At 64.8% G+C, this 56546-nt stretch carries 50 protein-coding genes and 1 tRNA gene (1 of these 51 running past the window's edge); 28 read left to right on the top strand and 23 right to left on the bottom strand.

From position 1 onward, the window contains the following. A protein-coding gene (locus tag V7P99_RS02515) for an efflux RND transporter periplasmic adaptor subunit (RefSeq protein ID WP_333793250.1) crosses the window boundary here: on the top strand, positions 1 to 263 show its final stretch. The gene continues 763 nt to the left of window position 1, outside the view; the window shows 263 of its 1026 coding nt (coding positions 764–1026); the start codon falls outside the window, past its left edge; the stop codon is at positions 261 to 263. Continuing rightward, on the top strand, positions 260 to 3484 hold the full coding sequence (locus V7P99_RS02510) for an efflux RND transporter permease subunit (protein WP_333793249.1): 3225 nt from the start codon (positions 260 to 262) through the stop codon (positions 3482 to 3484). The genes V7P99_RS02515 and V7P99_RS02510 overlap by 4 nt, the downstream gene beginning before the upstream one ends. Here V7P99_RS02510 and V7P99_RS02505 read toward each other — a convergent pair. The 6 genes from V7P99_RS02505 to V7P99_RS02480 form a co-directional block, all read right to left on the bottom strand. Then, complete coding sequence (locus V7P99_RS02505) at positions 3469 to 4479, bottom strand: NAD-dependent epimerase (protein WP_333793248.1); 1011 nt, start codon at positions 4477 to 4479, stop codon at positions 3469 to 3471. The two genes, V7P99_RS02510 and V7P99_RS02505, sit on opposite strands and share 16 nt — an antisense overlap. A gap of 17 nt (positions 4480 to 4496) precedes the next feature. Continuing rightward, positions 4497 to 4691 carry a hypothetical protein gene (locus V7P99_RS02500; protein WP_333793247.1) on the bottom strand — a complete coding sequence of 65 codons (195 nt, stop codon included), beginning with the start codon at positions 4689 to 4691 and terminating at the stop codon, positions 4497 to 4499. 67 nt (positions 4692 to 4758) lie between these two features. After that, complete coding sequence (locus tag V7P99_RS02495) at positions 4759 to 7893, bottom strand: efflux RND transporter permease subunit (protein ID WP_333793246.1); 3135 nt, start codon at positions 7891 to 7893, stop codon at positions 4759 to 4761. 9 nt (positions 7894 to 7902) lie between these two features. Continuing rightward, positions 7903 to 9033: an efflux RND transporter periplasmic adaptor subunit gene (locus V7P99_RS02490; RefSeq protein ID WP_333793245.1), complete on the bottom strand. Its 1131-nt coding sequence runs from the start codon at positions 9031 to 9033 to the stop codon at positions 7903 to 7905. A gap of 351 nt (positions 9034 to 9384) precedes the next feature. Further along, positions 9385 to 10188 (bottom strand): dienelactone hydrolase family protein, encoded by an 804-nt coding sequence (locus V7P99_RS02485; RefSeq protein ID WP_333793364.1) that lies wholly within the window; start codon positions 10186 to 10188, stop codon positions 9385 to 9387. Positions 10189 to 10370: 182 nt separating this feature from the next. Next, the gene (locus V7P99_RS02480) at positions 10371 to 10586 is read right to left on the bottom strand and encodes a hypothetical protein (RefSeq protein ID WP_333793244.1); all 216 of its coding nucleotides are present in this window, start codon (positions 10584 to 10586) and stop codon (positions 10371 to 10373) included. Between the two features lie 294 nt (positions 10587 to 10880). On the opposite strand from V7P99_RS02480, the gene cobT reads away from it, so the two are divergent. From cobT to cbiB, 4 genes are all read left to right on the top strand, one after another. Beyond that, complete coding sequence (gene cobT / locus V7P99_RS02475) at positions 10881 to 11930, top strand: nicotinate-nucleotide--dimethylbenzimidazole phosphoribosyltransferase (RefSeq protein WP_333793363.1); 1050 nt, start codon at positions 10881 to 10883, stop codon at positions 11928 to 11930. Then, positions 11927 to 12526 carry a histidine phosphatase family protein gene (locus V7P99_RS02470; protein WP_333793243.1) on the top strand — a complete coding sequence of 200 codons (600 nt, stop codon included), beginning with the start codon at positions 11927 to 11929 and terminating at the stop codon, positions 12524 to 12526. Before cobT ends, V7P99_RS02470 begins: the two co-directional genes overlap by 4 nt. Next, complete coding sequence (locus tag V7P99_RS02465) at positions 12523 to 13254, top strand: adenosylcobinamide-GDP ribazoletransferase (protein WP_333793242.1); 732 nt, start codon at positions 12523 to 12525, stop codon at positions 13252 to 13254. Before V7P99_RS02470 ends, V7P99_RS02465 begins: the two co-directional genes overlap by 4 nt. Positions 13255 to 13666: 412 nt before the next feature. Continuing rightward, positions 13667 to 14656 carry an adenosylcobinamide-phosphate synthase CbiB gene (gene cbiB / locus V7P99_RS02460; protein ID WP_333793241.1) on the top strand — a complete coding sequence of 330 codons (990 nt, stop codon included), beginning with the start codon at positions 13667 to 13669 and terminating at the stop codon, positions 14654 to 14656. A 6-nt stretch (positions 14657 to 14662) separates the two neighbouring features. On the opposite strand, the gene gdhA is transcribed toward cbiB, so the two are convergent. Beyond that, positions 14663 to 16012 (bottom strand): NADP-specific glutamate dehydrogenase, encoded by a 1350-nt coding sequence (gdhA, locus tag V7P99_RS02455; protein ID WP_333793240.1) that lies wholly within the window; start codon positions 16010 to 16012, stop codon positions 14663 to 14665. Between the two features lie 332 nt (positions 16013 to 16344). Then, positions 16345 to 16872, bottom strand: coding sequence for a bifunctional adenosylcobinamide kinase/adenosylcobinamide-phosphate guanylyltransferase (gene cobU, locus V7P99_RS02450; RefSeq protein ID WP_333793239.1), 528 nt, complete (start codon positions 16870 to 16872; stop codon positions 16345 to 16347). 260 nt (positions 16873 to 17132) lie between these two features. Between cobU and cobA the strand changes: the two genes are divergently transcribed. The 3 genes from cobA (at position 17133) to V7P99_RS02435 (ending at position 18704) form a co-directional block, all read left to right on the top strand. Further along, complete coding sequence (gene cobA, locus V7P99_RS02445) at positions 17133 to 17924, top strand: uroporphyrinogen-III C-methyltransferase (RefSeq protein WP_333793238.1); 792 nt, start codon at positions 17133 to 17135, stop codon at positions 17922 to 17924. A gap of 115 nt (positions 17925 to 18039) precedes the next feature. Then, entirely contained in the window at positions 18040 to 18345 is a 306-nt protein-coding gene (locus V7P99_RS02440; protein WP_333793237.1) for an ETC complex I subunit, read from the top strand. 282 nt (positions 18346 to 18627) lie between these two features. Further along, positions 18628 to 18704: transfer RNA gene (locus tag V7P99_RS02435), tRNA-Arg, on the top strand. Between the two features lie 106 nt (positions 18705 to 18810). Here the strand turns inward: V7P99_RS02435 and V7P99_RS02430 are convergent. Next, positions 18811 to 19014 (bottom strand): hypothetical protein, encoded by a 204-nt coding sequence (locus V7P99_RS02430; protein WP_333793236.1) that lies wholly within the window; start codon positions 19012 to 19014, stop codon positions 18811 to 18813. Between the two features lie 680 nt (positions 19015 to 19694). Beyond that, positions 19695 to 20195: a DUF2231 domain-containing protein gene (locus V7P99_RS02425; protein WP_333793235.1), complete on the bottom strand. Its 501-nt coding sequence runs from the start codon at positions 20193 to 20195 to the stop codon at positions 19695 to 19697. Positions 20196 to 21225: 1030 nt separating this feature from the next. Here V7P99_RS02425 and V7P99_RS02420 point away from each other — a divergent pair. The 3 genes from V7P99_RS02420 to V7P99_RS02410 all read left to right on the top strand — a co-directional run bounded on the left by V7P99_RS02420 (position 21226) and on the right by V7P99_RS02410 (position 23157). Continuing rightward, positions 21226 to 22059, top strand: a complete 834-nt coding sequence (locus V7P99_RS02420) for a hypothetical protein (RefSeq protein ID WP_333793234.1) — start codon at positions 21226 to 21228, stop codon at positions 22057 to 22059. Positions 22060 to 22181: 122 nt separating this feature from the next. Continuing rightward, complete coding sequence (locus tag V7P99_RS02415) at positions 22182 to 22724, top strand: YciE/YciF ferroxidase family protein (RefSeq protein WP_333793233.1); 543 nt, start codon at positions 22182 to 22184, stop codon at positions 22722 to 22724. A 199-nt stretch (positions 22725 to 22923) separates the two neighbouring features. Continuing rightward, entirely contained in the window at positions 22924 to 23157 is a 234-nt protein-coding gene (locus V7P99_RS02410; RefSeq protein WP_333793232.1) for a hypothetical protein, read from the top strand. Positions 23158 to 23162: 5 nt separating this feature from the next. Here the strand turns inward: V7P99_RS02410 and V7P99_RS02405 are convergent, their stop codons facing one another. After that, on the bottom strand, positions 23163 to 23405 hold the full coding sequence (locus V7P99_RS02405) for a hypothetical protein (protein WP_333793231.1): 243 nt from the start codon (positions 23403 to 23405) through the stop codon (positions 23163 to 23165). 286 nt (positions 23406 to 23691) lie between these two features. Next, positions 23692 to 25038 carry an oxygen-independent coproporphyrinogen III oxidase gene (gene hemN / locus V7P99_RS02400; RefSeq protein WP_333793230.1) on the bottom strand — a complete coding sequence of 449 codons (1347 nt, stop codon included), beginning with the start codon at positions 25036 to 25038 and terminating at the stop codon, positions 23692 to 23694. 140 nt (positions 25039 to 25178) lie between these two features. Here hemN and ccoN point away from each other — a divergent pair, with 140 nt between their 5' ends. The 8 genes from ccoN to ccoS are packed head-to-tail and all read left to right on the top strand — an operon-like array spanning position 25179 to position 33090. Then, positions 25179 to 26843 (top strand): cytochrome-c oxidase, cbb3-type subunit I, encoded by a 1665-nt coding sequence (ccoN, locus tag V7P99_RS02395; RefSeq protein ID WP_333793229.1) that lies wholly within the window; start codon positions 25179 to 25181, stop codon positions 26841 to 26843. A gap of 15 nt (positions 26844 to 26858) precedes the next feature. Continuing rightward, entirely contained in the window at positions 26859 to 27593 is a 735-nt protein-coding gene (ccoO, locus tag V7P99_RS02390) for a cytochrome-c oxidase, cbb3-type subunit II (protein ID WP_333793228.1), read from the top strand. A 9-nt stretch (positions 27594 to 27602) separates the two neighbouring features. Then, a complete protein-coding gene (locus tag V7P99_RS02385) occupies positions 27603 to 27785 on the top strand; it encodes a cbb3-type cytochrome c oxidase subunit 3 (protein WP_333793227.1) in 183 nt (60 codons plus the stop codon). Further along, positions 27772 to 28644, top strand: coding sequence for a cytochrome-c oxidase, cbb3-type subunit III (gene ccoP, locus V7P99_RS02380; protein WP_333793226.1), 873 nt, complete (start codon positions 27772 to 27774; stop codon positions 28642 to 28644). The genes V7P99_RS02385 and ccoP overlap by 14 nt, the downstream gene beginning before the upstream one ends. A gap of 45 nt (positions 28645 to 28689) precedes the next feature. Next, positions 28690 to 30192: a cytochrome c oxidase accessory protein CcoG gene (ccoG, locus tag V7P99_RS02375; RefSeq protein ID WP_333793362.1), complete on the top strand. Its 1503-nt coding sequence runs from the start codon at positions 28690 to 28692 to the stop codon at positions 30190 to 30192. Next, positions 30189 to 30710, top strand: a complete 522-nt coding sequence (locus tag V7P99_RS02370) for a FixH family protein (RefSeq protein ID WP_333793225.1) — start codon at positions 30189 to 30191, stop codon at positions 30708 to 30710. The genes ccoG and V7P99_RS02370 overlap by 4 nt, the downstream gene beginning before the upstream one ends. Then, positions 30695 to 32926 (top strand): heavy metal translocating P-type ATPase, encoded by a 2232-nt coding sequence (locus tag V7P99_RS02365; RefSeq protein WP_333793224.1) that lies wholly within the window; start codon positions 30695 to 30697, stop codon positions 32924 to 32926. The genes V7P99_RS02370 and V7P99_RS02365 overlap by 16 nt, the downstream gene beginning before the upstream one ends. Continuing rightward, positions 32923 to 33090, top strand: a complete 168-nt coding sequence (gene ccoS / locus V7P99_RS02360) for a cbb3-type cytochrome oxidase assembly protein CcoS (RefSeq protein WP_333793223.1) — start codon at positions 32923 to 32925, stop codon at positions 33088 to 33090. The genes V7P99_RS02365 and ccoS overlap by 4 nt, the downstream gene beginning before the upstream one ends. Positions 33091 to 33142: 52 nt before the next feature. On the opposite strand, the gene V7P99_RS02355 is transcribed toward ccoS, so the two are convergent. Further along, complete coding sequence (locus V7P99_RS02355; RefSeq protein WP_333793222.1) at positions 33143 to 35821, bottom strand: bifunctional acetate--CoA ligase family protein/GNAT family N-acetyltransferase; 2679 nt, start codon at positions 35819 to 35821, stop codon at positions 33143 to 33145. Positions 35822 to 36080: 259 nt separating this feature from the next. Next, complete coding sequence (locus tag V7P99_RS02350; RefSeq protein ID WP_333793221.1) at positions 36081 to 36857, bottom strand: hypothetical protein; 777 nt, start codon at positions 36855 to 36857, stop codon at positions 36081 to 36083. 201 nt (positions 36858 to 37058) lie between these two features. Between V7P99_RS02350 and V7P99_RS02345 the strand changes: the two genes are divergently transcribed. Then, positions 37059 to 37787: a response regulator gene (locus V7P99_RS02345; protein ID WP_333793220.1), complete on the top strand. Its 729-nt coding sequence runs from the start codon at positions 37059 to 37061 to the stop codon at positions 37785 to 37787. A 126-nt stretch (positions 37788 to 37913) separates the two neighbouring features. Here the strand turns inward: V7P99_RS02345 and V7P99_RS02340 are convergent, their stop codons facing one another. The 4 genes from V7P99_RS02340 to V7P99_RS02325 all read right to left on the bottom strand — a co-directional run bounded on the left by V7P99_RS02340 (position 37914) and on the right by V7P99_RS02325 (position 41303). Next, positions 37914 to 39566, bottom strand: coding sequence for a hybrid sensor histidine kinase/response regulator (locus tag V7P99_RS02340; RefSeq protein WP_333793219.1), 1653 nt, complete (start codon positions 39564 to 39566; stop codon positions 37914 to 37916). 209 nt (positions 39567 to 39775) lie between these two features. Continuing rightward, positions 39776 to 40105, bottom strand: a complete 330-nt coding sequence (locus V7P99_RS02335; protein WP_333793218.1) for a c-type cytochrome — start codon at positions 40103 to 40105, stop codon at positions 39776 to 39778. After that, positions 40102 to 40434, bottom strand: coding sequence for a c-type cytochrome (locus V7P99_RS02330; RefSeq protein ID WP_333793217.1), 333 nt, complete (start codon positions 40432 to 40434; stop codon positions 40102 to 40104). The genes V7P99_RS02335 and V7P99_RS02330 overlap by 4 nt, the downstream gene beginning before the upstream one ends. A 125-nt stretch (positions 40435 to 40559) precedes the next feature. Next, the gene (locus tag V7P99_RS02325) at positions 40560 to 41303 is read right to left on the bottom strand and encodes a sulfite exporter TauE/SafE family protein (RefSeq protein ID WP_333793216.1); all 744 of its coding nucleotides are present in this window, start codon (positions 41301 to 41303) and stop codon (positions 40560 to 40562) included. Positions 41304 to 41628: 325 nt separating this feature from the next. Here V7P99_RS02325 and V7P99_RS02320 point away from each other — a divergent pair, with 325 nt between their 5' ends. Continuing rightward, positions 41629 to 41931 (top strand): hypothetical protein, encoded by a 303-nt coding sequence (locus V7P99_RS02320; RefSeq protein WP_333793215.1) that lies wholly within the window; start codon positions 41629 to 41631, stop codon positions 41929 to 41931. A gap of 17 nt (positions 41932 to 41948) precedes the next feature. Here V7P99_RS02320 and V7P99_RS02315 read toward each other — a convergent pair whose 3' ends face one another. Next, complete coding sequence (locus tag V7P99_RS02315; RefSeq protein ID WP_333793214.1) at positions 41949 to 42497, bottom strand: hypothetical protein; 549 nt, start codon at positions 42495 to 42497, stop codon at positions 41949 to 41951. Between the two features lie 256 nt (positions 42498 to 42753). On the opposite strand from V7P99_RS02315, the gene V7P99_RS02310 reads away from it, so the two are divergent. After that, complete coding sequence (locus V7P99_RS02310; RefSeq protein WP_333793213.1) at positions 42754 to 43413, top strand: helix-turn-helix domain-containing protein; 660 nt, start codon at positions 42754 to 42756, stop codon at positions 43411 to 43413. A 250-nt stretch (positions 43414 to 43663) separates the two neighbouring features. Further along, on the top strand, positions 43664 to 44293 hold the full coding sequence (locus V7P99_RS02305) for a hypothetical protein (protein WP_333793212.1): 630 nt from the start codon (positions 43664 to 43666) through the stop codon (positions 44291 to 44293). Positions 44294 to 44484: 191 nt separating this feature from the next. Here V7P99_RS02305 and V7P99_RS02300 read toward each other — a convergent pair whose 3' ends face one another. The 4 genes from V7P99_RS02300 to V7P99_RS02285 form a co-directional block, all read right to left on the bottom strand. Beyond that, the gene (locus V7P99_RS02300) at positions 44485 to 46377 is read right to left on the bottom strand and encodes a sulfatase-like hydrolase/transferase (protein ID WP_333793211.1); all 1893 of its coding nucleotides are present in this window, start codon (positions 46375 to 46377) and stop codon (positions 44485 to 44487) included. A gap of 82 nt (positions 46378 to 46459) precedes the next feature. Next, entirely contained in the window at positions 46460 to 47404 is a 945-nt protein-coding gene (locus V7P99_RS02295; protein WP_333793210.1) for a cation diffusion facilitator family transporter, read from the bottom strand. Between the two features lie 76 nt (positions 47405 to 47480). Beyond that, the gene (locus tag V7P99_RS02290) at positions 47481 to 49751 is read right to left on the bottom strand and encodes an NADP-dependent malic enzyme (RefSeq protein WP_333793209.1); all 2271 of its coding nucleotides are present in this window, start codon (positions 49749 to 49751) and stop codon (positions 47481 to 47483) included. A 186-nt stretch (positions 49752 to 49937) separates the two neighbouring features. Next, positions 49938 to 51350 (bottom strand): TadE/TadG family type IV pilus assembly protein, encoded by a 1413-nt coding sequence (locus V7P99_RS02285; RefSeq protein WP_333793208.1) that lies wholly within the window; start codon positions 51348 to 51350, stop codon positions 49938 to 49940. A gap of 265 nt (positions 51351 to 51615) precedes the next feature. Between V7P99_RS02285 and V7P99_RS02280 the strand changes: the two genes are divergently transcribed. From V7P99_RS02280 to V7P99_RS02265, 4 genes are all read left to right on the top strand, one after another. Continuing rightward, positions 51616 to 52515 carry a LysR family transcriptional regulator gene (locus V7P99_RS02280; RefSeq protein WP_333793207.1) on the top strand — a complete coding sequence of 300 codons (900 nt, stop codon included), beginning with the start codon at positions 51616 to 51618 and terminating at the stop codon, positions 52513 to 52515. A 125-nt stretch (positions 52516 to 52640) separates the two neighbouring features. After that, positions 52641 to 53114, top strand: a complete 474-nt coding sequence (locus V7P99_RS02275; RefSeq protein WP_333793206.1) for a formate dehydrogenase subunit gamma — start codon at positions 52641 to 52643, stop codon at positions 53112 to 53114. Further along, positions 53111 to 54688: an NADH-ubiquinone oxidoreductase-F iron-sulfur binding region domain-containing protein gene (locus tag V7P99_RS02270; RefSeq protein WP_333793205.1), complete on the top strand. Its 1578-nt coding sequence runs from the start codon at positions 53111 to 53113 to the stop codon at positions 54686 to 54688. Before V7P99_RS02275 ends, V7P99_RS02270 begins: the two co-directional genes overlap by 4 nt. A 4-nt stretch (positions 54689 to 54692) precedes the next feature. After that, the coding region (locus tag V7P99_RS02265) for a molybdopterin-dependent oxidoreductase (protein WP_333793204.1) at positions 54693 to 56546 on the top strand (1854 nt) is incomplete at its 3' end.

The raw sequence follows: 56546 nt of genomic DNA, 5'->3' as shown, positions 1-56546 counted from the left end.
CGGAGGTTCCCGACCTTGGCAGCTACTTCGTCGGCGAGCGTGTGCTCGCGTGGATCTCTGCCGGCAAGCGTTTGGGTTACATCGTGCCGCGATCCTATCTCTCCCGCCGCTTCGGCATCGATTATGTTCGTGTCGCGGGCGAGGGCAGACGGTATGCGGACGTCGTCGTCCAGGCTGGCCGCGAGGTTCAGGGTGCGAACGGGGCGAGCGGCATCGAGATCCTTGCCGGGGTGCTCGACGGCGACAGGCTGGTCCAGCCATGACGCCCGGCAGGCCTCTCGGACTCTCGGGTATCCTGACCCGGGCGTTCATCCAATCTCCGCTGACGCCGCTCATCTTGCTCGCGAGCCTGGCACTCGGGCTGATCGCGCTCTTCGCGTTGCCGCGCGAGGAGGAGCCGCAGATTTCGGTGCCGATGGTGGATATCCTCGTCTCGGCCGACGGGCTCAAGGCGGAAGACGCGGTGAAGCTCGTCACAGAGCCGCTTGAGACCATCGTCAAGGCGATCAACGGCGTCGAGCATGTCTATTCGAGCACCGAGGACGATAGGGTGCTCGTCATGGCGCGCTTCTTCGTTGGCACGTCGCAGGACGAGGCGATCCTGCGCGTGCATGAGAAGGTGCGCGCCAACTATGACCGTATCCCTGTTGGAATTCCCGAGCCGCTGATCGTCGGGCGCGGCATAGACGATGTGGCGATCGTCACTCTGACGCTCGCGGCGAAGCCGGGTGCGCGTGTCGAAGACAACGCGCTCTATCACATGGCTGAGAACCTTCAGGTTGAGCTCGCGAAGCTCGAGGATGTGGGGCTTTCCTACATCGTCGGCGGGCGTCCGGATCAGATCCGCGTCGAGCCCGTGCCCGAGCGGCTCGCGCTCTATGGCGTTACGCTGGCGCAACTCGTCGGAAAGGTGAAGGACGCCAATCGCTCCTTCCTCGCCGGACATGTGCGTGAGCGCGGCGAAAGCCTTGCCGTCGCCGCCGGACAGACGCTGCAGGGCGTTCCCGACATCGGCCTGCTTCTCCTTACAACGCGTGACGGCCGTCCCGTCTACGTGCGGGATGTCGCGAACGTCGTCGTCGGCACCAAGCCGCTCGAACGCCGGGCGTGGCATCTCGCGAAAGCGGAGGATGGACACCTTGATCGTACGCCGGCCGTCACGCTGGCGATCGCGAAGCGTGCGGGTGCCAATGCGGTCGTCATCTCGGAGCGCATCCTCGCGCGCGTGACCGATCTCAAAGGTCACCTCGTGCCGGACGACGTGGAGGTTATCGTCACGCGCAACTATGGCGAGACGGCCAACGAGAAGGCGAACGAGCTGCTCTTCCATCTGGGGCTCGCGACGCTCTCGATCGTGGTTTTGGTCGGGCTTGCGATCGGCTGGCGTGAGGGAGCAGTCGTTCTCGTCGTCATTCCCGTAACGATCCTGCTGACGCTGTTCGCTTCCTGGCTCCTCGGCTACACGATCAACCGGGTGAGCCTGTTCGCGCTCATTTTCTCGATCGGCATTCTCGTCGACGATGCCATTGTCGTCATCGAGAACATCGCACGCCATTGGGGTATGCGGGACGGGCAAAGCCGTATCGCCGCTGCCGTGGAGGCTGTCGCGGAGGTCGGGAATCCGACCATCTTTGCGACCCTTACCGTCGTCGCCGCGCTGCTGCCGATGCTGTTCGTCTCGGGGTTGATGGGACCCTACATGAGCCCCATCCCCGCCAACGCGTCGGCCGCCATGGTGCTATCCTTTTTCGTCGCGGTGATCGTCACGCCCTGGCTGATGATGCGGTTCGGCGGAGCGCAGGCGGGTGCTGCTCATGGTGCTGAAGGCGCGGCTGGCGGCGGATGGCTCGGGCGGAGCTACGTGGCGCTTGCGCGTCCCGTCATCGCGACGCGACGACGGGCGCTAACGTTTTTGATCCTGGTCGGGGCTGCGACGCTCCTCTCGATGGTGCTGTTCGCCACGAAGGCGGTGACGGTCAAGCTGCTCCCCTTCGACGACAAGTCCGAGCTTCAAGTGGTGATCGATCTGCCTCCGGGCGCCAGCCTCGAGGAAACGGATCGCGTGCTCGAAGCCGCCGCGGAGCGGCTCGCCGGACTGGAGGAGTTGAGTTCGATCCAGGCCTATGCCGGCACGGCGGCGCCGTTCAACTTCAACGGCCTCGTGCGCCATTCCTACATGCGCACCAGCGCGCACCAGGGTGATCTGCAGGTCAATCTGGCGCCGAAGGAGGAGCGCCGGCGGACAAGCCACGAGATCGCGCTCCATGCGCGCCAACTGCTCGATCGTCTGCCGGCGCCCGATGGCACCGCGGTCAAGGTTGTCGAGGTTCCGCCGGGTCCGCCAGTCATCGCAACGCTGCTTGCGGAGATCTACGGTGCCGACGGCGAGCAGCGCCGCGCGGTCGCGCGTGAAGTGGCCGATATCTTTCGATCGGTGCCGTTCATCGTCGACGTGGACCTGGGCTTCCGCGAAGGCGCGCCGCGCTTGCGCATTGCCATCGACCAGGACAATCTCGAGTTTCACAAGGTCGAGGAAGGCGACGTCTACAACACGATTGGCGCCTATCTCGGCGGCACCACGGTTGGCTATTCGCACAAGGGTGGCGGTCGCCACCCCGTGGAGATCGCGATCGCGCTGCCCAAGCAAGATCTCGCTATCACAGAAGCGACGCTTTCGACGCCCGTGCCTGCCAACGCGCTCCCCGGAGAGCGCGGCATCGTGGAGCTTGGCGATGTGGTGCGGGTCGAGCGCGAGCAAGCATCGTCCGCGATCTTCCGGCGCAACGGTCGGGCGGCCGAGATGGTGATGGCGGAACTCGCGGGAGCCTACGAGGCACCGATCTACGGCATGCTTGCCGTCCAGGATCTCATCGACCGGAAGGATTGGGGGGCGCTGCCGAAGCCCGAGGTGCGCCTCCACGGCCAACCTGACAACGAGGCCGCGCCGGCTCTCCTGTGGGACGGCGAATGGGAGGTGACCTACGTGACTTTCCGCGATATGGGGGCCGCGTTCGCCGTAGCGCTGCTCGGCATCTACGTGCTGGTGGTGGCGCAGTTCCGCTCGTTCACCTTGCCGCTCGTCATTCTGACGCCCGTCCCCTTGACGCTGATCGGAATCATGATCGGGCACTGGCTGTTCGCCGCGCCATTCTCGGCTCCGTCGATGATCGGGTTCATCGCGCTCGCTGGCATCATCGTGCGCAACTCGATCCTGCTCGTCGATTTCATCAGAGACCGCCGCGCAGGAGGCGCGCCGCTGCGCGATGTGCTGCTCGAAGCGGGCGTCATCCGCTTCCGGCCCATTCTGCTCACCGCGCTGGCAGCCATGATCGGTGCGGCCGTCATTCTCGCCGACCCGATCTTCCAGGGGCTCGCCATCTCACTTCTGTTTGGGCTTGCATCGTCGACCTTGCTGACGGTGCTTGTCATCCCGGCGATCTACATCGTCCTGCGTGACGACGGGATGCGCTACGAGACGGCGTAATAACTCTTGTACCAGTCGACGAAGCGGCGCACGCCGTCCTGGATCGGCGTCTTCGGCTGGAAGCCGATGTCGGCGGTGAGCGCGTCGATGTCTGCTCTCGTGCCCACCACATCACCCGGCTGCAGCGGCAGCATGATCTTCTCGGCGGTGTAGCCCAGAGCCTGTTCGAGGCAGGCGATGAGGTCCATCAGCTCGACGGATTGGTTGTTGCCGATGTTGTACAGCCGGTAGGGCGCGCTGGAGGTGGCGGGATCGGGAGCGTCACCGCTCCAGGCGGGGTTCGGTTCAGCTACACGGTCGAGCGTGCGCAGGACGCCCTCGACGACGTCGTCGATATAGGTGAAGTCGCGCGCGTGGTGGCCGTTGTTGAAGACCTCGATGGGTTCGCCGGCCAGGATCTTGCGCGTGAAGAGAAAGAGCGACATGTCGGGCCGGCCCCAGGGGCCGTACACGGTGAAGAAGCGGAGGCCGGTTACGGGCAGGCCGTAGAGATGCGCATAGGAATGCGCCATCAACTCGCTCGCCTTCTTGCTGGCCGCATAGAGGCTCAGCGGATGATCCACGTTATCGTGCACGCTGAAGGGCATGCGCGTGTTGGCGCCGTAGACGGATGACGAGGACGCATAGACGAGATGCTCGACGCCGTGATAGCGGCAGCCTTCGAGCACGTGCAGAAAGCCCGTGATGTTGGAATCGACGTAGCTGTGCGGATTTTGGATCCCATAGCGGACGCCGGCCTGCGCTGCGAGGTGCACGACGCGCTCCGGCCGCTGGGCGGCGAAGACGTCCTCGATCGCCGCGCGATCCTTGAGATCGCATTTCAGGAACCGGAATCCTGGGTGCGCTTCAAGGCGGGCGAGGCGTGCGCGCTTCAGGTTGACGTCATAGTAGTCGTTGAGGTTGTCGAGCCCGAGGACCTCGTCGCCGCGCCGGAGAAGAGCAAGCGCCGTCTCAGCTCCGATGAAACCGGCGGCGCCTGTGATGAGAATTTTCATGTTCCTGGATGTCCTGTCTAGAGCCGGCGGCCCCAGCTGCGGATCCAGTCTGCGATGCTGTGCCAGAAGGTTGCGACCGCAACGAGAAGCGTTACCAGGATGACGGAGATGACGAGCTGAACGACGCCGAAGTTCGCCGAATCCTCGGCTACGAACCAGCCGGCGATGATGGCCGCCACGAACATGATCGGGCGAACGAGCCAGTTCAGCATAGGCGGCCTCTCCGTCTAGAGTTCGGTCGTCTTCTCTGTAAAACCATCATCAATTTCCCGGAAGCACTTAGGCGCTCGGTTTCGCATCCTCCGTCTTGGTGGCGCCGCCCCGCCCCTCGGTCAGGCGCTGGAACACCACGTAGAGCATCGGGATGATGAAGATGCCGAAGATGGATGCGGCCAGCATGCCCGCCAGCACCGGAACGCCAACCGCGATCATGCTGTCGGCGCCGGGGCCGTTCGCCACCACGAGCGGAAAGAGACCCATGATGAAGGCGAAGCTCGTCATCATCACGGGGCGGAAGCGAAGCTTGGCGCCGTCGATGGCCGACTCAAGCAGCGAGTCGCCCGCCGCTCGGCGCTCAATCGAGAACGCGACGATCAGAATGGCGTTCTTGGCTGCGAGCGCGATCAGCACGACGAGACCGATCTGAGCGTAGAGGGTGAAGCTCATGCCGAGCATCCAGAGCGCAACGAGGGCGCCCAATATGGATACGGCAACCGATAGCAGCACCGGGATCGGCACGATCCAGCTTTCATAGAGCGCAACCAGGAACAGGTAGGCAAAGACCAGCGCCATGCCGAGCACGATGGGAGTCTGGCCGGCGGATTGGATCTGCTCCAGCGCCTGCCCCGTCCATTCATAGGCGTAACCACTCGGCAATGTCTCGGACGACACTTCCTGCATGGCCTCGATGGCCTCGCCGGGCCCACGGCCCGGACCGGGACTGCCGTTGATGGAGATGGCGCGATAGTTGTTGTAGCGGGTGATCGTCCGCGGCCCCACGTCGAGGTGGACGTCGGCGATGCTCGACAGCGGTGTCATCTCGCCGGCGGCGTTCTTGACGTAGATCGCCGAGATGTCGTCGATCGAACTGCGGAATTTCGTCTCCGCCATCATGCGCACCGTCCAGGTGCGTCCGTAAAGGTTGAAGTCGTTGACGTAATAGCCGCCGAGAGTGGCCTGAAGCGCGGCGAACACGTCCGAGAGCGTGATGTTGAGCGTCCGCGTTTTATCGCGGTCGATGTCGAGGCGGATCTGCGGCGTCTCGGCCTCGAAGGTCGAGAATACCGCGGCAAGCTCCGGCCGCTGGTTCGCTGCCACCGAAAGTGCGCGCATGACGGCGGCCATGTCGGAGGGAGGCTGCCCTTGCAGCGCCTCGAGCACGTACTCGAAGCCGCCGACCTGGCCCAGGCCGGAGATTGAGGGCGGATTGAGGGCGATCATGGTGCCGTCGGGAATGGCGGCGAGCGCCATCGAAAGCCGGCGGGCGACCACTGTGGAGTGCATGTTGGCGGTCTTGCGCTCGTCGTAGGGCTTGAGACGCACGAACATGACGCCGCCGTTGGAAGCCGAGCCGCCGCCGAGGAAATCGAGCCCGAGCACCGTCGTCACCGTTTCGACAGCCGGATCCTTGCGGATGACGTCCAACGCCTTTTCAGCGGCGTCGCTGGTGCGGTTGAGGGAAGCGCCCGCCGGCAGATTGAGCACGGCGATGATGAAGCCTTTGTCCTCATCCGGCAGGAAGCCCGAGGGAGTGCGCTCAAAAACGAAGTATGTCGCCCCGCCGATGACCGCAAGCGCGAGAAGGCTCGTCGACGAGATGGCGACGAGGCGGCGGACGATCTTCGCATAGCCTTCAGCTGTTCGGTCGATGGCTTTCGTGATGCGTCCCATGATGCCCGTCGGCTGGCCGGGCGTGAGCATCATGGCACAAAGCGCTGGCGACAGGGTAAGCGCGTTGATCGCCGAGATCACCATGGCGGCGGAGATCGTGATGGCGAACTGGCGGAACAGAACGCCCGACGAGCCGGGCAGGAACGCTACCGGTACGAAGACCGAGAGCAGAACGAGCGTGATCGCGATCACGGGTCCCGCGATCTCGGCCATGGCCTTGTGAGTCGCCTCCGCTGGCGTCAGGTGCGGCTCCTCGTGCATCACCCGTTCGACGTTTTCGACGACGATGATGGCGTCGTCGACTACGATGCCGATGGCAAGCACGAGGGCGAGGAGTGAGATCGTATTGGCCGAATATCCCACGGCATAGAGCACGGCTAGCGCGCCTATGATGGCCACGGGCACGGCGATAAGCGGAATCAGCGTTGGACGTAGCCGGCCGAGAAAAACGAACACGACGAGTGCCACCAGCACGAACGCCTCGATCAGCGTGTCGATCACCTTGTCGATCATCGCGGAGACGAAATCAGCGGTGTTGTAGACGTAGGCGAACTCCACGCCGGGGGGAAAGCGGGTCCGCAGCTCTTCGAGCCGTTTCGATACCTCCGTGGCGACGTTGACGGCGTTCGCGCCCGGGGAAAGATAGACGCCAATCGGGGCCGCGGGCTTGCCTTCGTAGAGAGCCTCGCTGTCGAAGGTCGCCGCCTCGAGTTCGACGCGGCCAACGTCGCGTACGCGCACGAACGAGCCGTCGCCTTGCGCGCGTACGATGATGTCGCCGAACTCCTCCGTGGTGGTGAGGCGGCCCTTCGTGGTCACGGTGAGCTGCAGGCGCTGATCGGCTGAGAGCGGGGCGGCGCCGATGCGTCCGGCCGCTGCCTGCACGTTCTGCGTCTGAATGGCAGCGATCACGTCCTGCGTCGAAAGATCGAAATTGGCGAGCTTCTCCGGGTCGATCCAGATTCGCATCGCATAGTCGCGCGCGCCGAAGATCGATGCGTCGCCGACGCCCGGCACGCGCTTGATCTCGTCGAGGACGTTGAGCGTCACGAAATTCGATAAAAAGAGAGCGTCTTTATCGCCTTCGGGCGAGTAAAACAGGAAGACCTGCAGCAGGTCGGTCGAGACCTTGGCGATGGTGAGGCCGGTGCGGCGCACCTCCTCGGGCAGCTTGGCCGTCGCCAGGTTGGCACGGTTCTGCACGTTGACGGTATCGATATCCGGATCCGTGCCGAGCAGGAACGAGACGGTAAGCGAGTAGGAGCCGTCGTTGGCGGACGTCGACTTCATGTAGCGCATGTCGGTGACGCCGTTGATGGCATTCTCGAGCGGCTGCGCGATGCTCTCTTCGACGGTCTGCGCATCGGCGCCCGGGTACGATGCGCTGACGCGCACAGTCGGAGGGGCGATCTCGGGATACTGGGCAACGGGGATCACGCGCATGGCGATGAGGCCCGCAAGCGTCAGCACGATCGAGATCACCATCGCGAGGCGAGGACGCCGGATGAAAAGGTCGAAGATCATGTTGGCGCCCTAGTTCCCTGCCTGGTCGAGGCCCGGAGTAGCCTGGAATTCACTTGGCTCCACGACAATGCCTGGGCGCACCTTCTGGTGGCCGCTCACGATGGCGCGCTCGCCCTCGGCAAGGCCGGATGTGACGATGATGCGCGGGCCGCGCTGCTCGCCGACCTCGATGCGCCGGATCTCCACCTTGTTCTCGGGCGTGACCAGGAGCACGTAGGGACCCTGCTGGTCGAGAAGGATTGCCGATTGCGAGACCATGAGCTTGTGCTCAGGCTTCTTGGCGACGACGCTGACGCCGACGATCTGCTGATCAATGAGCAGGCGCTCGGTGTTTGGAATCTCGGCGCGCACCGTCACCGTGTCGGTGCCGGAGTTGCTTTCCACCTCCGAGAACTTGATCTTGCCGTCGTGCTCGTAGGTGCTGCCGTCCGGAAGCTTGAGACGGACGACCACGGCGTCAGCGCTGAGCCCCTCGCGCCGCACGGTGAGGAGAACGCGTTGGGGCACGGGAAATGCCACGTACATGGGATCCTGGCGGACGAGCGTTACCAGCGGATTGCTCGAAGGCCCGACGTACTCACCGACGGAATAGGTGGCCCGGCCGGTGCGTCCGTCCATCGGTGCGCGGATCTCCGTATAGCTGAGGTCGAGCTTGGCTTTGGTCAGGGCGGCTTCGCGGTTGCGCACCTCGGCGTTGGCCTGGGAAAGCTTGGCCGACGCGTCGTCGAGGGCGGAAAGCGATGCAGTGCCGCGGTCCGCCAGCTCTTTGGTGCGGGCATACGTTGCCTCAGCAAGGACGAGCGCGGCGCGAGCGCTCTCTAGATTCGCCTCCGCCTGGGCGAGTGCCGCCTCATAAGGCTCCCGCTCGAGCGTGAACAGAACTTGGTCACGCTTCACCTCGCTGCCTTCGTCAAATCCACGGCTGGCGAGGAAGCCATCGACGCGCGCGCGCAGCGTGACCTTGTCGATGGCCTGCACCCGCCCCGTGAACGTGGCCTGATCCGCCACATCATGCTGGCGCACGGTCTCCACGATGACGCTCGGAGCGGGCTGCGGCCCACCGGGCTCCTGTGCTGCCGCAGCCTGCGAGAGGCTGCTGGCGGCGAGCAGTGCCGCGGCAAGGCGTAGGAGAGTTCGCATGGCGAGGTCCAATCGTGAATGCGGGGAGTTGGCGAAGAGCAGCGGCGGACGGGAAGCCCGGCGGCGCGTCAAATACGAACGGAGCAAATCATGCCGCCATCTTTGAGGAAACTATGAATTTACGCAATGGCGTCGCGCCGCAGCCCCGCTGTCCCTCAGTGCGGAGACCGTCTGGGCGTGCGGCTGTCACGCAACACGCGCCCACCGGGAAGCCGGAGTCCCGGGGGAAGGGTGGGACCGCGAGAGACCGCGCGAGATCGCCGCATTCATATAGAGTACTGGCGTTGCGAAGTAAGGGTCCGGTTGGAAAGCCGGCCGGTTAAGCGGACGGGAGAGCTCGGTAAGCGTCTTTCATCCAACGCCGTGCGTGCGGAGCCATTCAAGAAGACGTCGCCAGCCTTCCTTGGCGGGGCCCGGGCGATAGCTTGGCCGATAATCAGCATGAAATGCGTGCGGCGCCCCCTCGAACACGACGATCTCGCAGGTCTTGGCGGCATCCGCGCACGCGGTCCGCATGGCGTCGACCGTATCAATCGGGATGCTCTGATCGTCGGCGCCGTAAAGGCCGAGCACAGGCGCTTTGAGATCGCGTGCGACGTCCAACGGGTGCTTCGGTGTCAGCTCCGATGACGTGCCGGTGAGACGGCCGTACCATGCGATTGCGGCCTTGAGCTTCGGATTGTGGGCTGCGTAAAGCCAGGTGATCCGGCCGCCCCAGCAGAAGCCCGTGATGGCCATCCGCTCCCCATCGCCGCCGGCGTCGGCCGCATAGCCGGCCGCCGCATCGAGGTCGCTCATGACCTGGGCATCTGGAACTTTCGCCACGACGGCGCGAATGTCGTCGATGCTCTTGAGGTTTGCGACATCGCCCTGGCGCACGTACATTTCCGGTGCAACGGCGAGATATCCGGCTTTCGCCAAACGGCGACAGACATCCTTGATGTGCTCGTGCACACCGAAGATTTCCTGCACGACCAGAACGATCGGGAACGGCCCGCCCGCAGCCGGCATGGCGCGGTAGGCGGGAATTGTCCGATCTCCGGCGGAAACCTGCACTTGGCCAGCCGTGAGGCCCTCGGTGTCGGTGGTGATCGTCGTCTCCGCAGCCACCGGCCGGACAGCAAGAGCAAAGCCGGTGGCGAGGGTTGCAACCATAGCCTCGCGTCGCGAGGGCTCGAAGATCGCGGAACGGCTCGGTTTGCCGGTGGCGAGATCAATGGTATCGGCCTGCCGGTCACGGGACTGGGTCATCGTGCGGTCTCCCTGCGGCGATATCCTCAGCAGATGGGACCGGATGAGCGACGTTCAAGCGCAGGATGCGGCACGTGGAGCCCGCGTCAACCTTTGCGAGCGGGCGTCTTCCCGCGGGATTTCGGCTTCTTCCCCTTTTTTCCCGCGGCCTTATCCACGGGGGCTGTTGTCTTGATACCGCTGTTCTCCAAGCGACGGCGGCGGTAAGCCTCGAGCCGCGATTGCTTGAGCAGGATGCTGTCGTGATTCGGGTGGCTGGGATCGAGCTGGGTCAGGACAGGTTCTGACTTGGTTTTTTTCATTCGGAGCCTGTGAAGCCGGAAAGCAAATCGGGAAATTTTCCCTCATTATAGGGAATAAATCCCGGTGCTCCACCCGTGGCCGCCAACGGGCTTGCCAAGCCCTTCCGGGCCGACGTATGGACAAAAATATCTTATGAACCAACTTGTTGAGTTGGATGCTGCCGGTGGAGCGCTCGGCGCGTCCCGTATCTCTCTCCCTTGATCTCGTTCCGGCAGAAAGAGAACCCGTTGTGGTTGCTCGCCGGCTCGCCGCGTGCCATCCAGCGCGGACAGCCGTTGCTACCCGGAGCCCGCATGCCATTCGCCTGGATTGAAACGCCCTGTCCGCAGCCATCGGCCTCTCACGAGGCGATGGCGCGCGCGCGTCAGGCAGTGCTGACTAAGCCGGCCGGGTCCCTGGGTGTGCTTGAGACCTTGGCGATCACGCTGGCTGCGCTGCAGGCGACAGAGCGTCCGAGCGCGAATCGCACGCCCATCATCCTGTTTGCGGGCGACCATGGCGTGACCGCGCAAGGCATCTCGGCCTTTCCGCCCTCGGTCACCGTCGAGATGCTGCGCAACTTCGCTGCCGGGGGGGCCGCGGTCTCCGTGTTGGCACGCGAGCTCGGCGCGCCGCTTACCGTCGTCGATGTGGGGACGTGGGCCCGGGAGGCGGTGCCGGGTGTGGTCGTCGACAAGCCCCGCCATGGCACGCGCGATTTCACCCTCGATGAGGCGATGACGGATGAAGAATGCGCGGCCGCGCTCGCGGCGGGGCGCCGTGCGGTCGAGGCGGCCGGGGCCGCCGATCTCCTCCTGTTCGGCGAAATGGGCATCGGCAACACGACATCGGCTGCGGCCGTCGCCGCCGCGCTGCTCGGGAGGCCGCCCGCCGAGATTGCCGGCGCCGGCACGGGGCTCGACTCGGACGGCATCGCGCACAAGATCAAGGTGATCGAAGCCGGGCTCGCGCGCCATGAAATTGGCAAGGGCGATCCCGCCCGTGTGCTGCGCGCTGTTGGCGGGCTCGAGATCGCCGCGCTTGCCGGAGCGATCCTCGCGGCTGCCCAGGCGGGGCGCCCCGTGCTCGTGGACGGCTTCATCGTCACGGTGGCGGCGCTCGTGGCAACGCGGCTTAATCCGTCCACCGCGCCCTGGCTCCTTTATGCCCACCGCTCGGCCGAGCGCGGCCATGGCGCGGTGCTCGATGCGCTCGGCGCGCGGCCGATTCTTGGACTCGACCTGCGGCTCGGCGAAGGCTCGGGCGCCGCGGTGGCGCTTGCCGTGCTGCGTCTCGCCTGTGCGCTCCACAACGGCATGGCGACGTTCGAAGAGGCGGCCGTCTCGGGCCGCTCCGTGCCGTGACGTCCATCGATTTCGTGCGCCACGGGGAGACCGGCGCGGTGGATGCCCTGCACGGGCGAACCGACCTGCCGCTTTCGGAAGCGGGCAGGGTAGCGGTCCGGCGCATGACTGGCGGGCTGGCGTGGACAGCGATCGTCACCTCGCCGCTGATGCGCGCGCGGGAGACGGCGGCGATCCTTGCCGCTGCGTCGCGGCTATCTCCCGAAGTCGATGACGCATGGCGGGAGATTGACTTCGGCGAATGGGATGGCAAGCCGCGCCGCGATCTCGCGTCCGATCCGCGCCTTGCCGCGTTCTATGCCGATCCCGACGGTCATCCGCCGCCGGGGGGCGAACCGATGGGCGACGTGCGCGCCCGGATCACGGCGGCGCTCCGCCATCTCAGCGCACGGCAGGATGGACGGATCGCGGTTGTGACGCACGGTGGTGCGATCCGCATGGCGCTGTCGATCCTGCTCGCCATTCCCCTGGCGCGGCTGTGGGCGATCCGCATTGCCTTTGCGACACGCATCCGTGTGGAGATGGGCCACGATCCCGAGCACGGCCTCTGGGGCGAGATCGTCGAAATCATCCAGCCGCCGGCGGCGCGACCATGAGAGGCTTCTTTACGGCCCTTGCTTTTCTCACGCGCTTGCCTGTGCCACGCGCACTCCTCGGCGACGCTCAGGATCTCGCCAGCGTTGCGCCGTGGCTTCCCGCGGCCGGCGTGCTGGTCGGCGGGCTTGTCGCGGCGGCCGTGGCGCTGGGTTCGCTCGCCGATCCCTGGATCGGCGCGATTCTCGGCCTGCTTGCCTGGGTGCTCGTCACGGGCGGGCTGCATCTCGACGGCCTCTCCGATGTCGCCGATGGCCTGGGCGCCGCCCACGGCGATAAAGAGCGCTTCGTCGCGGTTGCGCGCGATCCTCACCTCGGGAGCTTCGGCGCCATGGCGATCGGGCTCCAGATCGCAGCCAAGCTGGTGCTGCTTGCGGCGCTGGCGGGAACGGCTACGGGGGGTGCACTGGCCGGCAGTCTTGTGCTCGCGGCGGCATGGGCGCGCTGGGCGGCGCTGGCACTCGGGCGCGCGGTGCCGCCACTGACGGATGGGCTCGCGAGCCGCCTTGCAGCCGGCATTAAAACGCGTACCGTCGCGATCACGGGAACTCTGCTCGGCGCTGTCACACTCTACTTCGCGCCTGTGCTAATCGCGGCGCTGCCGCTCACGGCTCTCGCCGCGCTCTACTGGCGCACGCGTCTGGGCGGCATGACGGGCGATTGTCACGGCGCCACCATCGAAGTCATGGAAACTCTGCTGCTCCTGCTCCTCGCGGTGTCGTTGCCATGACGGTCCCGTTTCGCCACACGGGCCGCTATGCTAGAGCCGTTCCGGTTTAAGTGGAAACGGGAAACGGCTCTAAGTTTTTGTTTCTTCGTGCTTCTTTCCGGAAAATCCGCCAAAAACCGGGATCCACGTCGCCGGAAGACCTGAAGACCTAGAGCGTTTTCCGTTCGCTTGCGCTCACTGTAGATTCTCTAGTTATTTGTCTGAGTGAGCATCTTCACCCATTCAGGCGACACCGCCTGAACGGGATCTGCTCTAGCGAGCGTGTTCATTCGTGCTGGCGCTGCGCGCCGCGTGAGCACGTTCAAGGAATTCGTTCGCGAGCCTGACTTGCCGTCTCGATGCGTGCCGAAAGGCCGGCATCCGCAGTGGCTGGCTCGAGACCGTACGCCGATGGCCTTGCTCTGGGATAAGCATGACGCTTGCGCTGGCCTTTTTCGCTCTTCTCATGGAGGCCGTCGCCGGCTATCCGCAGACGTTCGTGCAACGCATCGGCCATCCGGTCACGTGGATCGGCGCCCTCATCGCACGTGCGGAGACGGTCTGGAACGAGGGGCATTTGTCGTTCGCCAGGGCGCGGCTGCGCGGCATTCTGGCCTTGGCGGTGGTCCTCCTCGTCACGCTGTCGGTGACGTTGCTGATCGACCGGGCGCTGCATCTCGTATTGCCGGCGCTCGGGGTGCTCGCGGTCGAAGCGATCCTCGCGAGCACGCTGCTTGCGGGCCGTAGCCTCGACGAGCACGTGTCGGCCGTAGCAGAGGGGCTGGAGAGCCGCGGCCTCGCCGGGGGACGTGTAGCCGTGGCGCGCATCGTCGGCCGCGATCCCGAGACGCTCGATGAAGCCGGCGTATGTCGCGCCGCCATCGAAAGCCTCGCCGAGAATTTCTCCGATGGCGTCGTCGCGCCGCTCTTCTGGCTGATCTTCGGAGGGCTGCCTGGCTGTGCGATCTACAAGGCGGTCAACACCGCGGACAGCATGATCGGGCACAAGTCGGAGCGTTATCGGGCGTTCGGATGGGCGGCGGCGCGGCTTGACGACCTCGTCAATCTCCCGGCCTCACGCCTTTCCGCGCTCTGGATTGCCGCGGCCGCGCGGCTCATGCCGGAGGCGGATTGGCGGGCGGCGGCCCTCAGCGCCATCACGGACGCCCCGCGCCACCGCTCTCCGAACGCCGGCTGGCCGGAGGCGGCGATGGCCGGCGCGCTCGGCCTCGCGCTCGGTGGGCCGCGTACCTATGAGGGTAAGCGCGTGAACGACGCCTGGATGGGCGCGGGCCGGCGCGCGGCGACCGCCGCCGACATCCATCGTGCGCTGCGCCTTTACCGCATTGCCTACGTGCTGCAAGCGGCGAGCGTGGGTGTGGCGGCCCTGGCGGCCGCCATCGTTTTTCTGGTCTGGTGGTAAGGCCGCTTAAACCACACCGAGAGAGCGCATCGCCTCTGCAACACGGATGAAGCCGGCCACATTCGCGCCGAGCACGTAATTGCCCGGCGAGCCATACGTCTCGGCCATCTCGGCGCAGCGGTCATGGATGCCGTGCATGATGGTGGCAAGGCGCTTCTCCGTGGCCTCGAAGGACCACGAATCGCGCGAAGCGTTCTGCTGCATCTCGAGCGCGCTCGTTGCCACACCGCCGGCGTTGGCCGCCTTGCCAGGCGCGAACAGCACGCCCGCGTCGAGGAAGGCTCGCACCGCTTCCGGCGTGCACGGCATATTTGCGCCTTCGCCGACCGCCATGACGCCGTTCTTTATGAGCGTGCGCGCATCGTGGCCCGTAAGCTCGTTCTGCGTGGCTGAGGGCATGGCGATGTCGGCCGGCACGTCCCAGATCCGGCCGCCGGGAACATAGATGGCGCCAGCGCCGCGCGCTTTCGCATAGTCCGCGATACGCCCGCGCTTCTTTTCCTTGATCTCCTTGAGCAGCGGAAGATCGATCCCGTGGCCCGCCTCTTCGACGACATAGCCGTCCGAATCGGAGCAGGCGATGACGCGTCCGCCGAGCTGATGCACCTTCTCAATGGTGTAAACGGCGACGTTGCCCGAGCCCGAGACGATGACGCGCTTGCCTTCGAATTCCTGGTTGCGGGTCCGCAGCATGCGCTCGACGAAATAGACGGCGCCGTATCCCGTCGCCTCGGTGCGGACGCGCGAGCCGCCCCACATCAGGCCCTTGCCGGTGAGCACGCCGCTCTCGTAGCGGTTGGTCATGCGCTTGTACTGGCCGAACATGAAGCCGACCTCGCGCTGGCCGACGCCGATATCGCCGGCCGGCACGTCGGTGTGCTCGCCGAGGTGGCGGAACAGCTCCGTCATGAACGACTGGCAGAAGCGCATGATCTCGCCTTCGGAGCGCCCTTTCGGATCGAAGTCGGAGCCGCCTTTGCCGCCGCCGATCGGCATGCCGGTGAGCGCGTTCTTGAAGACCTGCTCAAAGCCGAGGAACTTCACCGTTCCGAGCAGCACGGTCGGGTGGAAGCGAAGGCCACCCTTGTATGGTCCGAGCGCGGAGTTGAACTGCACGCGGAAGCCGCGGTTGATCTGGACGTTGCCTTTGTCGTCCACCCACGGCACGCGGAAAATGATTTGCCGCTCAGGCTCGCAGATGCGCTCGATCAGCGCGCCTTCCGCATAGTCAGGGTTCTTGGCGATGACGGCGCCGATGCAATCCAGCACCTCCCTTACCGCCTGGTGAAATTCATCCTCCCCCGGATTGCGGCGCAGCACGTCCGCAAAAATCGGTTCAAGCTTCTCGTCGAGCATTTTAAGCAGTCTTTCCACAGACATGTTGGGAGACCGGCCAGCAGGGGACAGGTGCGTTTGACCCAGCCAGCCGTTGACACGGGCGAGATGGGCCGGACGGCTGGCTCGAGTGTCGGAGAGCCCATGTATACGCACAAAATTGGATATGCGGTAAATTTAGCCGTAGGCGCAATTTGCCGCTCCCGTATTGATGTCACTCCGGATGCTCGGCTTCCAAATCCGGGCTCGACCCCTGGGCACCGAGCGCGTTCCCTGGCCGCATAGGTCTTTGACTTGGCTTTAAATTCCCTTCATCGGCTCGATCATGGCCGAGCCGGGGTGCGACGGCGAACTCAGGCTTTCTTGAGCGTGAGCGGTAGTCCGGCCGCCATGAGCACAACCGTATCCGCCGCGGCGGCGACGGCGGCGTTGAGGCGGCCTTGCGAGTCGCGGAAGGCGCGGGCGAGTGCGTTGTCGGGCACGATCCCGAGGCCGACCTCGTTCGAAACCGCAACGATGGGTCCCGCCGAGGAATGGAGCGCCGCGACGAGCCGCGCGCTCTCCCCCTCAACATCCCGCCCGCTCGCCATGACGTTGCTGAGCCACAGGGTGAGGCAGTCGATCAAGATCGGGCGGGAGGAAACCTCCGGTGCGCGAATGGCCTCGGCAAGCTCGAGCGGCACCTCCTGCGTGACCCATCCCGGCCCGCGGCGGGCGGCGTGGTGCGCGATGCGCTCCGCCATCTCCTCGTCGAGAGCTTCTCCCGTCGCGAGATAGTGCCATGGCGCGGGGAAGGCGGTGACCAGATCCTCAGCAAAGCGGCTCTTGCCCGAGCGTGCGCCGCCGAGGACGAGGGTGAGACGGGGAAGGGTGGTGCTCATGGTCAGAAGGCCGGGCAAGACAGTGGTGGACGCAATAAGAGCGTCGCATCCGGGAGCAAGGGTTCTGTTTGACAGGACTTCCGGGCAAAGGCTATCCCATCTCTGCCTCTCGTGGCACACGCGCACTTTTCCGGCGAAAGGCCGGAGGATGGATGCGCTGCGCCTTTGCCGGCTCCGGCGCCGCCGCTCGAGCCACCTCCCTTAGCATTCCCGTCTTTCGAGCTGAACGCTCGCGAGCCGCTGGTTGAAGCGCATTGCTCATGGATCTGCCGCCAGACATTTTCCCTGCCTTTCCCGAGATGGCTCCCGGTGAAGTCTGGCTGGTGGGTGCGGGCCCCGGCGATCCGCGTCTGCTCACGGTCATGGCGATTCATGCGCTCGGCTCCGCTGATACCATCGTCCACGATGCCCTGGTCGACCGGCGCATCCTGCGCCTTGCACGCGCTGGCGCCGAAATTCATTTTGCCGGCAAGCGCGGCGGCAGGCCCTCGTCGCAGCAGCGCGACATCAATGAGCTGATCATCGCCGAGGCGAAACGAGGACGGCGCGTGCTTCGGCTCAAGGGCGGGGACCCGTTCGTATTTGGACGGGGCGGGGAGGAGGCGCACGCGCTCGTGCGCGAGGGCATTCCTTATCGCGTCGTGCCGGGGCTGACGTCGGGGCTGGCAGCGCCGGCGCTGGCGGGCATTCCGGCGACGACGAGGGAAACCAACCATGCCGTCATTCTCGCTGCCGGCCATCGTGCCGAAGGTGACGATGCCGCCCGGGCCTGGGAAGCGCTCGCCGCCACGGGACAGCCCATCATCCTCTACATGGCGCTGGCTCAGTTGGAGGAGATCGTGGCTGCGTTTCTTCGCGCCGGCATGGCTCCCGATACGCCGGTCGCCATCATCTCGCATGCAACGAGCGAGGGCGAGCGCGTGATCGACACCCGGCTTGCGGATCTCGTGGCCGATGCCAAGGCGAATGAGGTCGAAGCGCCGGCGGTCCTCGTCGTCGGGGCTATCGCTGGCCTGCGTTCCGTCCTCGCGGCGGGCATGGTGCGGCCATGACCTGTTTCCTGCTTCTCTCCCCAGGCGCGGAGAAGGCTTGCGACGCGGGCGTGCTTGTCTGCGCCCGCATAGAAGGGTATGCACGCATCGTCGCCGATCGTGGATGGAGGTCTGTGTGACGGCACGTATCTTCAAGCCGGCCAAGTCTGCCATGCAGTCCGGTATGGCTCGCACCAAAGAATGGGTCCTCGAGTACGAGGGGGCGGTGCCCCGCCAGATCGATCCGCTCATGGGTTGGACGACGTCTTTCGACACGCGCACCCAGGTCCGCCTGGAATTCGCGACGAAGGAGGAGGCGATCGCCTATGCGGAGCGCGAGGGCATCCCCTATCGCCTCGACGAGCCGAAGCCGCGCGAGCTTATCCGCAAGTCCTACGCCGACAACTTCAAGTTTGGCCGCATCGGTGCCTGGACCCATTAGAGCGCATTCGCGCTTAATGTTTCGCGCTTAATGTTTCGCGCTTAGTCGCTGAACGCGCGCCGTCGGGCCTGGCGACTGCATATGCGCACGACTTCGCTAGGTTTTTTTAGCTGCGTGGCTCCGCCTGATTTATAAGCTGCGTGGCTCGGCCACGACAAACCGACCGATGCTGGCAAGATTGCCCGGCTCGAACAGCACCTGGAAGAGCACGGAGGTGTGTGCGCTTGCCTCAAGGCTCGGCCTACCTTATTGAGCGCGAGGCGGCCTTGTGCGTTCGCAGCGGACCCCGTAGCTCAGCCGGATAGAGCAGCCGCCTTCTAAGCGGCAGGTCGCAGGTTCGAATCCTGCCGGGGTCGCCATAGTCCTGAAGAGGTTCGCTGACCGCCATTTTCTACGCGCATGATCGCGCCCATGAATGGCTTGGCTCGCGAGTACGGTGCGCCAGGACCTGTTGACGAGACGCGATCAGCGCTCGAGGCGTTTGCAGGTTTCCCGCCACTCAGCCTTCGTCATATGCGTATCCGACGTCCAAAAGCCCATGCATTCCTGGAAATTCTTTCCGGCAGCGCCGCCACTGCCCCGCGTCACGCGATTGGGCTCATCGCTGATCGAATCGGTCTGGCGACCCGAGCCGAATTCAGCGGGCTGGCCGGACGGATCCACTGGCATTAGAGAATCTCCGCCAGATCCGTCGCTGCGCCCCGACGAGGCGCCGCCGCTTCCGCCCACGGGCGCATCCGTTTGTGGCTGGCGGTCCTGCGTTCCTCGCGGATTCAGGGGATCGGAAGATTGATAATCGCGAGGGGAAGTATCTCGATAGATGGGAGAATCGGGCTCGGCGTTCCCCGCGGAGGGCGTGCGCCTCGGTGCTGTCTCGACCTGAGGCACGGTTGAGGGCCGCGGAGTGGGCGAGCGCGATTGAGGCCCCGTGGAGGGCGTCGCTGTGGGCGGAGCGCTCGTCGGTCCGCCGGGAGACGTCGCGCCGCCCGGAGACGCGGCACTGCCAGCGCCGCCACCCGCGCCTGAGCCACCGCCCGTTCCTCCGGCACCACCTGCACTACCGCCGCCACCAGCGCCTCCTCCGCCTCCGCCTCCTCCACCGCCGCCCGATTGCGCCAGCACCGGTCCGCTGAAGATGGACGCGCAGGGGAGGGCAAGCGCAAACGGCAACGCCGCGAAGATGACGGCTAAACGGAAGCAACTCGTAGTGCCATGGTGCAAGCGTTTTCTCCGATCTCCGGCGGTCACCAATTCAGCTCAACGCATCCGAGCAGTCGGCGTTCCCCAAGGGCCGGACGACCCAAGTGTCCTTGGATGGCGTCTCCTTCGTCCTGGGCCACCTCAGCTGGCTAGGCTGCGTCCTTGTAGCTGGTCGTGGATTCGATAAGGCCATGATCGCGAACGGAGTTCGTCGCATTGACGTTCGCTTCCTCGTCGACACCGACGCTCAGCCGGGCCACGAGCTCGCCACCGAGCCAACCCGTTACAAGCAGAAGCCCGGCTCCGATGAATGACAGGTTGAGAATGGGCGTGGAGGGGACCTGATCCGGTGCGCCGCGATACCACCAACTGGCTGCGAAAAGGATCAGAACCGCTGCGTTGCCGAGTCCGTGAAGGATGCCGATGCGGTTGGCGCGGGTATGGCTCGGCACATTGCTCCAATCCAATAGGCCAAAAACTGCAGCGAGCACGCCGCCGATCAGACCCGCGGCCAACAGCCAGTAGGACACGGTCCAAAATTGCGGCTCCCCGGTAGCGAGGGCGGCCAAGTCAAAAAGAACGGCTGTCAAAAGCAATCCAACCGGAAATACGATGAGAACTTGATGCATGGAATGTCCGAGGATCTTCATGGCTTGCTCCTTTTGAAAAAGGGTCTTTATCAACGTTTGCCCGGGTTCATTGGTTCTAGCTTCCGGTCGCCTTTCGATAATTTTTCAAAAGCCAATGCGCATTCAAAGGCAGTGTGCATTCCATGTGGGCGACCATTCGCGGCGGCGAACAGTGGGCGGCATTTCGGAACCTGGCGGCATTGAGCGTGTTGATGGGCGAAAGAAAGGAGATCGTCATGAGACTTACCTTTGCTTTTGCCCTGGGAGCCGGGCTTGCCCTTTGCACGATGGGAAGCGCGCTCGCCCAAACGACCGGTGCCTCGCCGGCGGATCCGAACAACGAACGCAATCAGCGTCCGGCTCCAAGCAATACCCAGCCAGCGGATCCCGCCGCCGATGCCAATCCGGCGGCGCGCGTTCCAACGGACCCGGGTGATGCAGCGGCCGCAGATCGCGAGGAAGGTGGAGCCTCAGGAGGCGTTGGTTCACCCTCCACGGAACCTGTCCCGCCCCCTCCGCGGTAACAGGAGACGCTCCGGGCGGGACGAGCAGGCCAACTGGCGGGTAGCGCCGGGAAGCTCGCGTTACGTCCGGAGCGAGCACGATCTACAATGAAGGCCGGGTTCTAGCGCGTGCGATGTCGCATCGCGCACTTTGTGGTTCTGCACGCCTATCCGGCGTGCATACCGTCGCGCGTTTCGGTGTCGAGCCTTCCACGCATCAATCCATATCAATCCAATAACTAAGTGCCGTCCTGTTTAGTGGAATTCGAGACGGCTGAGTTTTTGTTTCTTCGTTCCTCCGCCGGACACTTTAACTGGCATGTGTCCGCCATGACCGGTTCCCTTTTCCGCAAGCACTCTCGTCGCCATGGAACTCTCTCAACTTTCCAGTGTTGAGTGGACACCCGTCAGAGAGTGCGCCCCATGCATGAAATCATTTATCTCATTGGTCTGATCGTCGTGGTGATGTTCATCCTCGGCGCCCTTGGACTGCGCTAGAGCGATTGACGCTTCGGATGGATATGAGTCCTGAAGTCTAGGAGGCTGAAATGGCTGAAACCGATGGTCGAACCAGCTACGTTGAATGGAGCGCGATTTTTGCCGGCGCGGTCGCAGCGTCGGCTATTTCTTTTGTGCTTTTCACGGTCGGTGGTGCGATCGGTCTATCGCTCCTGTCGCCGTATCCGTCGCAATCCTATGGCCGGTGGGCAGCGACGGTTTCAGCATTCTGGGCCATCTTCGTTCCCATCCTATCGCTGCTGGTCGGCGGATATATAGCCGGGCGCATGCGGGCGGCGTGGAGTGCCGACGCCGACGAGGTGCAATTCCGGGACGGAGTTCACGGCATGCTCGTCTGGTCGATCGCCGTCTTAATCGCCGGGTTGCTGACGTTCATGGCTGCCGGTACGGCGATCCAAGCCGGTGGGGAGCTCGGAAAAGCCGCCATTGGCGATCGCGGTGCTCTGGTCACGTCGTCCGTGGATGCCTTGCTGCGGCCGGCGCCGACGGGTGCTGGTCCTGCTCCCGCGACAGGTGAAACCGGGAGCCAGGCCAGCCGCGATGAGCTGACCAGGATCTTTGTGTCGGCGACGGCGGACGGATCACTCGATAGCGCGGATCGCGATTACATTGCGCAAGTCATTGCGAACCGCACCGGGCTCACACCGGATGCGGTGCAAAAGCGTATCGACGAGGCATACGCGACAGCGGTTTCGGCGGTCGATACGGCGCGGAAGGCAACGGTCGCCGCGGGCCTTGTGACCGCCACGGCGTTGCTGCTCGGGCTCGCGGCCGCTTGGTATGCGGCGCAGCGTGGCGGCCATCACAGAGATCAGAACATACCGGCGCGGCTTACCTACTTTGTCATGCGCAAGCGCGTCTAAGCATAGAAAGGCGAACATCATGCTTCGCGATCTTACACTTTGGCTTCTCGGGGTGCCGATCATCGCGATTGTCGCCCTCCACCTGCTGGGCATTCTCCACTGATGTAAACGGAGTACGTGACATGGAAACGCTGGGAAGGCTGTTCGAAGATACATTGCGAGACGTCTACTACGCCGAAAAGGCGATCCTGAAAAATCTGCCGAAGATGGCGAGGAAAGCCAGCTCGCCGGCTCTGAAGGGAGCGTTCGAGGACCATATCGAACAGACCGAAGGCCAGGTTTCGCGCCTTGAGCAGATCTTCGACATGCTCGACAAGGCGCCGCGCGGCAAGCGGTGCCCCGCGATGGACGGCCTTGCAGAAGAGGCGGCCGAGGTGATGCACGAAGCCAAGGACGAGACGGTGCGAGACGCCGGTATGCTGGCGGCAGCGCAGGCGGTCGAGCATTACGAGATCTCGCGTTACGGCACCTTGGCGGCGTGGGCGGACAAGCTCGACATGCCGGATGCTGCGGATCTGCTGAGAGCGACGCTGCAGGAAGAGAAGGATACCGACGCCAAGCTCTCGGAGCTCGCGCTATCCGAGATCAACATCGAAGCGGAAGAGGCGACGGGAGCGAAGGATAGCGATCGTAAAAAGAGGAGCCGCAAGGACGCGGCCGAATAGCAAGGAAATCGGGAAACGATCCGGCGATCCGGTCGTTCATTCAGCAAGGCTTAGAGCGTGTTCACGCTTCGTCGCCCACCCTTTTGGGGTGAACGCGCTCTCACTATTTCTTTGAGGGACTGATTCACGTTCTCGGTGAGTGTTGGTCCGCGCTCACCTCGAACGATCAGGCTCTAATGGGTAGCTCGAGGAGCCGCTGATGAATGAAACGAAAACAATGATCGTCGCGTCCGTCGTCATCCTGGTCTGCGCTTACGCGCTGCTGTGGGCGCTCGGCCTTTTTTCAGGCCTCGGCTTTCATGGAACGATCGCTGCCATTCTCGGAGTGCTGTTGGCCTCGGGCGTTGGGATCGCTCTCATGGGGCTGCTTTTCTACAGCAGCCGCAGCCGCCGCGACCGCGACGTCTACGAGCAGACGAAGAAGCACGGATAGCGCCTTCAGTTTGCGCGCCCGAATACCTTGACGACTGTGCTCAGAAGCTCGGCCGGATCGGCCACGTGATCGGCCATCTGGAAAATGAGCTTGCCTATTGAATCACGACGGGGATCGCGCTCGTCGAGGCCGACCTTCTCGCATGCCCGATCATATACGAGCTGCAAGCGGGCAAGCTCGACCTCGTCGTAGGATCGGTTGAACCGCTCCTCGCCAACCTGTCTGATGTGGCGTGCAAGGCTTGGCATAATGGGAGCACTTTGACAGCACGGAGAGCGGGAGAGAAACGTGGCGTAACCTTAAAGTAAAGAATTATCTGAGATTACGCTTTGAGCAGGGCGGCGCGCGCCGCAGGATGCAGCCGAAACTTGCTTGTTTTATCGCAGTCACTTGATCGATTAGAGCCGTTCCGGTGGAGCGGCTCTAAGCTTTTGTTCCTCGCGTTCTTCTCGGAAAACCAGTTCCTACTTTTCCGGAAGCACTCTAAGTTTTTGTTCCATAACGCGTGTTTTCAATCCGCTTGCCGGAGGCTCTCTAGACACCTACGGCATGGCGCGTTTCCGTCGTTCCGAGATAGGCGTCGAAACAGGCGCAGATGCTGCGAATGAAGGGACGGCCCCGCTCGGTCACGCGGAAGCCGTCGGACGTCTTCTCGACAAGCCCGTCGGTGTCCGCCTCGACGAGATCACGCGCATCCTCGATCAAGGGTGCTGCGGCATCGCCGAAGCGATCCCTGAGGTCTGTGGCTGAGAACGCGAGGTCGCACATCAGCGCCTCGATGACGTGGCTGCGGATGCGGTCGTCATCCGAAAACGCGATTCCACGTGCCGTTCCTAGCCGGCGTTTAGCCACCCGCTCGTGATAGTCGGGAATGCGCGCGGCGTTCTGGGCATATCCTTGCGGAAAGCGGCTGATGGCGGAGGAGCCGAAAGCGATCAGCGCATCGGCGGTGTCGGTCGTGTAGCCCTGGAAGTTGCGCGAGATGCGGCCGCTCGCCAGATGGTCGGTCGGCTTGGCGAAGTGATCCAGGCCGACGCGGACGTAGCCGTGCGCCAGGAGCTTGCGGGCGATGCGGTTCGCCTGGCCGAGGCGCCCCGCGGGACCAGCGAGCGCGCTGCTGTCGATCAGGCGCTGATGGCGGATCCGCTCAGGAAGGTGCGCATAGCCGAAAACGGCGAGGCGGTCGGGCTCGAGCGAGAGCACGAGATCGAGCGTGCGCGCGACACTGGCCTGCGTCTGGCCGGGCAGCCCGTAGACGAGGTCAACATTGATGGAGGCGATGCCGGCGTTGCGCAGGCTCTTCACGACATCGCGCGTCAGCTCGAAAGGCTGGTGCCGGTTGATCGCCGCCTGGACGTCGGGCTCGAAATCCTGCACGCCGATCGAGACACGATTGACGCCGGCACGGCGAAATGCCGCGGCGCGGGGCTCGTCCATATAGCGGGGGTCGATCTCGGCGGCGAACTCCGCGTCCGGGTCGATCTGGAACAGCGAGCGCGTAAGGCCCGCCAGCTCGCCAATCTCGTCAGGCGACATCGTATTCGGGGAGCCGCCGCCCCAGTGGATGTGCCGCACGTGATGGGAGGGCACGAGCGCCGCCGCGTTCGCCATCTCCGCTTTCAGCGTCGCGAGATAGGCCGCAACGGGCTCCGGGCTGTTGGCCACCGTCGTCGCGCAGCCGCAATACCAGCAGAGCGACCGGCAAAAAGGAATGTGGGCGTAAAGCGAGAGGGCTGAGTCCGGCTCGAGCGAGCTGATCCATGCCGCGGCCTCCCGCGCGCCGACGCTGTCGTTGAAGTGGGGTGCGGTGGGATAGCTCGTGTAGCGCGGAACCGGTGCTGCGTAGCGTTCGGCCAGGGCTTGGAGTGGAACAGTATGCATGGGAACAGCCAGCCTCCGTTCGAAAAGCGCCCCAGCTCTATCGTTGATCGTTTCGTCGCAGCTTGATCGTGATCAAGCCCGAGGTTCGAGCTTCTGCCTATGCCTCGGCCGGTTGGATTCCAGCACCGATCGAGGGGAAGATGAGAGCAACCAGCGAAGAGGTGATTGCGCTTTCAGGCGCTGGCGCGCTCGCGGCAGCTGCCTGCGGCATTTTGATCGGCGGGGTCCTGGCGTTCGCCGGCCTCGACGAGGTCATCCGGTTCCACGGGATGCTGCTTTTGGCCGCAAGCGTCGGCGCTGGACTCTATGTCATGGGCAATCCCCGCAAGGGCGGGAGCGACGAGCAGTCCACCTACATGGACGGCCCCATCAAGTTCGCGACGATCGCCGCGGTCTTCTGGGGCGTCGTCGGATTCGCGGTCGGCGACATCATCGCGTGGCAGCTCGCCTTTCCGGCATTGAACTTCGACCTGCCCTGGACGAACTTCGGCCGGCTGAGGCCGGTCCATACGTCCGCCGTCATCTTCGCATTCGGCGGCAACGTACTCATCGGCACCTCGCTCTATGTCGTCCAGCGCACATGCCGCGCGCGTCTTGCCGGGCACTGGCTGCCCTGGTTCGTCGTCTACGGCTATCAGCTCTTCATCGTTCTCGCTGCAACCGGCTATCTGCTCGGCGCGACACAGAGCAAGGAGTATGCGGAGCCGGAATGGTACGTCGATATCTGGCTGACCCTCGTCTGGGTCGCCTATCTGGGCGTGTTCCTCGGGACGCTCGTCAAGCGCCGTGAGCCGCATATCTATGTGGCGAACTGGTTCTATCTCGCCTTCATCGTCACCATTGCGATGCTGCACATCGTGAACAACCTCGCGATGCCTGTTTCGCTGCTGGGCTCCAAGAGCTACGTGCTCTTCTCCGGCGTCCAGGATGCGATGACGCAATGGTGGTACGGCCACAACGCGGTCGGCTTCTTCCTGACCGCGGGCTTCCTCGGCATCATGTACTACTTCATCCCGAAGCGGGTGGAGCGGCCGGTCTATTCCTACCGCCTGTCGATCATCCATTTCTGGAGCCTGATCTTCATCTACATCTGGGCTGGCCCCCATCACCTCCACTACACCGCTCTGCCAGACTGGACGCAGACGCTCGGTATGACGTTCTCGATCATCCTCTGGATGCCGTCGTGGGGCGGCATGATCAACGGCCTGATGACGCTCTCGGGGGCCTGGGACCGGCTGCGTACTGATCCCGTCGTGCGCCTGCTCGTGGTCTCCGTCGCCTTCTACGGCATGTCGACCTTCGAGGGTCCGCTCATGTCGATCAAGGCCGTGAACTCGCTCTCGCATTACACCGACTGGACCATTGGCCACGTGCACTCCGGCGCACTCGGCTGGGTCGGCATGGTGTCCTTTGGCGCCATCTACTGCCTGCTTCCGTGGCTGTGGAAGCGCGAGGGACTCTACTCGCTGCGCCTCGTCGAATGGCACTTCTGGATCGCGACCATCGGCATCGTGCTCTACATCACGTCGATGTGGGTGTCGGGGATCATGCAGGGATTGATGTGGCGGGCGTCCGATCACATGGGCTTCCTCACCTACTCCTTCGTCGAAACGGTCGAAGCCATGCACTGGCCCTACATCATCCGCGCCGTTGGCGGCCTCCTGTTCGTAATCGGATCGCTGCTGATGGCCTGGAACACGTGGATGACCGTGCGCGGGGCGCAGTCCGTCGATATCGAGGACCAGCCGCGGTCTGCGGCGGCCCCCGAGCTGCGCGCCGGCGCTGTCGCCGCCCCTGCCGAGTGATGGAGAACGGAAACTATGAAATTTTCGCACGCGTTCTTCGAGAAGAACACCTTCGCGCTCCTGATCGGCACCCTGATCGTCGTCTCGATCGGCGGTCTGGTCGAGATCGCACCGCTGTTCTTCATCGGCTCCACCATCGAGAAAGTGCAGGGCATGCGGCCCTATGCGCCGCTGGAGCTGGCGGGCCGCAACATCTACGTCCGTGAGGGTTGCTATAACTGTCACAGCCAGATGATCCGCTCGCTGCGCGACGAGGTGGAGCGCTACGGACACTACAGCCTCGCCGCCGAGAGCATGTACGACCATCCGTTCCAATGGGGCTCGAAGCGGACCGGGCCGGATCTGGCGCGGGTCGGCGGAAAGTACTCCGACGCCTGGCACGTTGATCATATGAAGGCGCCGCGCGAGGTGGTGCCGGGCTCGGTGATGCCGGGCTACCCGTTCCTCGCCGAGCGCACGCTCGATACCGACAGCATCGCGGCCGATATGAAGGCGCTGCGCGCGGTCGGCGTTCCTTATACCGACGAGATGATCGAGAACGCGAAGGCTGATCTTCTTGGCCAGATCGCCCCCGATACGAAGGGCGGGAAGGCCGTGGCCGAGCGTTATCCGAAGGCGCAGGTGCGCAAGTTCGACGGCAACACGGACGGGCCGCCGACCGAGATGGATGCGCTCATCGCCTATCTGCAGATGCTCGGCACGCTGGTCGACTTCACGACCTTCGACGCTGCTGGACCGAACCTGCGATAGGAGGACGGCATGGGCTACCAGGATGTGGCGTTCTGGTCGCAGATGATTGCCATGACGATTTTCGCAATCGTCATGGGCGGCGTGCTGGTCTATGCGCTGCGGCCCGGAAACAAGGCGCGCTTCGACGCCGCGTCGCGGGTGCCGCTTGCGGACGACAGCGATAAAATGGGGGAGCCGCATGGCCGGTCATAAGGAACTCGATACCGTCACGGGCGCCGAAACGACCGGACACGTCTGGGACGGTGACATCAAGGAGCTGAACAAGCCGCTGCCGCGGTGGTGGCTCTACGTCTTCTATGCGTGCATCGTCTGGGCGATCGGATACTGGATCCTCTATCCTGCCTGGCCGCTCGTGGACGGCTATTCGAAGGGTGTGCTCGGCTACAGCCAGCGCGTCTCGGTGGCGAATGACATCGCGGCCGCCAAGGAAAGTCAGGCGCATTTCATCGAGGCGATCGCCGCCAAGTCCGCGGCCGAGATCGAGAAGGATGCCGATCTCATGGAATTCGTGCTGCGCGGCGGGGCGGCGCAGTTCGGCAACAGCTGTGCGCCATGCCACGGCAAGGGCGCCCAGGGCTTCAAGGGCTATCCGAACCTCAACGATGACGACTGGCTCTGGGGCGGCACGCTCGAGGAGATTGAGACGACGATCCGGCATGGGATCCGGGCCGACCATCCGGAGACGCGTGACAGCGCCATGCCGCGTTTCGGCGCCGACCAGATCCTCACCAACGTCCAGATTTCGGATACGGCGGAGTTCGTGCTCTCGCTCTCGGGTGCTGCGGGTGACGCCGCCGCCGCCGAGCGCGGCAAGGAGATCTTCGCCGAGCAGTGCGCGGCCTGCCACGGCGAGGAAGGCAAAGGAACGCCCGAGATGGGCGCGCCGAACCTTACCGATGCCATCTGGCTCTATGGCGGCAGCAAGGCGGATGTCGAAGAGACGATCCGCAACAGCCGCTCGGGCGTGATGCCGGCCTGGGAAGGCAAGCTCGATCCGGTAACGATCAAGATGCTCGCTATCTACGTGCATGCTTTAGGCGGCGGGAAGTAGGGCGGCGGCGACGAGAGAAACCCTTCGGAGGCGGACGTGGCACGCATGGAACCGACATCGAAGTTCACGGGGACGACGCCGACGGAGGCCGCCCCCGGCGTGGCCCGCCTCGATGTCGATGCCGTCTCGTCCGCGGCGGCGCGCAGCTACTACGCCGCCCGGCAGCCCATTTATCCGAAGCGTGCAAAGGGCACGTTCCGGTCGGCCAAATGGGTGGTGATGGCGGTCACGCTCGGCATCTATTACCTGCTGCCGTGGCTCCGCTGGGACCGGGGGCCGAGCCTGCCTGATCAGGCGTTCCTGCTCGATTTCGCCAATCAACGGCTCTTCTTCGGGCCGATCGAGATCTGGCCGCAGGAGCTCTATTTCATCACTGGCATTCTCATCGTGGCGTCCCTCGGGCTGTTTCTCGCCACGGCGCTCGTCGGACGCATGTGGTGCGGCTACACGTGTCCGCAGACTGTGTGGACGGACCTGATGATCGCCGTCGAGCGCTTCTGGCAGGGTGATCGCAACGCGCGCATGCGCCTCGACAAAGCGCCGTGGACCTTCGAGAAAATCTGGAAGAAGACCGGAACCCACGCCACTTGGCTCGCGATCTCCGTCGCCACAGGCGGCGCGCTCGTCTTTTATTTCCGCGATGCACCGACGCTCGCCGGCGAACTCGTCACAGGCGATGCGCCGCTCGTCGCCTATGTATTCCTGGGGCTGTTCACCGCCACGACCTATGTGCTCGGCGGTTTCGCGCGTGAGCAGGTTTGCATCTATATGTGCCCGTGGCCTCGCATCCAGGCGGCGATGTTCGATGCGGATTCGCTGCTGGTATCCTACCGGGGCTTCCGCGGCGAGCCGCGCGGACCGCATAAGAAGGGGCAGCCCTGGGCCGGCCGGGGCGACTGCGTCGATTGCAAGGCGTGCGTTGCCGTCTGCCCCATGGGGATCGACATCCGCGACGGCGCTCAGCTCGAATGCATTCAGTGCGCACTGTGCATCGATGCCTGCGACGACATCATGGACCGGGTGGGCCGTCCGCGGGGCCTCATTGCCTACGAGACGTTCCGCAACATGGAGGCCCCGTCTGAGGCTGACCGTCAGCCGCTGAAGCTCTTGCGCCCGCGCACGCTCCTCTATTCCGCGCTGATCGCCGTGGTGCTCGCCCTCATGGGATGGGCCTGGGTGATGCGCTCGGCGGTGGAGATCAGCGTTATCGAAGATCGGAACCCGCTCTTCGTGACCCTGTCGGACGGCGGCATCCGCAACGGCTATACGCTCAAGATCCTCAATAAGACGCACGAGAGCCAGCGCTTCTCGATCCATGCCGACGGCATCGCAGCGAGCAAGCTGGCGATCGTCGGGCGCGAGAACGGCGGTGTCGAGATCGCTGTGGACGCCAATGCGGTGCGAGCCGTCAAGGTGTACGTCACCGTGCCGGCTGCCGGACGCGGCGAGATCGCGTCGGCTTCGACGCCGCTCAGGTTCGTCGTGACCGATCTGGCGACCGGGGAACGGGTGATCCGTGAAACGAGCTTCAGGAGTCCAGGCCAATGAGCAGGCTACACACCGCCGGCCCGCGTGATGGGCGCGCTCTCTCGGGGCGCCACGTCCTCGTGGCCATGCTGGCCTTCTTCGGGGTTATCGCGACGGCGGATGCGGTGCTGATCTATAAGGCGCTATCGACGTTCGGTGGGCTCGATAACGCCAATGCCTATAGCCAGGGCCTCGCCTATAACGAACGTATCGCGCGCGCCGAAAAGCAGTCCGCGCTGGGCTGGACCGAAACGGTGGAGCTGCAAAACGATCCGGCACGGCTGCGTGTCTTCTTGAAGCGCACGGATGGCGCGGCACCGGCGCTTGCGCGGGTGGACGCCGTTCTTGGCCGGCCCGCGACGAACCGCGAAGATACGGCGGTCCGCCTGGCCGAGATCGCGCCTGGCCACTTCGAGGCGGCCGTCGGCCACGACCTTGCTCCGGGGAGCTGGATTGCGACGGTGCGTGCGTTCGATACCGAGACGCCGGCAGCCGAGCCCGTCTATCAGGTACGGAGGCGTTTGTGGATCGCACCTTGAGCCTGCCCCTCGTCGGAAGCCCGACCGTTCAAGAGAGGGAGGCGGGAGGCATCCGGCGTACCACGTCGCTCGTTGTCGAGAATATGCGCTGCGGCGCCTGTATGGCGGTGGTCGAGCGGACACTGACGAGCCTCACGGGCGTGAGTGATGCGCGCGTGAATCTTTCGGCGCGGCGCGCGAGCGTCACCTATGACGAGAGCCTCACCGACACGCAGCCGCTGATCGACGCCCTGGCGCAGCAAGGCTATCGGGCCGCCGAGTCCGCGGATACGGATAGCAAGCCGGAGGCCGGCCGCGCCGACGATCTCCTGCGCCGCCTCGGTGTTGCGGGCTTTGCCTCCTCCAACGTCATGCTGCTCTCAGTATCGGTTTGGGCCGGTGCGGTGAGCGACATGGATGCGACTGTCGCCGCGCTTTTCCATTGGCTCGCCGCACTGATCGCCATGCCGGCGGTGGCCTATTCGGCCCAGCCGTTTTTCCGCTCGGCCGCCGGCGCGATCCGGGCACGCCGGCTCAACATGGATGTGCCAATCTCGATCGGCATCACGCTGGCGACGGCCATGAGCCTCTTCCAGACCATGCGCGGCACGCATCATCAGGTCTACTTCGATGCGGCGATCACACTGACCTTCTTCCTTCTCATCGGCCGCTATCTCGACGAGCGCGTGCGCGTCAAGGCGCGTGGCGCGGCCGAGAACCTGCTTGGCCTCAAGGCGCTGACGGCGACGGTGCTGCTCGACGACGGATCCGTCGAGCGCCGCCCGGCGCGTGCGCTTGCGGCCGGAATGCGGATCCAGGTCGCGGCGGGCGAGCGCATTCCCGTCGACGGGCGCATTCTAGCGGGCGCGACCGACATCGATGAAAGCCTGATTACAGGCGAGACACTGCCGCGGGCGGCCAATGCCGGCGCGGAGGTGCATGCCGGCACCGTCAACATGACGCACCCCATCACCGTGGAAGCGACCGCGACGGACGCCAACACGCTGCTGGCCGAGATCGCGCGCCTGATGGAGACGGCAGAGCAGGGCCGTGGGCAATACGTGAGACTCGCCGACCGTGCGGCAAGGCTCTATGCGCCCGTCGTGCACACCCTCGGTGCGGCGACGTTCGTCGGATGGATGCTGGTGGGAGCCGGCTGGGAGCCGGCGCTCACCTACGCCATTGCCGTGCTGATCATCACTTGCCCCTGCGCCATCGCGCTCGCCGTGCCGGTCGTCCAGGTCGCTGCCACGAGCCGCCTGTTCGGCAAGGGCATCGTGATCAAGGCGGCCGACGGGCTCGAGCGTTTGTCCGAGATCGATACCGTCGTCTTCGATAAGACGGGCACGCTGACGCGGGGAGAGCCGGTGCTCCGGAATGGCGCGGAGGTTTCCGACACCACGCTGGCTGCGGCCGCTTCGCTCGCCGCGGCGAGCCGCCATCCTTATTCCAAAGCCGTGGTCAAGGCTGCGCACGAGCGCGGCCTTGCTGTCACGCCGCTGGCGAGTATGCGTGAAGTTCCGGGGTCTGGCCTGGCGGCGCCATTCGATAACGGCGAACTGCGCCTCGGCTCGGAGGAATGGGTTCGGGGCGTGAACTCGGACACGGCGGAGGGTGCCACTGGGGCGCTCTGGTTCGCAGATGCTGAAGGGCGCGAGACCATGCTCGGCTTCGAGGATGCGCTGCGCGCGGATGCGGCAGCTGTCGTCGGGGCGCTCAAGGCCGCAGGCTATGACGTGCACCTTCTTTCGGGAGACCGTGCGCCGGCCGTCGCAAGCGTCGCTGAGAGCGTCGGCATCACGCAGTGGTCGGCGGCCGTAAAGCCGGACGGCAAGATCGCCGCTATCGAAGCGCTGAAGACGGCGGGCCGCAAGGTGCTGATGGTCGGGGACGGGCTCAACGATGCTCCCGCGCTTGCGGCTGCCGACGCGTCGCTCTCGCCGTCAACGGCGGCCGACATCAGCCAGACGGCGGCGGATGCCGTGTTCCAGGGGCAAACGCTGGCGCCGATCATCGAGACCGTCGCCGTCGCCCAGACGGGGCAGCGGATGTCGTTCGAGAACTTCGCCATCTCCATTGCCTACAACGTGATCTTCGTGCCGCTCGCCGTCGCTGGTCATGTGACGCCGCTGCTCGCGGCGATCGCCATGTCGCTCTCGTCGATCGCGGTGACGGGCAATGCGTTGAGGCTGCGCCGCCGAACCGTGAGGCTGAAACCCGTGAGTGTGCGGTCATGAGTGCGCTCGCCTGGCTCATCCCGTGTGCACTCGTCCTGGGACTTGCGGGCCTTGTCGCGTTCCTGTGGGCGCTGGACAGCGGACAGTTTGAGGATCTCGAAGGAGCCGGCTGGCGCGCGATACAGGATGACGACGACGCGCCGCTTCCGCCGGAAAGAAAATAAACACGGCGCTGCGTGACGCCCGTACCGCTGCGCGTCCGGTCCTCAAAATCGCTCAATGCTTCAGAGGTAGCCTCACACGGCGTAGAAGCGGATCCTCGGCGTCGGCCTCTACGGTGAAGCCGAGCGCGCGGCACATGTCGATCATGGTCGTGTTCGCGGTCAGCACCTCGCCGTAGAGCGAACCTAGTCCGTCCGCACGCGCATAGGCGATGAGATGCTGCATCAGCATCCAGCCGAGCCCCTTGCCCTTGAGGTCGGAGCGCACGAGCACGGCATATTCGCCCTGGCTGTAGTCCGGATCGGCGACGAGGCGTGCGCTGGCGAGCAGCTCCCCATCAGGCTCCGAGAGCGCGACGAAGGCCATCTCGCGCGCGTAATCGATCTGCGTGAGGCGCGCCAGAAAGCGATGCGCGCGGTGCGGCTTGGCGGTGAAGAAGCGCATGTGCATGTCGTCCTGCGTCACGCGCGTGAAAAACTTCTCGTAGATCGGTTCGTCCTCGGGACGGACGGGACGCACATGGATGCGCCCGAGCTTCGGCAAGGTGACCGTCTTCTCCCAGGCTACCGGATAGGGCCGGATCGCCATGGGTTGGCGCGGCGAGGCGGCTTCGTCTGCAACGCGCATGCGCGCGTCGAGAGCGATGCAGCCCTTGTCGTCGGCCACCAGCGGGTTGATATCGAGCTCGCGCAGCTCGGGCAGCTCAGCAACCAGCGTGCCGATCCGCACGAGCACGTCGGCGATGGCGTCGAGGTCGGCGGCGGGGCGGTTGCGATAGCCCTCGAGCAGCCGATGGATGTGCGTCTGCTGCATCAGGTCGCGCGCGAGTCCGCGGTCGAGTGGAGGAAGCGCATGGGCGGTGTCCTTGATGACCTCCACGGCCGTGCCGCCCGCGCCGAACAGCAGCGTTGGCCCGAAGGTCGCGTCCTCACTCATGCCGATGATCAGTTCGTGTGCGTCTGGACGCTCGATCATGGGTTCGACCACCCAGCCGTCGAGGCGCGCGTCTGGACGCACACGCGCGATCTCGGCCGCCATCGAACGGGCCGCCTCGCGCGCTTCGCTGGCGCTCATCAGGCCAAGGCGAACACCGCCGACGTCGGACTTGTGCGAGATGTCATCGGAATGGATCTTGACGACGCAGGCGCGGAACTCTTTCAGGATGCTGCCCGCGGCGGCTGCAACCGCACTCTCATCCGCGCAGAAGACCGTCTCGGCAACGGGGATGCCGTAGGCCATGAGCACGGCTTTGGCTTCAAACTCTGTCAGCATCGGCTGGCCGCGCGCCAATGCGCCCGCGATCACGGCGCGTGCCTGCTCGCGGTCGACCACGACGCCCTGGGGGCCGGCCGGCGGCGAGCGCATGAGCTCATCTTGAGAGCGCCGGTGACGCACGAGCTGCATGAAGCCGTCGATGGCGGAGGTCGGCGTGTCGAACGAAGGGATGCGTGCCTCCGAGAAGAGACGCCGGCTTTCTGTGGCAGCGCCGTCGCCGAGCCAGTTCGTGAGCACGGGCTTGCGCGGGCCGCGCTCCTGGGCGCTGGTGACGGCCTTGAGGATGGCGCCCGCGGCCGCTTCGCTCGAGGCGAGCGCGGTCGGGCAGTTGATAACGAGAATGGCGTCGGAGGCGGGATCGTCGAGCAGCACGCGCATCGCCGCTTCGTAGCGCTCGGGGCCGGCGTCGCCGATGATGTCGACCGGATTGCTCTTCGACCAGGTGGCGGGCAGCACGGCGTCGAGGGCGGAACGAACGGAGGGCGTGAGATCGGCGAGCTTGCCGTCATAATCTTCGAGGCGATCGGCAGCGAGCACTCCTGCGCCCCCGCCGTTGGTCAGGATCATCAGGCGCTCGCCTGCGAGGTGTGGCGTGAACGAGAGCATCTCCGCCGCCTCGAACAAGCCGTCGAGGTCATTGACGCGGACGAGACCCGCGCGGCGGAAGGCGGCATCGTAGACCGCGTCCGAGCCTGAGAGCGCGCCTGTGTGCGAGGCTGCAGCCTTGGCGCCTGCCTCGTGCCGCCCGGACTTGAGGACGATCACGGGCTTAGCGCGAGCAGCGCGGCGCGCGGCGGACATGAATTTGGCCGCGTGCGTCACCTGCTCGACGTAGAGCAGGATGGCGCGGGTTTCGGGATCGCCGGCGAGATAGTCGAGCGTGTCGCCGAAGTCCACGTCCGCCATCTCGCCCATGGAGACGACTTTCGAGAAGCCGATGCCGCGTCCCTTCGCCCAATCGATCACGGCGGTGACGAGCGCGCCCGACTGGGAAAGAAACGCGAGGTCCCCCTTGAGCGGCATTGTATGGGCGAAGCTGGCGTTGATGCCGAGGCCCGGCAGGATAAGTCCGATGCAGTTCGGGCCGAGAATGCGCAGGCAGGTTGGGCGTGCGGCCTCCAGCATGCGCGTGCGCAGGTCAGCGCCGAGGCCGGCGGTGATGACGATGGCGGCGCGCGTGCCGTGGCGGGCGAGATCCGCGATCACGCCCGGCACGGTGGCGGGCGGGGTAGCGATGACGGCAAGATCGGGTGCGCTCGGTAACGCCGACACCGAGGCGTAGCAGCGCGCGCTTCTGATCGCATCGTAGCGTGGATTGACCAGCCAGACTTGGCCGCTGAAGCCGCTTCCGAGAAGGTTCGAGGCGATGATGTGCCCCACACTGCCGGCCCGCTTGCTCGCTCCGACAAGGGCGATGGAGGCGGGGCTGAAGAGCGCTTCAAGATTGCGGATCGTCATGGGAAATCTCGACCTCAAGTGCTTCCGGAAAAGTGGTTGCCGGTTTTCCGAAGAGAAGCACGATACTAAGAAAGTGCTTCCGGAAAAGTGGTTGCCGGTTTTCCGAAGAGAAGCACGCCCAGAAAGGATGCTTCCGGAAAAGTCGTTTTTCCGAATAGAAGCACGATAATGAGCGCGCGTATTTCGAGTATTACAAGGCAGATGGCGGCCGTGTCAGCCAAAGGCCAGCGCGGCGTATCTCCGGCGCCTTGAGGGATGATCAGTCCGATTGGACGGAGCCGGTGCCCGGGCCGCGCGTTTTCGGCGCGACCTTGCTGCGTCCCTGGGTCCGGTCCGGCTCGGATACGCTCGCGCCGTCAATGGCGTGGTGCACATCGTGGGTCAGCAGGATGTTGCAGCGGGCATCCAGAAGCGCCCTCGAAATCCCGAGCTGCTGCTCGGGGCCCGAGGCGTGCACGATGACGACGGTGGCCCCCTGGGCGAGATGATGCACGAGATCCTGGAACAGACGCTCCATGCCGGAGAAGGCAGTGCCGTTGATCGGCGACGCGTGAACGCTCGCCCCGAGTGCGCAGAACGGTTCGATCCCGCTCAGCATCGTGGCAAGGTCGGACGCCAGCGCGCCCGAGCCTTCGATGTGCCGGAAAAGCACGTTGCCATCGCTCACAAGCGCGGCGGTGGCGTCGCGGCCGGACGCCGCGTGCGATATGACGAGCATGTGGGGCACGGCTGGGGCTAGCGCGGCAACGGCTGCGTAGGCCTCCGCGGACACGGTAAACACGCCAACGGCATATCTGTGCCGTCCGGCGGCGGCAGCGGGAAACGCAGAGGATTGTGCAAGCTCCCGGCTGGGCACGGGCCGTGGCGCCATGGCCGTCGGAGCCATCTGCGAGCCGGGATCGTCCTGCAGGTTCGCGCTCACCATCCCTCCAACCTCACCCTTTTGGTCGGCGGCGGCGCGGCCGCAAAGGATGCGCTTCAAAAGAACGCCACGGGCGTGGCCCGCGTATGCTGCCAGTGTGAGATTGTGTGACATGATGTGACAGCGGCGCATGCCCAGGGGCTGTTACACTAACGCCACAGACCGCCTGTTCGCCGAGCCGCTTAAGTCTGTGATAATCAGCAGCATATCTGTGGAGCGTGTGCGAGCGGCATACGCGGTAGCGTTCCTTTGCGGTACAACGAAGCAGGGAATCTTGGTGTAGTGTGCTTAGCTCCCAACGCGCATTCCGGACCGATGACAAACCCGATCCTGATTGTCGATGACGAGCCCGAGGTGCGGGCGCTCCTTCGCCAGGGCCTCGAGGCCGAAGGGTTCTCCGTGGTGGAGGCCGGCAGCGGCGCGGAAGCGGACGCGCAGCTCGCTGCCCATCCGGTCAGCCTGCTGACGCTGGACCTCAAGCTCGGCGGCGAGGATGGCCTTAAGCTCGCGCGTGACCTCAGGGCCAAACGCAACACGCCGATCATCATGATCACGGGCAAAAGCGACCCCATTGATCGCGTGGTGGGCCTCGAGCTCGGTGCCGACGACTACATCGCCAAGCCGTTCCTGATGCGGGAGGTGGTCGCCCGCGTGCGCGCCGTGCTGCGCCGCTACGAGGCATCTCTAGCGGCCGGGGCCCCGATGGACGCTCCGGCTGCCGGCGGCTCCCGCTATGCGTTCGAGGGCTGGACGCTCGATCTGCACCGCCGCGAGGTGCGTGATCCCGGTGGCGACCTCTGTGATCTGACGACGGCGGAGTTCAATCTGCTGGCGCTCCTCGTGCAGCGGCCGGGCCGTGTTCTCTCCCGCGACGAGCTGATGGACCTGCTCAAGGGACAGGATTGGACGCCGCTCGATCGCTCGATCGATGGCCTGGTCGCGCGCCTGCGCCGCAAGATCGAGCCCCAGAGCGAGCGCCCGCAGCTCGTGAAGACGGTGCGCGGTGTGGGCTACGTGTTCGCCGGAAGCGCGAAGCGCATCTGAGGCGCGTTAGAGTGCTTCCGGAAAAGAGGGAACCGGTTTTCCGGAAAGAAGCAAGAAGAACAAAAACTTAGAGCCGTTCCCCGTTTCCACTTAAACCGGAACGGCTCTATAGAGTCCGGGAGCGCTCTAATCTTCTCCGGCCCGCAGGGCATTGCGGAGCGCGATGGCCAGGGCGGCGCGCGCGTAAGGTTTACGCAGTACCGGAATTTCCGCCGCGTCGGCCTGCACCTCCTGGGCAGCATAGCCCGTCGTCAGTAGGACTTTCACGTGGGGGACGTTCCGCTCCGCCCAACGCGCCACGTCATAGCCGGAGATGCCGCCAGCCATGACGATGTCGCTGAGCACGACCTGGACGTCGGCCCCGGATTCGAGAATGCGGATGGCGGCAGCGCCGTTTTCGGCTTCGAGCACGACATAGCCGAGCCCCTCGACGCGCTGCAGAGTTAGCTCGCGGACCTCCGGATTGTCCTCGACGACAAGAACCGTCTCGCTGTTTTCGGAAAGCGGAATGGGTTCGATCGATCCCGGAACCGGCGAGCAGGGTTCCTCGACGCGTGGCAGATAGAGGTTCACCGTGGTGCCGCGGCCGGGCTCGCTCTGGATGGCCGCGCGTCCGCCGGACTGCTCGGCGAAGCCATAGACGGTACTGAGCCCGAGGCCGGTGCCGCGCCCCGGCTCCTTGGTGGTGAAGAAGGGCTCGAAGGCGTGTTCGAGAACGTCCGGCATCATGCCGTGGCCGGTATCGGTGACGGAGATCAGCACCATCTCGCCGCCGTCGGGCATGCCCGCCTCATCGCCTGAAACGTTGCGACTCTCGATCACCAGGTTTCCGCCGCCCGGCATGGCGTCGCGCGCATTGATGGCGAGGTTCAGGATGGCATTCTCGAGCTCGCTTCCATCGGCGCGCGTGTGTCCGAGGTTGCCGGCGAGCACGGTCGTGAGCGCGATCGGCTCGCCGAGCGACCGCTGTAGGATCTCGGTCAGGTTGAGGATCATCTCGTTGACGTCGAGAACCTGCGGCGTAAGCCGCCGGCGGCGTGCGAACGTGAGCAGGCGTTTCGTCAGCGCCGCTCCCATGTCGGCTGCATCCGTCGCTCTCTTGATCAGCGCCGCCTGCGCGGCCGGCGCCTCGGGGCCGAGCCGATCGAGAAGAAGCTCGAGATTGCCCGTGATGATCGTCAGAAGGTTGTTGAAATCATGGGCGATGCCGCCCGTGAGCTGGCCGAACGCTTCCATTCGCTGGGCTTGGACGAGAGCGGCGTGGGCCTCCTCGCGGCGGCGGATCTCGGCTTCGAGCGCGCGCGTCCGCTCGCCGACCCGGGCTTCGAGCTCGCTGTTGGCGGCCGCCAGCGCCGCTTCCGTGAGCTTTCGCTCGGTGACGTCGCGCAGGACGACCATGTAGGCTTGCCGCCCGTCGATCACCTGCTTGGCGATGGAGGCTTCGGCAGGAAATTCGGATCCATCCTTGCGAAGCGCGAAGATTTCGCGGCGCTCACCCATCTTGCGTGCCGCCACGGGGGAGGCGGCGAAGCTTTCCACGTGATGCACGTGCTGGGCTCGCACGCGCTCGGGAATGAGAATCTCGATATTGCAGCCGAGGATCTCGTGAGGCGCGTAGCCGAAGATGGCGGCCGCGCCATCGTTGAAAAGGGTGATGCGCAGGTTCTCGTCGAGAGAGATGATGGCGTCGGCGGCGATGGCTAGGATCGCCGAGACTTGCGATTGGGCAAGCGCGACCCGCGTCGCCGTTGTGCTGGAGAGCGGCAGCTCGTTGCTCATCTCGTCCACCTCGAAGCCATCCGGCCGGCACCGGCCACCCGTATTCCAGTCAGCCGAGCCTTAGATCATCAGGAAAGCGCGAACAAGGTGGACGGAGGCCTGCGTGCTGCCGCGCCGCGGGCAGCGGAGTGTCTGCGGCTGCGTATGAGCGGCGCGTAAGGTGCTGCCGACATTGCCTTCGACGGCAAGACTCCGGGTTCGAACGCCCGCTATGGAGCGCTGAGCGTGTGGAGGTAGGCGATGACGGCTGCGATCTCATCCGGTGCCAGGACGAATTCCGGCATGTCCGGATGCCCGGACGTGATGCCCTCGGCGAGGGACTCCTCAAGATCCTCGGGCGGATAGCGCATCACGATTTCGCGGAACGGCGGGGCCGCGGCGTGCGTGCTGTCGCCTGAGAGGCCGATGGCATGGCAGCGGCTGCAGCGTGTCTCCAGCGCGTGGCGGCCGGCTTCCACCTGGGCGGCGGGCTCTGTTGCCTGGGCGCCCGGTGCCGCCATCCATGCGAGAGTGGCGGCGGCGAGCAGCCAGCGCCTCATGGCTTGGGCCTCTTGAGGGTCATGATGTAGGCGATGAGATCGTCTCGCGCCTCCGGTGGGATGATGAAGTTCGGCATGGTTGGGTGCGATGTCTGCAGCCAGACTACGAGCGCGCGCTCCGTCATGCCGGGTGTGTTGGCCACGACCGAGAAATCGGGCGCATCGGCGTTGGGGGAAAAATCTTGGGCGGTGCTCTCCACGCCATGGCATTCGGCGCAGTGGGCGCGGGCATAGGCGAGCCCCTCCTCGGCATTCCCAATCTGCTGGGCGCCGGCATTGCCCGGGATGGCACAAGCGGCAAGCGCCGCGATAACCGCTGCCTTGCGCATCGATGGTCCTCCGATGACCGAGATAATTTTACTGGCTAGGGTGCTTCCACAGAAAGAACGACCAATGAAAGCTTAGGACCGCTCCTCTGTCCACGCCGTCCGGGGCAGCTCCAATAAGACGATCCTTAATTCACGGGAAGAGGTGCGGCGTTGACCCGTGTCAAAGCAGCCTGATCTCCAGGCGCGCACACGGGGCTCAGGCTGCTGTGCGGCACCCAAACCGTGAGGAAGCCAAGGGTGGCGATCGCAAGCCCGGCCGCGACCCTCAGCTTCGGCCGCCCGGCACGCGCGAGGATGCCGAAACCGGCGGACGCGGCGATGAGGCCCGGCAGGGTGCCCAGGCCGAACGCCGCCATCACCGATGCGCCGCCGAGCGCCGAACCGGCAAGCATGGCAGTGAACAGCGCGCCATAGACCATGGCGCAGGGCATCAAGCCCCAGGCAAGGCCGCCGGCGAGCGCGGTTGCGTGGCGGCCGGGAAGGGGGCGGGCTGCCCGTGCGAGCACTCCGGCGAGAGGTGCGAGGAGGCGGTCGAGGATGGATAGCGGCGGCAGCAGGCCGGCCGTGGACAGCCCGATCCACATCAGCGCCACGGCGCCGGCCCATTGCGCGAGCCGGAAGGCGAGTTCCCTATCGAGCCAGGCCAGGATCGGTGCGCCAAGCGCGCCAACGAGCAGCCCGGCGATGGTGTAGGAGGTGATCCGGCCGGTATGCGTCAGCACCATGAGGGCCGAGCCTTCGCCTACGCTCCGCGGGGAGCCGAAATGAAGGAGACCCGAGGCGATGCCGCCGCACATGCCGGCGCAATGCAGCGTGCTGGCAACACCCAGGCCGAAGCCGCCGGCAGCAAAGAGGAGCAGGGTTTCCATTCCGACCAGCCTTTCTCTGGCGACAGACCGCCGAGCCTGCCGCCACAGCAGCGCACGAGGACGAGCACAGAACAGGAGAGGGGCCGACCGATGACGTAGCCGCCCCTCTGTTTGGTTTATTTGACTAGCATCAAGGCAATTGAAAAGCTGGAGCCTCAGGGTCGCGGCTAGAGCATGCTCATCGTTCGTGGACCTGCCTTTTTTTTTTTGATGTGAACACGCTCTAAGTAGTCGTTTGACAGACTGATACACGTTCTCGGTGGGTGCGTGTCCGCGCTCACCCCTAACGACCAGGCTCTAGAGGATGCCGGACCCGAGAGGCAATATGCGCACCATCCCTTATGCTGTGGCGCTGTCCCTAGTCGTTCTTGCCGCCGCTTCGGCCATTGCGGCCGACGACGTGGAGCTGCCCGCCGAGCCGCCATGGCGTATCGTCCTCGAAAAGCAGCTCAAGGCTGAGAAGACTTGCGACCTCAACGAGGTTCTGGCTTACCAGGAGGTGCCGCTCGGCAGCGATACCGGCCTCGACGGCCGCGTCTCCTGCTTCGATGGCCGCCACTTCAATTTCACGCGCACGCGCAAGCACGAGAAATTTACGATTGAGCTATGTGCGCCCGCCGTCTGCTGAGGCGGGATGCACGTCGTTCAATCCCAGCAATCGAGAATGAGGCTGACCGGGAACGCGGAGGCCTTGCGTGTGTCGCGCCACGTGATCAGCCTATCGCAATCGGCGGAATCGAGGTGTGCGCCGACCAGCCGCTCGAGCGCCGCTTCCGCGGCGTAATGGCGCTGCCGCAACTCGAGCGTGGCGCGCAGGCAAGTGTGGAAGCGGCCATCGTTCTGATGGCGGCCGGCAAGAAAACTGGTAAGACCTGCGGAGACGAGGCGATGATGCTCCGCAATGGCGCTGTGCTCGCCGCCGAGACGATCTAACAGCAAAGAAAGCTCGGGAGCCTCGGCGCGCCGGGCAAGAAGGGGGAAGAGCACCTCATCCTGAAAGCTTGCATGTTCGGCCCAGGCGGGCTCCAGAACGGTAGCGAGCATGCGTGCGAGGCGGGTTCCCGCAACCGGCACCCGGGTGGCAGAAAGACTCTCGATGCTCTTGTCGATCTCGCGCTGGAGATAGCGATCCGCCGCGATCCGTCGACTGATGTCCAGCGTGGGTTGAGCGGATGGGGGAGTGGCGGATCCCATGGCGCAGCCTTCGTTTTGATGACGAGCTGATCGTAACGTCGCATGCGGCGACGTGCCCTTGATCCGCATCATGCCGGCGGCCTAAGAGCTTTGCAACTGAAGCCGTTACAAACTCTCACAATTCGTCACGCGCAGTGCATACTGCCGGTTCGCAATGCACCTTTAATCCAAACCATCGCACCAACGGCAAGCTCAGTGCCGAGGCGGCCGAGGAGAGATGATGCTCGCGATTAACGACCTTAGCACTACCCCCCCGATGGGGTCGTCCCAAGACGCCGCGCGCTCGAAGGGAAGCCGGGTCTTCGACGAGAGACTGACGCATGCATCGGAGCGCAGGCTCGAGGCCAAGGAGCACGTCTTCTGCGAAGGCGATCCGCGCACGCACGTCTATCGCATCGAGGAAGGCGTCGTCGCGATCTACAAGACGCTTTTCGACGGCCGCCGGCGCATCATCGATTTCGCTTACCCTGGCGACTACATCGGCCTTGGCATGATCGGCGAGCACATCATGAGCGCTCAGGCGACCTGCCCGGGGCGGGTGCGCTGCCTTTCGGCTGCAGCGCTGGAGAGCCTGGCGGAGACCGATGCGTCGCTGGCGCTCAAGCTGTACAAGTCCGTCTGCCAGGATCTGGCGGCGGCGCGCAGCCTCCTCGTCACCGTCGGCCAGCGCAGCGCTATCGAGCGTGTCGCAGCCTTCCTGGTTGCGCTTCGCCGCCGCACGGGCGACGGGTCGAGCGACGTCGTCACGCTTGCCATGCGCCGCAGCGATATCGCCGACCTGCTCGGCCTCACCATCGAGACGGTGAGCCGGACGCTGACCAAGCTGCGCGAAATGGATGTCATCGATGTCGAGCAGGGCGGAACGACGGTTCGCCTCCGCGATATCGCCAGACTTACGGATCTCGCCAACGAGTAGGCGAGAGCCACGAGACGGCGGCGCCCTCGCGCCGCCCCGGAATGGCCGGCTCCTGACCCGCAAACGTGCTGCGCTCGCCGGAACGCGGCTATGGTGGGCCCGGGGCCGGTCGCCTTTCCTCCGCGGCTGGGACTGGGGGATGCTCCGCCGCTTGGAGCCGGGAATTCATCCCGACCCTTTCTGCCATGACATTGCTGCCACATAGCCTCAGAAAGCCTTCAAAATCCGAAGGAAAGGCAGGGAGGTTTTCATGGCTCGCTTTCTATTGTTTCCAGCTCTTCTGCTCGCCCTGGCAGGCACGGCACAGGCCGGCTGCAAGGACGAGGTTGATCAGGCGTTCTCGAAGCTCCGTGGCGGGAAGGGGTTTCGTCTCGAAACCAAGATCGTCAACGAGCAGCAGGGCTCGCTGACCATGACCGTCGACTACGTGCTGCCGGACCGCATGCATCAGCGCGTCTCGCTCGGCAACTCGCCCGCCCAGATGGAAACCATCGCCATCGGCAGCAAGGTCTGGTCGAACCAGGGCCAAGGCTGGTCGGAGGTTCCTCCGAATTTCGCGGAGATGATCACCAAGCAGCTCAAGGAGTCCATCGCCGAGCCCTCGAAGAGCAATCTCGACTACGAGTGCCTCGGGGAGACCACGTTCGAGGGCAAGGCGTATCTGGCCTACAAGGCGACGCTGCCGGCCGTGGCCGACGAGACGGTCAAGGGCGAGAAGGATGCGCCGGCCGGCCCGGACAACATCCAGACGCTTTACATCGACAAAGATACGGGGCTTCCGGCGCGGAACGTGGTGGTGAAAGGAGACGGCTCAGAGAAGCGTCTCTTCGATGGCACCTTCAGCCAGCCGGCGGAGATCACCATCACCGCGCCCGGCTGACGATGGTTGAGGCCTGATCGTTTGAGAGGGGAGGCGAACACGTGCCCACCTCGAACGATCAGGTCTCTGAAAGACGTTCCAGTTTAGGTGGAAGCGGGAAGCGGCTCTAAGTTTTTGTTTGATCGTGCGTCTTCTCGGGCACTTTGACCTGCATGGCTTCGCCATGACCGGGTCCCACTTCCGGAAGCACTCTAAACCTTGCGGCAGCCGTCCTCGCCCGGCACCGGCCCGCTCTTCGGAACGAGGCGCTTGCGGGCGCACTGCTCGACGAGAAGATCCCGGAGAGCGCTTTCGCGCTCTTTCCATTCGGGTCGGCCCGCCAGGTTCTCGAGCTCCATCGGGTCCGCGGTCACGTTGTACATCTCGTATTCGCTCGGCGCCGGCGAGACTTTGATGCGCTCGTCGTAGACGAGACGCGAGGTGCCGTCTTCGCCAGTTTCGCGCCCCTTGAAGCGGCTCATGACGTCGCGCACGCCGGCGGCGCCCGGTGTGCCCGGCGCACTCCAGTAGCGGGGATGGTCGAAATAGCGCGAATATTTCCAGATCTCGCCGCCGATCCGGGTGACGATCGTTTCCACATGGTTGGGCTGCGCCACGGAGCCGTAGGCGATGCCGATGAAGTTGTTCTGGTCGAGACCGCGGCTCGGGTCGTCGTCGGACATGAAATAGATCGGCTCGGCCACCGTCTCGGGTGCGACCTCGCCCCGGATGAGCGGCGACAGATCGCGCCCGACCAGCGGCAGCGGGTCCGTGAAGCCGGGGGCGATCGCCTCTCGCGCGGCGTCCTGGTCGATGCCGGCCAACCCGAGCAGGGTTGGCGCGATGTCAATATGGCTGGTGGGGATCGGGACCCGGCGCTGGGCTTGCTGGCCGGGGAGCGCCACCACGAACGGCACCCGCAGCGCCTCCTCGTAGGCCGTGTACCACTTCTGGTGCAGGCCGCCATGTGCACCAAGAAGGTTGCCCTGGCTGGAGGTAAAGACGACGATCGTCGTATCGAGAAAGCGCGTCGCTTCAAGGGCGGCGAGCACCGCGCCGATGTGTCGGTCCACATCAGCGTGCAGGCGGTAGTAGAGCCGCTGATACTGCCGGTTCGCGAAGTCCGGCTGCAGGAACTTGGCGTAGGCGTCGCGGTACGATTTTTGGCATGAAGGCTTATCGTCGAGCTTTTCGAGGCGCGTGCGTCCGAAGAGGCTGCGGTCGAAAACCTGCTGGGGAATGGTTTCCGGAACGGCGAAGTCGTAGGCCGACCGACGTTCCTCGGGGAGGTTGGAGACGAAGCCCCATAACGCAATGTCGTGCGGGCTGGCGAACGAAGCCACCAGAAGCCAGGGGCTTTCGTCCTCCGACCGGTTGAGCTCGTCGAGCGCCTGGATCGCCTGCGCCGCGATGGCAGGGTCGCGCGCCTGGCGGCCGCTTCCCGCACTCGAGCCGGTGCGAAGGGGGTTGGAACCGTATGGCTCGGGTCCGATCCAGCCTGAGAACCCGAACGGATCGAGCGTATCGGCCTTGCGGTAGATGTCTTCCTTTTCGGCATCCGCGTTGCCGTCGGCATCGTAGCTCGTGATCGCCTGCCGCGTGCCAGGCACCCTCAGGTCCGCATCGGAGAGGCGCCATTTCCCTTTCCAGATCGTGCGGTAGCCGGCGTGGCGGAAATAGTGCCCGATGGTCGGCACGGAGCCGCGTCCGAGCCAGCGCATATCGGGATCGTTGGCAGCCTTGGCGGCGCCATCCGTGCTCGCGGCGCCATGCAGCGACGGGTAGTGCCCGGTGACGAGCGAGGTGCGGCTTGGCACGCAGGCCAAGGAGGCCGCGTAATGGCGTTCGAAGTTGATACCGGCCGCGGCAAGGCGGCTTTGGGCGGGAAGATGGCTCGCCCGGAATTCCCGCAGCGCCGCGCTCTCGTAGACGGTGGGGAAGCGCTGCTCGTCAACGAGCAGAAATAGGATGTTCGGCCGCTGCTTTCCGGTAGCGGCGACGGGATTGGCCTCTGCCCGATGCCCTTTGATGCCGGCTACGCCGGCGGCACCGGCCAAGCCCAGCTTCAAGGCATTTCGTCGGGTCAGCCCCGGACTATCGGCCATCACGCCCCCCTTGCGGTCTCCGGCGAGTATGGCGGGGCGCTTTGTGCAGTTGCAATAGGGAACCCTGCGTAGGGTAGCGGTGTCACGGATCCTGGCGGCTATTTCGCGACAGGGGATCGAGCTGATCGGCGCAAGCTTCGAACTCGAGCTCGACGGTCGCGTGCTCCACGCCGTAGTGCGCCTTGAGGTGCGACTTGATTGCGCCCGCGATCCGCTCGGGCGCGCTGCCGGCGTCAGAAATGCGCGCGTGCAGCGTGACGATCGGGCGCTCCTGGCTGAGCGACCAGGCGTGCACATGGTGGACATCGTGCACCTCCTGCACGGCGGCCTTGATGCTGGTCGCGATCTCGCCCGCGTCGAGCCCGGCCGGTGTGCCCTCGAGCAGGATGTGGCCTGCGTCACGCACGATGCGGGCTGCCGAGCCGAGGATCAGGAGCGCCACCAGTACCGACAGGATGGGGTCGATGGGCGTCCACCCGGTGGAGAGAATGACGAGGGCAGCCGCGAGGGCCGCCACGGAGCCCAGGAGGTCGCCGATCACGTGCAGGGCGGCCGCGCGCACGTTGAGGTTTCTATGGTCGCCGCTCTGAAGGAGACGGAAGGCGATCAGATTCACGGCAAGCCCCGCGAGGGCGACCCAGAACATCACGCCGCCGAGGACCGGCGAGGGAGCGCGAAAGCGGTGCACCGCCTCGACCACGATCCAGCCTGCGATGGCAAATAGCAGGAGCCCGTTGGCGAAGGCCACGAGCACGCCGAAGCGGTCGTAGCCGTAGGAGCGCCGTCCATCCGGAGGGCGGCGCGCAAGGCGAAACCCCAACCAGGCGAGCGTGAGCCCGGCGCAGTCGGTCAGCATGTGGCCGGAATCAGCGATCAGCGCCAGCGAGCCGGAAACGAGGCCGCCTGCGAACTCGGCGATCATGAACACGCCCGTTATGAGCGCGGCAAGCCCGATCCGCCGTTCGCTCGCACCGGCTCCATGGTGGTGGGCATGCGTGTGCGGGTGGACGTGTGAATGGGGATGCATGAGCGCGCGGTCTCCGGGCGGCGGGAGCCTCTTTCTTAGATAGGTGTCCATGATAGGCCGGGCGCGCGCCGGCGGGTCAACCTCTGAGATCGTACGCGGCCAGCGCCGCCAGGTTGAGGATGTCGGCGTCCTTGGCGCCGAGCGGCGAGATCTGCACGCTTTTTTCGAGGCCGACGAGCAACGGGCCGATCAGCATCGCACCTCCCAGCTCCTTCAGCAGCTTGGTGGAGATCGAGGCGGCGTGGACGGCCGGCATCACGAGCACGTTGGCCGGCCCGGTGAGCCGGCAGAAAGGGTAGAGCTTCATGAGATCGGCCGACAGCGCCGCGTCGGCCGCGATGTCGCCATCGAATTCGAAATCGACTTCGCGGTCGGCGAGGGTCTGGACCGCCTCGCGCACCTGGCCCGCACGCTCGTTCGGCGGCTGGCCGAAGGTCGAGTAGGTGAGAAGCGCCACCCGCGGCTCCATGCCGAACTTACGCGCTGCGCCTGCCGCCTCGATCGCGATGTCGGCGAGTTGGGCGGCGGTCGGCGTTTCGTGCACGTTGGTGTCGGCCACCAGCACGGCTCGGCCGCGAACGAGGACGAGCGTGACGCCGACCACGTGGCGGCCCGGCCGCGGATCGATGACACGGCGCACGTCTTCGAACACGCTCGCCCAGTTGCGCGTGACGCCCGCCACCATGCCGTCCGCGAAGCCGTGAGCCACCAGCAGCGCTGCGAACACGTTGCGCTCGTTCATCACCATGCGGTGGCAGTCTCGCTTGAGAAAACCGCGCCGCTGGAGGCGCGTATAAAGGAACTCGGTGAATTCCTCGGTCAGCTCGGAGCTGCGAGCGTCGACGATCTCGAAGGTGTCGCGGAGCCGGACGCCGGCCTCGCGGAACCGCTCGCGGATGACCGATTCCGTGCCGACCAGAACAGGCGTGCCGAAACCTTGCGCGGCGTAGCTGCTCGCCGCTCGGATGACGGCGGGATCCTCCCCCTCGGCAAAGACGATGCGCTTCGGCTCGGCGCGCAGCCGCTCAAAGATCGACCGCATCCAGTCTGAAACCGGATCGAGGCGTGCGTCGAGGTGCGCGACGTAGGCGTCCATGTCGACGATGGGGCGGCGCGCGACGCCGGATTCCATCGCAGCCTGCGCGACGGCGGGAGACACTCGGCTGATGAGGCGAGGATCGAACGGCGCCGGAATGATGTAATCGGGGCCGAACATCGGCCTTCGTCCGAGAAACGCGGCCATGACCACGTCGGGCACGTCCTCGCGGGCGAGGGCGGCGAGCGCGCGGGCGGCCGCGATCTTCATCTGCTCGTTGATGGTGCGGGCCTGGACGTCGAGCGCGCCCCGGAAAATGAACGGGAAGCCGAGCACGTTGTTGATCTGGTTCGGATAGTCGGAGCGGCCCGTGGCGACGATGGCGTCGTTCCGCACTGCCGCGACATCCTCGGGCGTGATCTCGGGGTCCGGGTTGGCCATGGCGAAGATGATCGGCTTCGGCGCCATGGCGGCCACCATCTCGCGCGTCATCGCGCCCTTGGCGGATAGGCCGAAGAAGGCGTCGGCGCCGTCCAGGGCTTCGGCCAGCGTGCGCGCTTCGGTCTGCGACGCGTAGGCCGATTTCCACTGGTTCATTCCGGCCTCGCGGCCTTCGTAAATGACGCCTTTGGTGTCGCAGAGGATGACGTTCTTGGCTTGAATGCCGAGGGCCGTCGCAAGTTCGATGCAGGCAATCCCTGCCGCCCCGGCGCCGTTCACGACGAGCTTGCATTCGGCGATGTTGCGTCCGGTGAGCTCGAGCGCATTAAGGAGGCCGGCGGCGGCGATGATCGCCGTTCCGTGCTGGTCGTCGTGGAACACCGGAATGTCGAGCAGCTCTTTCAGACGCTCCTCGATGATGAAGCAGTCGGGCGCGCGGATGTCCTCGAGATTGATGCCGCCGAATGAGGGGCCGAGATAGCGGACCGAATTGATGAACGCGTCGACGTCTTCGGTGTCGACGAGGAGATCGATAGCATCGATGTCGGCAAAGCGTTTGAAGAGCGCGCCCTTGCCCTCCATCACAGGCTTCGAGGCGAGCGCGCCAAGATTGCCGAGCCCGAGGATCGCGGTGCCGTTCGACACCACGGCGACGAGGTTGCCCTTGTTGGTGTAGTCGTAGGCGAGGGAGGGGGTCTCGGCGATGGCCTCGACCGGCGCGGCGACGCCCGGCGAATAGGCGAGCGAGAGATCGCGCTGCGTCACGAGCGGCTTGGTCGGTGTGATCTCGAGCTTGCCGGGTTTCCCCTGAGAGTGAAATTGGAGCGCCTCTTGGGCGGTAATGCGCGTGCGCTGAGACTTGTGGGACATGCTGCCTATGGAGCCGGAGCGGACCGCAGAGACCCGTTTGGGCCTATGTCGTAGGTTCGCTAGGCTATTCGGCAAAGTTATGCCCGACAACTCTCCCGCTCCTCCGACTTTGGACGGAGGCGGGCCGTCATCCGCGGCGAGGACCAGTGTTCAATGCGCTGCTCGGATGCCCTTACCGGCGCGTTCTCAGTGGGTGAGATAAAGCGGCTTGATCTTGAAGGCGATGTCCCGGAATGCCTGCTTAAGCTCTTCGCCGTTCTCCGGCGTGTAGGCCATCGAGGGATCGGATGCGCAGTGATCGAGGGTCTCGATGGCGGATGAGTTTTTGCCGAGAGCGAAGCCGACCGTGTAGATGGTAATGCCCTGCGCCTTCATGGCCGTGCACAGCGAGCGCGCCTGGGAAGCCGAGCCGCCGTTTGCGGAGGAGCCGGCACTGGCACTGACGCCCTGGCTGGTGAACTGCAGATTGTACTCGCCGTCGGTCATCAGGATTGCGATCTTGGTCGTCTGCTCGCCGAAAGCGCCTGCCTTGTTGCTTGCACCCCAGAGCGAGTTCCAGTTGGGAGACAGCGTGTACCAAGCCCAGGCCGTGCCGATATGGCCAGCGGTCGAACCTTTAGGATTGAGGAAGCCGTCGATCCTGGCCAGGAGCGCGGGTTTGTCGTTGGTGAGAGGCATCAGCTCATAGGCGGACGTCAATTCGCAATCCACCTTCCGGCCGCGGCTGTCCTCTGCCTTGTAAAGCGTCGTGACGTAGGTGTTCTTGCCTGGAGCAGCGTCCGTATATTTGTTGGCGCCGGTACGTTCCACCACGCAATCGGTGCTGTGGTAGGTGGTCGTCACCTGATTGCGTCCGCTGCCGGTGGTCAGTTTAAAAGAGCTCTGTGGCGACCCGCGTGCTTTGCTGTTGGCCGAGGATGGCAGGCGTACGGCCTCCGAGAACGGCACCAGAGACACGCGCACGGCCTTGGCCAGGCTGTTGTCGGAGATGACGATGCCGACCAGATCCTTGGCGGCGAGTCTCAGGTCCCGGATCTTGGTTCCGGCCATCGATCCGGTGACGTCGAGCATGAGGGCGATCTCGACGCTGTCATCGCTGGACGAGCCGCCTCCGCCAGACCCGCCGCCGGTCGTGATTTCGACCCGGGAGAAATGGGATTCCGTGGTGCTGAGGAGCGGCAGCTTCGAAATCCGTGCGAGGCTGAGGAAAGACGTGCGCAAGTAGGCGTTTCCGAGGGCAGCGAAAGCGTCGCCGTTCTCTATGGCCTCGAATGTGATCGTATCCTCGATCACGTCGGTCCGGCCGCGGGTGTTCTCCGTATAGTATTGGAGGGCGGCCGCTTTTGCGCCCTCGACATCCTTGCTGTCGAGAATGAGAACGCGGCCGCCCGCAAGCACGGCCGCGTCCATGGCCGCAATCGTCTGGTGGCGTGCCTGCAGCCAGCGGGCTACATCCACGGCTGAGCCGACGAAAAGCGCCAGCGTGACGAACATCAGCGCAAACATGACGGCGATGCTGCCGCCAGTATCGCTGCGGAAGCGGCGAACGAGGGTTTTGAGCGGTGCGCCGGGGAAGGGGGCAGGACGCGAAGTAACCATGAAGAGGCTCCAGGAGAAGGATCGACACGTTTCTCCAGCAGCCGCTTACGGCTGGTAAATTTCACTATCCTGCATCCGTCAAATCACCGTCTTATGAAGGGCGAGGTAAACCAAGCGTGTGTGGAATAGATAAAATTGTCCGCTTTCCAGCGGGGACGCCCGCCCCGGGTGCCGCACGCGCGTGCCACGGTGCGTGGCTTGATGGCGTCGTTTATAGTGCGTGGCCGGCAACGACGGCCGGGTCCTCTCCTCATGCTCCGAAATCATGATAGAAAAACTCGAACTTCTCCTGGCCCTCGCCCGTGAACGCCATTTCGGCCGCGCCGCAGAGGCGGTCGGCGTTACTCAGCCTACCCTCTCGTCAGCGCTGAAAAGCCTGGAGGACCAATTCGGGGTTCTCATCGTCGAGCGAGGCTCCCGTTTCCGCTGCTTCACGCCGGAGGGGGAGCGGATCCTTGACTGGGCGCGGCGCATCGTCGGTGATGCCCGGGCCATGCGCCAGGAGATCGAGGCGCTGAAGAAGGGGCTTTCCGGGCATCTCCGGCTCGCCGTCATTCCCACTTCGCTGCCGTTTTTGGCGCAGCTCACGGTGCCTATGCGCCGCCGCTATCCGGACGTTAATCTGACCGTTCTTTCGATGACGTCGGATTCCATCCTGGCCAAGCTCGAGAACCTCGAGGTGGACATCGGCATTTCCTATATCGATACGGAGCCGCCGCCCCGCTTCGAGACCATTCATATCTATGACGAGCGCTACGTGCTGCTCGTGGCGCCGGAGAGCCCGCTGGCAGAGCGTGAGAAAGTGACCTGGGCGGAGGCGGGAGAGCTGCCGCTCTGCCTGCTCACCCCGGACATGCAGAACCGCCGCCTCATCGATTACCATCTCGAGGAGGCCGGGGTCCGCCAGTCGCCGACGCTCGAAAGCAACTCCATGCTGGTGCTTTATGCGCACGTGCGCTCGGGCGAGTGGGCGAGCATCCTGCCGTCGCGGCTGGCGGAGACGCTGGACCGGCCAAGCCGCCTGCGCCCGATCGCTCTCGTCCAGCCGACGGTCACGCACAAAATCGGCTTGGTCGTCACCAAGCGCGAACCGCATTCGCCCCTGGTGGCAGCGTTCATCGCGCACGCCAAGCGGGTCAGCTCGTCGTCCCGGGCCATCCGCTGAGATCCTGGCCGATGGCCGTTTCTTTGATAGAGCTTATCTATTGAGGAACGAAACATCACTATTGATCTTGGGGCCGCATAGACCGATCTACTTTCAAATAACTATAAACAGCCAGGAGGTCGCTCATGAGCCGCTTCGAGCCGTGGAGCGAGGAGCGTACGGTCGAAATCGTCGCCGGCCATCAGGCGCTTGAAGGGCCGCTGATGCCCATTCTTCATGCCGTGCAAGAGACGTTCGGGCATGTGCCGGAGGAAGCCATCCCGGTCCTCGCGCGGGAGCTCAACCTCTCTCGCGCCGAGGTGCATGGCGTCGTTTCTTTCTACCACGATTTCCGTAGCGAGCTTCCGGGAAAGCACGTCCTCAAGTTGTGCCGGGCGGAAGCCTGCCAAGCGATGGGCTGCCAGAGCCTGGTCGCGCGCGCCGAGGAACGCCTCGGCGTGGAGTGCGGCTCTACAACTTCTGACGGGCGCGTGACGCTCGAGGCGGTATACTGCCTTGGCCTTTGCGCCACCGCGCCCTCGGCGATGCTCGACGGACGTGTCGTCGGGCGTCTGGATACCGAGCGCCTCGACAAGCTTTTGGAAGAGGCCCAGGCATGACGCTTCGCATTTTCATTCCGCGCGATGCCGCCGCCGTGGCGGTGGGAGCCGACGAGGTCGCGGCAGCGATTGGCGCGGCGGCGCGGAAATCCGGGACCAAGATCGAGATCGTGCGCAACGGGTCGCGCGGTATGCTCTGGCTCGAGCCGCTGGTTGAGATCGAGCGCGACGGCGCACGTCACGGCTTCGGTCCGGTCGGCGTGGGAGATGTCGAGAGCCTGATCAAGGCGGGGCTCTTCGATGCAGGCGCTAAGGGCGCCATCGCGCATCCGCTCGCGATCGGGATCGTGGACGAGCATCCGTATATGACGCGGCAGACGCGTCTGACGTTCGCGCGCTGCGGCATCACCGACCCGGTCTCGCTCGAGGACTACCAGGCCCATGACGGCTATAAGGGCCTCAAGCGCGCTCTGACGATGACGCCCGCCGGGATCGTCGAGGAAGTCACGAAGTCGGGCCTGCGCGGGCGCGGCGGCGCCGGCTTCCCGACCGGCATCAAGTGGAAGACGGTCCACGACACGCCCGATACGCAGAAATACATCGTCTGCAACGCAGACGAGGGAGACAGCGGCACCTTCGCCGACCGCATGATCATGGAAGGCGATCCGTTCGTGCTCATCGAGGGCATGACGATCGCGGGCATCGCCGTCGGCGCCACGAAGGGCTACATCTATCTCCGCTCGGAATATCCACACGCCGAGGTGGCGCTCAACGCCGCGATCGCCGCGGCGCGCGAGGCGGGCTTGCTTGGCTCGAACGTTGCCGGCTCGAGCTACGCCTTCGACATGGAAGTCCGCATGGGTGCGGGCGCCTACGTCTGCGGTGAGGAAACCTCCCTGCTCGAAAGCCTCGAGGGCAAACGCGGCCTGGTGCGCGCCAAGCCCCCGCTGCCGGCGCATAAGGGCCTGTTCGGCAAGCCGACGGTGATCAACAACGTCCTGTCGCTTTGCGCCGTGCCGTATATCCTGGCCGAAGGCGCGCAGGCCTACTACGATTACGGAATGGGCCGCTCGCGCGGGACCATGCCGATCCAGCTCGCCGGCAACCTGAAGCATGGCGGCCTCTTCGAAACGGCGTTCGGTATCACGCTCGGCGAGCTCGTCGATGACATCGGCGGCGGCACCTTTACGGGGCGCCCGGTGAAGGCCGTTCAGGTCGGCGGGCCGCTCGGCTCCTATTTTCCCCGCGCCTATTTCGATACGCCGTTCGATTACGAGGCGTTTGCCGCACGCGACGGCCTCATCGGTCACGCCGGCGTCGTCGTCTTCGACGATACGGCCAACATGGCCAAGCAGGCTCGCTTCGCCTTCGAGTTCTGCGCCGTAGAAAGCTGCGGCAAGTGCACGCCGTGCCGGATCGGATCGACGCGTGGCCTAGAGACGATGGACAAGGTGATGGCCGGCGAAGACCGGGAGCAGAATCTCGCGGTTGTCGAGGATCTCTGCAACACGATGAAGTTCGGCTCCCTTTGTGCTTTGGGGGGCTTCACCCCATATCCTGTTGTCAGCGCGTTGACGCATTTCCCTGAAGATTTCGGCCGGCCAGCCCAGAAGCTGGTTCAGGCAGCGGAGTAGCATCATGACCCTGATCAAAGAGATCGACTACGGTACGCCAGCGTCCAAGTCTGAGAAGATGGTGACGTTGACGATCGATGGCGTCGAGATCACGGTTGCTGAAGGCACGTCGATCATGCGGGCCGCGATGGAGATGGGAACCACCATCCCGAAACTGTGCGCAACGGACATGCTGGAGAGCTTCGGCTCTTGCCGCCTCTGCCTCGTGGAGATCGAGGGCCGCAACGGTACCCCGGCATCCTGCACGACGCCGGTTGCGCCCGGCATCGTGGTGCATACGCAGACGCCGCGTCTCAAGACGCTCCGCAAGGGCGTGATGGAGCTCTATATCTCCGATCACCCGCTCGACTGTCTTACCTGCGCCGCCAACGGCGACTGCGAGCTGCAGGACATGGCCGGTGCGGTCGGCCTGCGCGAGGTGCGCTATGGCTATGACGGCGCCAACCACGTGTTCGCGAAGAGCCGCATCGACGGCGCCGCCAACGACCTCTGGCTCAACAAGGACGAGAGCAACCCCTATTTCGCTTACGATCCGTCTAAGTGCATCGTCTGCAACCGCTGCGTCCGCGCCTGTGAGGAGGTGCAGGGCACCTTCGCGCTGACGATCTCCGGCCGTGGCTTCGACAGCCGCGTGGCGGCTGGAATCAACGAGCAGTTCCTCGAGTCCGAGTGCGTCTCCTGCGGCGCCTGCGTGCAGGCTTGCCCGACTGCGACGCTGATGGAGAAGTCGGTCATCGATAATGGCCTGCCCGAGCACTCCGCCATCACGACCTGCGCCTACTGTGGTGTGGGCTGCGCCTTCAAGGCGGAGATGCGTGGCGAAGAGGTCGTGCGCATGCTGCCGTGGAAGGACGGCAAGGCCAACCGGGGCCATTCGTGCGTCAAGGGCCGCTTTGCTTACGGCTATGCCACGCACCCCGATCGCATCTTGAAGCCCATGGTGCGCGATAAGGTCACCGATCCCTGGCGCGAGACCACCTGGGAAGAGGCGATCGGCCGGGTCGCGTCTGAGTTCAAGCGCATTCAAGGTCAGTACGGCCGCACATCGGTCGGCGGTATCACGTCATCGCGCTGCACGAATGAGGAAGCCTACCTCGTCCAGAAGATCATTCGTGCCGGCTTCGGCGTGAACAACGTCGACACCTGCGCCCGCGTCTGCCATTCGCCCACGGGCTATGGCCTCAAGACGACGCTTGGCGAGTCGGCAGGTACGCAGGACTTCGATTCCGTCGAGCACTCCGACGTCATCTTGGTCATCGGCGCCAATCCTACCGATGCTCACCCGGTGTTCGGCAGCCGCATGAAGAAGCGGCTGCGCGATGGCGCGAGGCTGATCGTGATCGATCCGCGCCGCACCGACCTCGTGCGCTCGCCGCACATCAAGGCGGACTATCACTTGGCGCTCAAGCCCGGCACCAACGTGGCTGTCGTCACCGCGATGGCGCACGTGATCGTGACGGAGGGGCTTCTCAACGAGCAGTTCATCCGTGAGCGCTGCGAGCTCGACGCGTTCGAGGAGTGGAAGGAGTTCGTTGCCGAAGAGCGCAACTCGCCCGAGGCGATGGAGCAGCACACTGGTGTGCCGGCTGCGGACGTTCGCGCAGCGGCCCGCCTCTATGCGACGGGCGGCGCGGCGGCGATCTACTACGGCCTGGGCGTCACGGAGCATTCGCAGGGCTCGACCACTGTCATCGGTATCGCGAACCTCGCGATGGCGACGGGCAACTTCGGGAAGCCCGGCGTGGGCGTGAACCCGCTTCGCGGGCAGAACAACGTGCAGGGTTCGTGCGACATGGCATCGTTCCCGCACGAGCTGACCGGCTATCGCCACATCTCGGATGCCGTCACGCGTGGCGAG

The sequence above is a fragment of the Hyphomicrobium sp. genome, assembly GCF_036780825.1.
Taxonomy (GTDB): domain Bacteria; phylum Pseudomonadota; class Alphaproteobacteria; order Rhizobiales; family Hyphomicrobiaceae; genus Hyphomicrobium_C.
This window is presented reverse-complemented; position numbering and strand designations above follow the sequence as displayed.

Bases quoted from the DNA above. Each gene is read 5' to 3' on its own strand.
- cobA (WP_333793238.1), top strand. From the start codon at position 17,133: ATGGATCTGCCGCCAGACATTTTCCCTGCCTTTCCCGAGATGGCTCCC.
- V7P99_RS02325 (WP_333793216.1), bottom strand. From the start codon at position 41,303: ATGGAAACCCTGCTCCTCTTTGCTGCCGGCGGCTTCGGCCTGGGTGTT.
- V7P99_RS02505 (WP_333793248.1), bottom strand. From the start codon at position 4,479: ATGAAAATTCTCATCACAGGCGCCGCCGGTTTCATCGGAGCTGAGACG.
- V7P99_RS02300 (WP_333793211.1), bottom strand. From the start codon at position 46,377: ATGGCCGATAGTCCGGGGCTGACCCGACGAAATGCCTTGAAGCTGGGC.
- gdhA (WP_333793240.1), bottom strand. From the start codon at position 16,012: ATGCTCGACGAGAAGCTTGAACCGATTTTTGCGGACGTGCTGCGCCGC.
- V7P99_RS02405 (WP_333793231.1), bottom strand. From the start codon at position 23,405: ATGCCAAGCCTTGCACGCCACATCAGACAGGTTGGCGAGGAGCGGTTC.
- V7P99_RS02410 (WP_333793232.1), top strand. From the start codon at position 22,924: ATGAATGAAACGAAAACAATGATCGTCGCGTCCGTCGTCATCCTGGTC.
- V7P99_RS02285 (WP_333793208.1), bottom strand. From the start codon at position 51,350: ATGGTTACTTCGCGTCCTGCCCCCTTCCCCGGCGCACCGCTCAAAACC.
- V7P99_RS02370 (WP_333793225.1), top strand. From the start codon at position 30,189: ATGAGCAGGCTACACACCGCCGGCCCGCGTGATGGGCGCGCTCTCTCG.
- V7P99_RS02495 (WP_333793246.1), bottom strand. From the start codon at position 7,893: ATGATCTTCGACCTTTTCATCCGGCGTCCTCGCCTCGCGATGGTGATC.
- ccoS (WP_333793223.1), top strand. From the start codon at position 32,923: ATGAGTGCGCTCGCCTGGCTCATCCCGTGTGCACTCGTCCTGGGACTT.
- V7P99_RS02305 (WP_333793212.1), top strand. From the start codon at position 43,664: ATGGCTCGCTTTCTATTGTTTCCAGCTCTTCTGCTCGCCCTGGCAGGC.
- cbiB (WP_333793241.1), top strand. From the start codon at position 13,667: ATGACGCTTGCGCTGGCCTTTTTCGCTCTTCTCATGGAGGCCGTCGCC.
- ccoP (WP_333793226.1), top strand. From the start codon at position 27,772: ATGGCCGGTCATAAGGAACTCGATACCGTCACGGGCGCCGAAACGACC.
- cobU (WP_333793239.1), bottom strand. From the start codon at position 16,872: ATGAGCACCACCCTTCCCCGTCTCACCCTCGTCCTCGGCGGCGCACGC.
- ccoG (WP_333793362.1), top strand. From the start codon at position 28,690: ATGGAACCGACATCGAAGTTCACGGGGACGACGCCGACGGAGGCCGCC.
- V7P99_RS02355 (WP_333793222.1), bottom strand. From the start codon at position 35,821: ATGACGATCCGCAATCTTGAAGCGCTCTTCAGCCCCGCCTCCATCGCC.
- V7P99_RS02465 (WP_333793242.1), top strand. From the start codon at position 12,523: ATGAGAGGCTTCTTTACGGCCCTTGCTTTTCTCACGCGCTTGCCTGTG.
- V7P99_RS02340 (WP_333793219.1), bottom strand. From the start codon at position 39,566: ATGAGCAACGAGCTGCCGCTCTCCAGCACAACGGCGACGCGGGTCGCG.
- V7P99_RS02510 (WP_333793249.1), top strand. From the start codon at position 260: ATGACGCCCGGCAGGCCTCTCGGACTCTCGGGTATCCTGACCCGGGCG.
- V7P99_RS02480 (WP_333793244.1), bottom strand. From the start codon at position 10,586: ATGAAAAAAACCAAGTCAGAACCTGTCCTGACCCAGCTCGATCCCAGC.
- cobT (WP_333793363.1), top strand. From the start codon at position 10,881: ATGCCATTCGCCTGGATTGAAACGCCCTGTCCGCAGCCATCGGCCTCT.
- V7P99_RS02335 (WP_333793218.1), bottom strand. From the start codon at position 40,105: ATGAGGCGCTGGCTGCTCGCCGCCGCCACTCTCGCATGGATGGCGGCA.
- V7P99_RS02295 (WP_333793210.1), bottom strand. From the start codon at position 47,404: ATGCATCCCCATTCACACGTCCACCCGCACACGCATGCCCACCACCAT.
- ccoN (WP_333793229.1), top strand. From the start codon at position 25,179: ATGAGAGCAACCAGCGAAGAGGTGATTGCGCTTTCAGGCGCTGGCGCG.
- V7P99_RS02315 (WP_333793214.1), bottom strand. From the start codon at position 42,497: ATGGGATCCGCCACTCCCCCATCCGCTCAACCCACGCTGGACATCAGT.
- V7P99_RS02310 (WP_333793213.1), top strand. From the start codon at position 42,754: ATGGGGTCGTCCCAAGACGCCGCGCGCTCGAAGGGAAGCCGGGTCTTC.
- V7P99_RS02425 (WP_333793235.1), bottom strand. From the start codon at position 20,195: ATGAAGATCCTCGGACATTCCATGCATCAAGTTCTCATCGTATTTCCG.
- V7P99_RS02385 (WP_333793227.1), top strand. From the start codon at position 27,603: ATGGGCTACCAGGATGTGGCGTTCTGGTCGCAGATGATTGCCATGACG.
- V7P99_RS02415 (WP_333793233.1), top strand. From the start codon at position 22,182: ATGGAAACGCTGGGAAGGCTGTTCGAAGATACATTGCGAGACGTCTAC.
- V7P99_RS02290 (WP_333793209.1), bottom strand. From the start codon at position 49,751: ATGTCCCACAAGTCTCAGCGCACGCGCATTACCGCCCAAGAGGCGCTC.
- V7P99_RS02430 (WP_333793236.1), bottom strand. From the start codon at position 19,014: ATGCCAGTGGATCCGTCCGGCCAGCCCGCTGAATTCGGCTCGGGTCGC.
- V7P99_RS02350 (WP_333793221.1), bottom strand. From the start codon at position 36,857: ATGTCACACAATCTCACACTGGCAGCATACGCGGGCCACGCCCGTGGC.
- V7P99_RS02280 (WP_333793207.1), top strand. From the start codon at position 51,616: ATGATAGAAAAACTCGAACTTCTCCTGGCCCTCGCCCGTGAACGCCAT.
- V7P99_RS02345 (WP_333793220.1), top strand. From the start codon at position 37,059: ATGACAAACCCGATCCTGATTGTCGATGACGAGCCCGAGGTGCGGGCG.
- hemN (WP_333793230.1), bottom strand. From the start codon at position 25,038: ATGCATACTGTTCCACTCCAAGCCCTGGCCGAACGCTACGCAGCACCG.
- ccoO (WP_333793228.1), top strand. From the start codon at position 26,859: ATGAAATTTTCGCACGCGTTCTTCGAGAAGAACACCTTCGCGCTCCTG.
- V7P99_RS02330 (WP_333793217.1), bottom strand. From the start codon at position 40,434: ATGCGCAAGGCAGCGGTTATCGCGGCGCTTGCCGCTTGTGCCATCCCG.
- V7P99_RS02490 (WP_333793245.1), bottom strand. From the start codon at position 9,033: ATGCGAACTCTCCTACGCCTTGCCGCGGCACTGCTCGCCGCCAGCAGC.
- V7P99_RS02485 (WP_333793364.1), bottom strand. From the start codon at position 10,188: ATGGTTGCAACCCTCGCCACCGGCTTTGCTCTTGCTGTCCGGCCGGTG.
- V7P99_RS02270 (WP_333793205.1), top strand. From the start codon at position 53,111: ATGACGCTTCGCATTTTCATTCCGCGCGATGCCGCCGCCGTGGCGGTG.
- V7P99_RS02320 (WP_333793215.1), top strand. From the start codon at position 41,629: ATGCGCACCATCCCTTATGCTGTGGCGCTGTCCCTAGTCGTTCTTGCC.
- V7P99_RS02420 (WP_333793234.1), top strand. From the start codon at position 21,226: ATGGCTGAAACCGATGGTCGAACCAGCTACGTTGAATGGAGCGCGATT.
- V7P99_RS02500 (WP_333793247.1), bottom strand. From the start codon at position 4,691: ATGCTGAACTGGCTCGTTCGCCCGATCATGTTCGTGGCGGCCATCATC.
- V7P99_RS02275 (WP_333793206.1), top strand. From the start codon at position 52,641: ATGAGCCGCTTCGAGCCGTGGAGCGAGGAGCGTACGGTCGAAATCGTC.